This window comes from Flavobacterium panacagri (genome assembly GCF_030378165.1).
Classification (GTDB): domain Bacteria; phylum Bacteroidota; class Bacteroidia; order Flavobacteriales; family Flavobacteriaceae; genus Flavobacterium; species Flavobacterium panacagri.
Map to the genome: position 1 here is coordinate 576,715 of NZ_CP119766.1, position 57,671 is coordinate 634,385.

At 33.0% G+C, this 57,671-nt stretch carries 57 protein-coding genes (2 of these 57 only partly in view); 26 read left to right on the plus strand and 31 right to left on the minus strand.

Features of this window, described 5'->3' with window-relative positions; translation table 11 throughout:
- The 6 genes from P2W65_RS02725 to P2W65_RS02750 all read right to left on the minus strand — a co-directional run.
- Positions 1-594: the beginning of a DUF1800 domain-containing protein gene (locus P2W65_RS02725; protein WP_289663406.1), read on the minus strand. The gene continues 804 nt to the left of window position 1, outside the view; the window shows 594 of its 1,398 coding nt (coding positions 1-594); its start codon is at positions 592-594; its stop codon lies beyond the left edge, outside the window.
- Between the two features lie 186 nt (positions 595-780).
- Complete coding sequence (locus tag P2W65_RS02730; RefSeq protein ID WP_289663407.1) at positions 781-1,836, minus strand: helix-turn-helix domain-containing protein; 1,056 nt, start codon at positions 1,834-1,836, stop codon at positions 781-783.
- Between the two features lie 62 nt (positions 1,837-1,898).
- Positions 1,899-2,558 carry a hypothetical protein gene (locus tag P2W65_RS02735; protein WP_289663408.1) on the minus strand — a complete coding sequence of 220 codons (660 nt, stop codon included), beginning with the start codon at positions 2,556-2,558 and terminating at the stop codon, positions 1,899-1,901.
- Between the two features lie 232 nt (positions 2,559-2,790).
- Entirely contained in the window at positions 2,791-5,184 is a 2,394-nt protein-coding gene (locus tag P2W65_RS02740; RefSeq protein WP_179001753.1) for a ribonucleoside-diphosphate reductase subunit alpha, read from the minus strand.
- Between the two features lie 263 nt (positions 5,185-5,447).
- Complete coding sequence (locus P2W65_RS02745) at positions 5,448-6,425, minus strand: ribonucleotide-diphosphate reductase subunit beta (RefSeq protein WP_179001755.1); 978 nt, start codon at positions 6,423-6,425, stop codon at positions 5,448-5,450.
- Between the two features lie 335 nt (positions 6,426-6,760).
- Positions 6,761-7,330, minus strand: coding sequence for a DUF3109 family protein (locus P2W65_RS02750; protein WP_091494802.1), 570 nt, complete (start codon positions 7,328-7,330; stop codon positions 6,761-6,763).
- 320 nt (positions 7,331-7,650) lie between these two features.
- On the opposite strand from P2W65_RS02750, the gene P2W65_RS02755 reads away from it, so the two are divergent.
- The 3 genes from P2W65_RS02755 (at position 7,651) to P2W65_RS02765 (ending at position 9,149) form a co-directional block, all read left to right on the plus strand.
- On the plus strand, positions 7,651-8,229 hold the full coding sequence (locus P2W65_RS02755; protein WP_091494800.1) for a MarC family protein: 579 nt from the start codon (positions 7,651-7,653) through the stop codon (positions 8,227-8,229).
- Positions 8,230-8,338: 109 nt separating this feature from the next.
- Positions 8,339-8,542 carry a hypothetical protein gene (locus P2W65_RS02760; RefSeq protein WP_132987565.1) on the plus strand — a complete coding sequence of 68 codons (204 nt, stop codon included), beginning with the start codon at positions 8,339-8,341 and terminating at the stop codon, positions 8,540-8,542.
- Position 8,543: 1 nt separating this feature from the next.
- On the plus strand, positions 8,544-9,149 hold the full coding sequence (locus tag P2W65_RS02765) for an FAD-dependent oxidoreductase (RefSeq protein ID WP_289666152.1): 606 nt from the start codon (positions 8,544-8,546) through the stop codon (positions 9,147-9,149).
- A gap of 2 nt (positions 9,150-9,151) precedes the next feature.
- Here the strand turns inward: P2W65_RS02765 and P2W65_RS02770 are convergent, their stop codons facing one another.
- From P2W65_RS02770 to P2W65_RS02795, 6 genes are all read right to left on the minus strand, one after another.
- Positions 9,152-9,769, minus strand: coding sequence for a hypothetical protein (locus P2W65_RS02770; RefSeq protein WP_289663409.1), 618 nt, complete (start codon positions 9,767-9,769; stop codon positions 9,152-9,154).
- A gap of 37 nt (positions 9,770-9,806) precedes the next feature.
- Positions 9,807-10,124 carry a hypothetical protein gene (locus P2W65_RS02775; RefSeq protein WP_179001759.1) on the minus strand — a complete coding sequence of 106 codons (318 nt, stop codon included), beginning with the start codon at positions 10,122-10,124 and terminating at the stop codon, positions 9,807-9,809.
- An 89-nt stretch (positions 10,125-10,213) separates the two neighbouring features.
- Positions 10,214-10,579, minus strand: coding sequence for a nuclear transport factor 2 family protein (locus P2W65_RS02780; protein WP_289663410.1), 366 nt, complete (start codon positions 10,577-10,579; stop codon positions 10,214-10,216).
- 15 nt (positions 10,580-10,594) lie between these two features.
- Complete coding sequence (locus P2W65_RS02785) at positions 10,595-12,172, minus strand: S41 family peptidase (protein WP_289663411.1); 1,578 nt, start codon at positions 12,170-12,172, stop codon at positions 10,595-10,597.
- On the minus strand, positions 12,173-12,604 hold the full coding sequence (locus tag P2W65_RS02790) for a deoxycytidylate deaminase (protein WP_179001765.1): 432 nt from the start codon (positions 12,602-12,604) through the stop codon (positions 12,173-12,175). It abuts the gene before it with no gap.
- Positions 12,605-12,609: 5 nt separating this feature from the next.
- On the minus strand, positions 12,610-13,203 hold the full coding sequence (locus P2W65_RS02795; protein ID WP_289663412.1) for a HupE/UreJ family protein: 594 nt from the start codon (positions 13,201-13,203) through the stop codon (positions 12,610-12,612).
- 167 nt (positions 13,204-13,370) lie between these two features.
- On the opposite strand from P2W65_RS02795, the gene P2W65_RS02800 reads away from it, so the two are divergent.
- A complete protein-coding gene (locus P2W65_RS02800) occupies positions 13,371-13,802 on the plus strand; it encodes a TerB family tellurite resistance protein (RefSeq protein ID WP_179001769.1) in 432 nt (143 codons plus the stop codon).
- A gap of 202 nt (positions 13,803-14,004) precedes the next feature.
- Here P2W65_RS02800 and fbp read toward each other — a convergent pair whose 3' ends face one another.
- Complete coding sequence (gene fbp / locus P2W65_RS02805) at positions 14,005-15,009, minus strand: class 1 fructose-bisphosphatase (RefSeq protein WP_179001771.1); 1,005 nt, start codon at positions 15,007-15,009, stop codon at positions 14,005-14,007.
- A gap of 262 nt (positions 15,010-15,271) precedes the next feature.
- On the opposite strand from fbp, the gene P2W65_RS02810 reads away from it, so the two are divergent.
- Together P2W65_RS02810 and P2W65_RS02815 are read left to right on the plus strand one after the other, a co-directional pair.
- Positions 15,272-15,760, plus strand: coding sequence for a GNAT family N-acetyltransferase (locus P2W65_RS02810; RefSeq protein ID WP_289663413.1), 489 nt, complete (start codon positions 15,272-15,274; stop codon positions 15,758-15,760).
- 167 nt (positions 15,761-15,927) lie between these two features.
- The gene (locus P2W65_RS02815) at positions 15,928-17,187 is read left to right on the plus strand and encodes an aspartate kinase (protein ID WP_289663414.1); all 1,260 of its coding nucleotides are present in this window, start codon (positions 15,928-15,930) and stop codon (positions 17,185-17,187) included.
- Positions 17,188-17,260: 73 nt separating this feature from the next.
- Here P2W65_RS02815 and P2W65_RS02820 read toward each other — a convergent pair whose 3' ends face one another.
- Positions 17,261-17,620, minus strand: coding sequence for a helix-turn-helix transcriptional regulator (locus P2W65_RS02820; protein WP_289663415.1), 360 nt, complete (start codon positions 17,618-17,620; stop codon positions 17,261-17,263).
- 115 nt (positions 17,621-17,735) lie between these two features.
- On the opposite strand from P2W65_RS02820, the gene P2W65_RS02825 reads away from it, so the two are divergent.
- The 5 genes from P2W65_RS02825 (at position 17,736) to P2W65_RS02845 (ending at position 23,730) form a co-directional block, all read left to right on the plus strand.
- Entirely contained in the window at positions 17,736-17,966 is a 231-nt protein-coding gene (locus P2W65_RS02825; RefSeq protein WP_289663416.1) for a DUF5808 domain-containing protein, read from the plus strand.
- A gap of 23 nt (positions 17,967-17,989) precedes the next feature.
- Complete coding sequence (locus tag P2W65_RS02830) at positions 17,990-18,199, plus strand: hypothetical protein (RefSeq protein ID WP_289663417.1); 210 nt, start codon at positions 17,990-17,992, stop codon at positions 18,197-18,199.
- 87 nt (positions 18,200-18,286) lie between these two features.
- Positions 18,287-21,721, plus strand: a complete 3,435-nt coding sequence (locus tag P2W65_RS02835; RefSeq protein ID WP_289663418.1) for a DUF8818 domain-containing protein — start codon at positions 18,287-18,289, stop codon at positions 21,719-21,721.
- Positions 21,722-21,784: 63 nt separating this feature from the next.
- Positions 21,785-22,339, plus strand: coding sequence for a hypothetical protein (locus P2W65_RS02840; RefSeq protein ID WP_289663419.1), 555 nt, complete (start codon positions 21,785-21,787; stop codon positions 22,337-22,339).
- A 308-nt stretch (positions 22,340-22,647) separates the two neighbouring features.
- Positions 22,648-23,730 carry a glycosyltransferase gene (locus tag P2W65_RS02845; RefSeq protein ID WP_289663421.1) on the plus strand — a complete coding sequence of 361 codons (1,083 nt, stop codon included), beginning with the start codon at positions 22,648-22,650 and terminating at the stop codon, positions 23,728-23,730.
- Positions 23,731-23,811: 81 nt separating this feature from the next.
- On the opposite strand, the gene P2W65_RS02850 is transcribed toward P2W65_RS02845, so the two are convergent.
- The 3 genes from P2W65_RS02850 to P2W65_RS02860 all read right to left on the minus strand — a co-directional run bounded on the left by P2W65_RS02850 (position 23,812) and on the right by P2W65_RS02860 (position 27,259).
- Positions 23,812-25,122 carry a porin gene (locus P2W65_RS02850; RefSeq protein ID WP_289663422.1) on the minus strand — a complete coding sequence of 437 codons (1,311 nt, stop codon included), beginning with the start codon at positions 25,120-25,122 and terminating at the stop codon, positions 23,812-23,814.
- A 163-nt stretch (positions 25,123-25,285) separates the two neighbouring features.
- Positions 25,286-26,371 carry a sensor histidine kinase gene (locus P2W65_RS02855; protein ID WP_289663424.1) on the minus strand — a complete coding sequence of 362 codons (1,086 nt, stop codon included), beginning with the start codon at positions 26,369-26,371 and terminating at the stop codon, positions 25,286-25,288.
- Between the two features lie 204 nt (positions 26,372-26,575).
- Complete coding sequence (locus P2W65_RS02860; protein ID WP_008465097.1) at positions 26,576-27,259, minus strand: response regulator transcription factor; 684 nt, start codon at positions 27,257-27,259, stop codon at positions 26,576-26,578.
- 234 nt (positions 27,260-27,493) lie between these two features.
- Here P2W65_RS02860 and P2W65_RS02865 point away from each other — a divergent pair, with 234 nt between their 5' ends.
- The 4 genes from P2W65_RS02865 to P2W65_RS02880 all read left to right on the plus strand — a co-directional run bounded on the left by P2W65_RS02865 (position 27,494) and on the right by P2W65_RS02880 (position 33,225).
- A complete protein-coding gene (locus P2W65_RS02865; RefSeq protein ID WP_289663426.1) occupies positions 27,494-30,244 on the plus strand; it encodes a TonB-dependent receptor in 2,751 nt (916 codons plus the stop codon).
- 137 nt (positions 30,245-30,381) lie between these two features.
- Entirely contained in the window at positions 30,382-31,578 is a 1,197-nt protein-coding gene (locus P2W65_RS02870) for a beta-helix domain-containing protein (protein WP_289663428.1), read from the plus strand.
- A gap of 199 nt (positions 31,579-31,777) precedes the next feature.
- The gene (locus P2W65_RS02875; RefSeq protein WP_289663430.1) at positions 31,778-32,116 is read left to right on the plus strand and encodes a T9SS type A sorting domain-containing protein; all 339 of its coding nucleotides are present in this window, start codon (positions 31,778-31,780) and stop codon (positions 32,114-32,116) included.
- 128 nt (positions 32,117-32,244) lie between these two features.
- Positions 32,245-33,225, plus strand: a complete 981-nt coding sequence (locus tag P2W65_RS02880; protein WP_289666153.1) for a LuxE/PaaK family acyltransferase — start codon at positions 32,245-32,247, stop codon at positions 33,223-33,225.
- A gap of 5 nt (positions 33,226-33,230) precedes the next feature.
- On the opposite strand, the gene P2W65_RS02885 is transcribed toward P2W65_RS02880, so the two are convergent.
- The 4 genes from P2W65_RS02885 to tyrS form a co-directional block, all read right to left on the minus strand.
- On the minus strand, positions 33,231-33,575 hold the full coding sequence (locus tag P2W65_RS02885; RefSeq protein WP_289663431.1) for a hypothetical protein: 345 nt from the start codon (positions 33,573-33,575) through the stop codon (positions 33,231-33,233).
- A gap of 155 nt (positions 33,576-33,730) precedes the next feature.
- Positions 33,731-33,985: a type II toxin-antitoxin system RelE family toxin gene (locus tag P2W65_RS02890; RefSeq protein ID WP_289663433.1), complete on the minus strand. Its 255-nt coding sequence runs from the start codon at positions 33,983-33,985 to the stop codon at positions 33,731-33,733.
- Entirely contained in the window at positions 33,985-34,191 is a 207-nt protein-coding gene (locus tag P2W65_RS02895) for a RelB antitoxin-like protein (RefSeq protein WP_289663434.1), read from the minus strand. Before P2W65_RS02895 ends, P2W65_RS02890 begins: the two co-directional genes overlap by 1 nt.
- 31 nt (positions 34,192-34,222) lie before the next feature.
- Positions 34,223-35,518, minus strand: coding sequence for a tyrosine--tRNA ligase (gene tyrS / locus P2W65_RS02900; protein ID WP_289663436.1), 1,296 nt, complete (start codon positions 35,516-35,518; stop codon positions 34,223-34,225).
- 232 nt (positions 35,519-35,750) lie between these two features.
- Here tyrS and P2W65_RS02905 point away from each other — a divergent pair, with 232 nt between their 5' ends.
- Positions 35,751-36,746 (plus strand): NAD-dependent epimerase/dehydratase family protein, encoded by a 996-nt coding sequence (locus P2W65_RS02905; RefSeq protein ID WP_289663438.1) that lies wholly within the window; start codon positions 35,751-35,753, stop codon positions 36,744-36,746.
- On the opposite strand, the gene P2W65_RS02910 is transcribed toward P2W65_RS02905, so the two are convergent.
- Genes P2W65_RS02910 through P2W65_RS02920 form a run of 3 tightly spaced genes read right to left on the minus strand, consistent with a single transcriptional unit; the run spans position 36,743 to position 39,323 of the window.
- Positions 36,743-37,237: a DUF4296 domain-containing protein gene (locus P2W65_RS02910; protein ID WP_289663439.1), complete on the minus strand. Its 495-nt coding sequence runs from the start codon at positions 37,235-37,237 to the stop codon at positions 36,743-36,745. The two genes, P2W65_RS02905 and P2W65_RS02910, sit on opposite strands and share 4 nt — an antisense overlap.
- Positions 37,238-37,246: 9 nt before the next feature.
- A complete protein-coding gene (locus P2W65_RS02915; RefSeq protein WP_289663440.1) occupies positions 37,247-38,587 on the minus strand; it encodes a dihydroorotase in 1,341 nt (446 codons plus the stop codon).
- A 10-nt stretch (positions 38,588-38,597) separates the two neighbouring features.
- Positions 38,598-39,323 carry a polyprenol monophosphomannose synthase gene (locus tag P2W65_RS02920; RefSeq protein ID WP_289663442.1) on the minus strand — a complete coding sequence of 242 codons (726 nt, stop codon included), beginning with the start codon at positions 39,321-39,323 and terminating at the stop codon, positions 38,598-38,600.
- A 106-nt stretch (positions 39,324-39,429) separates the two neighbouring features.
- Here P2W65_RS02920 and P2W65_RS02925 point away from each other — a divergent pair, with 106 nt between their 5' ends.
- The 3 genes from P2W65_RS02925 to P2W65_RS02935 all read left to right on the plus strand — a co-directional run bounded on the left by P2W65_RS02925 (position 39,430) and on the right by P2W65_RS02935 (position 41,581).
- The gene (locus P2W65_RS02925; protein ID WP_289663443.1) at positions 39,430-40,098 is read left to right on the plus strand and encodes a DUF4271 domain-containing protein; all 669 of its coding nucleotides are present in this window, start codon (positions 39,430-39,432) and stop codon (positions 40,096-40,098) included.
- Between the two features lie 14 nt (positions 40,099-40,112).
- A complete protein-coding gene (locus tag P2W65_RS02930; protein ID WP_289663445.1) occupies positions 40,113-40,862 on the plus strand; it encodes a uroporphyrinogen-III synthase in 750 nt (249 codons plus the stop codon).
- A 248-nt stretch (positions 40,863-41,110) separates the two neighbouring features.
- Entirely contained in the window at positions 41,111-41,581 is a 471-nt protein-coding gene (locus P2W65_RS02935) for an Lrp/AsnC family transcriptional regulator (protein WP_091494722.1), read from the plus strand.
- 149 nt (positions 41,582-41,730) lie between these two features.
- Here P2W65_RS02935 and P2W65_RS02940 read toward each other — a convergent pair whose 3' ends face one another.
- The 3 genes from P2W65_RS02940 to P2W65_RS02950 form a co-directional block, all read right to left on the minus strand.
- Positions 41,731-42,417: a zinc metallopeptidase gene (locus P2W65_RS02940; RefSeq protein WP_289663446.1), complete on the minus strand. Its 687-nt coding sequence runs from the start codon at positions 42,415-42,417 to the stop codon at positions 41,731-41,733.
- A gap of 103 nt (positions 42,418-42,520) precedes the next feature.
- On the minus strand, positions 42,521-43,150 hold the full coding sequence (locus tag P2W65_RS02945) for a response regulator (protein ID WP_289663447.1): 630 nt from the start codon (positions 43,148-43,150) through the stop codon (positions 42,521-42,523).
- Positions 43,151-43,167: 17 nt separating this feature from the next.
- Positions 43,168-45,156, minus strand: coding sequence for an ATP-binding protein (locus tag P2W65_RS02950; protein ID WP_289663449.1), 1,989 nt, complete (start codon positions 45,154-45,156; stop codon positions 43,168-43,170).
- A gap of 168 nt (positions 45,157-45,324) precedes the next feature.
- On the opposite strand from P2W65_RS02950, the gene P2W65_RS02955 reads away from it, so the two are divergent.
- On the plus strand, positions 45,325-45,720 hold the full coding sequence (locus P2W65_RS02955) for an MmpS family transport accessory protein (RefSeq protein WP_289663450.1): 396 nt from the start codon (positions 45,325-45,327) through the stop codon (positions 45,718-45,720).
- A 539-nt stretch (positions 45,721-46,259) separates the two neighbouring features.
- Here P2W65_RS02955 and leuS read toward each other — a convergent pair.
- From leuS to P2W65_RS02970, 3 genes are all read right to left on the minus strand, one after another.
- Positions 46,260-49,154 carry a leucine--tRNA ligase gene (gene leuS, locus P2W65_RS02960; RefSeq protein WP_289663451.1) on the minus strand — a complete coding sequence of 965 codons (2,895 nt, stop codon included), beginning with the start codon at positions 49,152-49,154 and terminating at the stop codon, positions 46,260-46,262.
- A 142-nt stretch (positions 49,155-49,296) separates the two neighbouring features.
- The gene (locus P2W65_RS02965) at positions 49,297-50,793 is read right to left on the minus strand and encodes a toxin-antitoxin system YwqK family antitoxin (RefSeq protein ID WP_289663452.1); all 1,497 of its coding nucleotides are present in this window, start codon (positions 50,791-50,793) and stop codon (positions 49,297-49,299) included.
- Between the two features lie 4 nt (positions 50,794-50,797).
- Positions 50,798-52,432 carry a WG repeat-containing protein gene (locus tag P2W65_RS02970; protein WP_289663453.1) on the minus strand — a complete coding sequence of 545 codons (1,635 nt, stop codon included), beginning with the start codon at positions 52,430-52,432 and terminating at the stop codon, positions 50,798-50,800.
- 148 nt (positions 52,433-52,580) lie between these two features.
- On the opposite strand from P2W65_RS02970, the gene P2W65_RS02975 reads away from it, so the two are divergent.
- The 6 genes from P2W65_RS02975 to P2W65_RS03000 all read left to right on the plus strand — a co-directional run bounded on the left by P2W65_RS02975 (position 52,581) and on the right by P2W65_RS03000 (position 56,878).
- Positions 52,581-53,177, plus strand: a complete 597-nt coding sequence (locus P2W65_RS02975) for a molybdopterin-dependent oxidoreductase (RefSeq protein WP_289663455.1) — start codon at positions 52,581-52,583, stop codon at positions 53,175-53,177.
- 288 nt (positions 53,178-53,465) lie between these two features.
- Positions 53,466-54,341 carry a cell division protein FtsX gene (locus P2W65_RS02980; RefSeq protein ID WP_289663457.1) on the plus strand — a complete coding sequence of 292 codons (876 nt, stop codon included), beginning with the start codon at positions 53,466-53,468 and terminating at the stop codon, positions 54,339-54,341.
- A 123-nt stretch (positions 54,342-54,464) separates the two neighbouring features.
- On the plus strand, positions 54,465-54,719 hold the full coding sequence (locus P2W65_RS02985) for a DUF3098 domain-containing protein (protein WP_289663459.1): 255 nt from the start codon (positions 54,465-54,467) through the stop codon (positions 54,717-54,719).
- Positions 54,720-54,813: 94 nt separating this feature from the next.
- Entirely contained in the window at positions 54,814-55,611 is a 798-nt protein-coding gene (locus tag P2W65_RS02990) for an undecaprenyl-diphosphate phosphatase (RefSeq protein WP_289663461.1), read from the plus strand.
- Positions 55,611-56,306, plus strand: coding sequence for a tRNA pseudouridine(55) synthase TruB (gene truB, locus P2W65_RS02995; protein WP_289663462.1), 696 nt, complete (start codon positions 55,611-55,613; stop codon positions 56,304-56,306). Before P2W65_RS02990 ends, truB begins: the two co-directional genes overlap by 1 nt.
- An 8-nt stretch (positions 56,307-56,314) precedes the next feature.
- Positions 56,315-56,878: a hypothetical protein gene (locus P2W65_RS03000; RefSeq protein ID WP_289663464.1), complete on the plus strand. Its 564-nt coding sequence runs from the start codon at positions 56,315-56,317 to the stop codon at positions 56,876-56,878.
- Between the two features lie 344 nt (positions 56,879-57,222).
- Here P2W65_RS03000 and P2W65_RS03005 read toward each other — a convergent pair whose 3' ends face one another.
- Positions 57,223-57,671, minus strand: partial view of a thioredoxin family protein gene (locus tag P2W65_RS03005; RefSeq protein WP_289663465.1) — the 3' portion only. Its footprint extends 169 nt past the window's final position; only the last 449 of its 618 coding nucleotides appear in the window; its start codon lies beyond the right edge, outside the window; its stop codon occupies positions 57,223-57,225.

The window sequence follows — 57,671 nt, forward strand, 5'->3', positions numbered from 1 at the left end:
CAAAGCTTTTGCACCATTTTTAATATCATTTTCTGTATAATTTCCAATTCCGATTGTGAATAGTTCCAGTAATTCACGGCTTAAGTTTTCGTTGACTTTCCCTTTTTTGTTATCGCCATTGTCTAAATATCGAACCATTGCATTCGATTTCAGAATCTGTCTGGTTAATTCTTTAAAATTGCCAAAAGCATTTTCGCGCAAAATCATATTGTGCTGGTAAATCCAGTAATTGATTTTCACTTTTTGTGAAGTCGAAACAAAATGATTGTGCCAGAAACAAACCATATTTTCACGCAATGGAAATTCATCATTTCGCATTTTAGCAATCCACCATTTTTTGAATTCGGCAGTTGCTTGATTTTCTTTTTTCTGAATTTCCTTTTTGGTTTCGGCATCTGAAGTTTTGATGATTTCCCGAACTTGTTTCAACTCTAAAGTAGTTTTAGGCTGATCTTGCAGAAAGTCTGGAAGTGTTGTATCAAATTTTGAATTATAAGATTGCTTTAGAAATTTTTCTAAGCCGAGTTTTTCAATTTTTGAAGTTTGTTTTCCTGAAAAACCTAATCGTAAGGACCAAAGACTGCTTTTTTTCATTGTTCAGAAATTATTACAATAAGACTCGATTCTTTTTAAAAGGTTTAAAAAGAGAAGATTCTGAGTTACTTAGTTACTAAGATGCTAAGTTTTAAAAGTCTTTGGTAATAATTAGAACGGAGAATTTTTGAGGATATTATCAAATCAACCAATTAAAAAAGCAACCTGTTAAAGGTTGCTTTTTTATTAATAAATAATTCTTAATTTCGTCTTTTCCGTAAAAGTAGAATACAAATCATCAAATATTTGCTTATCTATTCCTAATTCATCGAAAAGAGATTCGTTATTACCCGCATGTAAAGTATCTCTAAAAAAAGTAAAACACTTTTTTAAATTTCTTGGAATGCTTAAATCAATATCGTGTGGTTCATTTTTTCTATATGCAGATAGTTGTGTAACCCATCTTCTATATTGATCTGGAGTTAATGCAATTTGTTTAGCTTTATACAACAACGCACCAACAGACATTTTCCAATAAGCTTTTAGCATAAATAATTTTTCTAAAGTTAATCTGCTAAATTCACCATTAAGTGCTCTTTTGGGCGCTATAAATTCCGAAGCAAATTTATTCGCTTCTGCTTCCTCATCACGATTACTTTCAACAATAAAATTTAAATGCATAATTAGATGTCCCAGTTCATGAGCCAATGTAAACACTTTTCTAGCATTCTGTATTTTATTATTAATTAAAATAACTGGACTTCCTTTAATATAAAAACTCACTCCATCTAAAGTTTTATTCTCTGGGGTAACAAAAGGATAATCAAAAAAATGGACAAAAACCCCTTTTGATTCAAGCAACTCTACAATGTCATTTATAGGAGAAATCCCTAGACCGAAAAGTTGTCTTATTTCTAAAGCTAATGCTTCAGGATTCAATCCAAACTCATTCAAATCAATACTTGGAATTTTATTGTCAGGAGCTTCAATCTCGTCTAAAAAATGAGAAATATGATTTGCAATTAGGGTTAATCTAGATTCAAATAAATCTGTTGTGCTTTTAGCAGTAGATGAACTTTGTCTGTAATAAATTTTAAGATTAAGATTTTCAATTTTTTGCAAAAAGAATTTTTTATTTACAAATGGAGATAAATCGTTGACAATATCTTCATCTAGAGGCCTCAGACCTTTTTCTATTTTTGAAATAACTGTCTGAGAAACACCTAAAAAATCAGCAAACTTTTTTTGACTTAAACCTTTATATTCCCTATAAAGTTTAAGCGTTTCATTGTTATAAGTCATATCATTAGATTTTTTGGTTAAAAATCGTATTGAAATATTTGATACATTACTAATTAATACTATTATTTTTCAGCTCTCCTGTTTCCTTTTAACTTAGGACTCCAATCATCTCCTTTATTATCTTCAGAAGATGATGTGTCTTGATTAAATAAATTAGGAGTAAAGATATCTTTAAGACTAATTAGAAAATTAATCGCTCCATCTTTATAATTAACACACTTTACATCCTCACAAACTAGACCTGTACTATCTAAGGTCGGACCAACAAAAACTATAGGTAAAGGCTTATGAATACCTAAATCCGCCAGTTGTTCTAACATTTCTTTTGAATAAGGAACTTTTTCCTCTCCATTTAATATAGTTTTAAATCTTTTAGAATAAAAACTACTTACCCTCCCTTTTTTATCTATCTTTTTCAGACAAACTAAAAATTTACCTTCAACAAGAAAATAATCAACTCCATGACTTTTAAATCGACTAATTTTCTTTCTTAACCCTTCATCTAGACTAAGCATTCTAACAAACTCTCGTTTGACTAAACTACTTATTCTAACTGGTTTTGCATTCCTGAAATCGTATTCATCAGGAAATTTAACAATTTGCATTAAAGCGCGCGAAGCTCCATTTCTAATGGCTTCGTATGATTTTTCTAAAAAATCTTCTAAAAATTCGGACTTAACACCTTGTGTATATTCCGGAAAAAAATTAATTTTGCGTAACATTTTAAATTAACTGTTTTTTGTAATGCATCAAATATTTCAAAGAACGACCTTATAAAAGCTCAACGTTGGCGCGTTGAGCTTTTTTATTTTCACCAAAAATACGACATATTTTTAATCTGCGCAAATTGATTAAATTTTATTTTATTATAAGTTTAATATAAATTTATTTTTACATAAAACTCATAAAAAAAGGAAGACAAACTCCCTTTTTTTATTCTGATTTTTAACAAAATTAACTTCCACACATTTCACAATCCTCAGGATCTGCCGCTTGTGCTTTTAAAAGCATCGCTTTGTAATCCTCAACACTGATAGCTTCAGTTTCTGCAACTAAAGAAGGAGCTGTTTCTTCTTTTTTATCATTGTTTAATGTGAATTTAATCGCATCTACAGCCGCTTTTGTTCTTAGGTAATACATTCCTGTTTTTAAACCAGACTGCCAAGCATAAAAGTGCATTGACGTTAGTTTAGAATAGTTGGCATCCTGCATGAACAAGTTCAACGATTGAGACTGGTCAATAAAATATCCTCTTTGACGAGACATATCGATAATATCTTTCATCGACATTTCCCAAACTGTTTTGTAAAGATCTTTTAAGTCTTGCGGAATCTTATCAATATTTTGAACAGATCCGTTATGACGCATAATTTCTTGTTTCAAATCTTCGTTCCATAAACCTAGTTTTACTAAGTCTTCTAGTAAATGTTTGTTTACTACGATGAATTCTCCAGACAATACACGACGTGTGTAAATGTTTGATGTATATGGTTCGAAAGCTTCGTTGTTTCCTAAGATTTGAGAAGTCGATGCAGTTGGCATTGGTGCTACTAACAATGAGTTACGAACTCCGTGTTCTACCACTTCTTTTCTTAATGAAGCCCAGTCCCAACGTCCTGATAATTCTTCATCTTTCATTCCCCACATATTGTATTGGAATTCTCCTTGTGACATTGGCGAACCTTCGAAAGTTGAATATGGCCCTTCTTCTTTTGCCATTTCCATAGAAGCGGTTACAGCAGCGAAGTATAATGTTTCGAAAATCTCTTGGTTTAATTTTTTAGCTTCATCACTTGTAAACGGCATACGCAACATGATGAAAGCATCAGCTAAACCTTGCACACCTAAACCAACTGGACGGTGGCGCATGTTTGAGTTTTCAGCTTCTTTTACTGGGTAATAGTTTCTGTCGATTACTTTATTCAAGTTACGCGTTACACGTTTTGTAACATTGTAAAGTGCCTGGTGATCGAATTCTCCGTTATCAATGAACATTGGTAAAGAGATTGAAGCTAAGTTACAAACTGCAATTTCATCTTTAGATGTAAACTCCATAATCTCTGTACACAAGTTAGAAGAACGAATTGTTCCTAAATTCTTGTGGTTTGATTTACGGTTTGCTGCATCTTTATACAACATATATGGCGTTCCAGTCTCGATTTGTGATTCTAGGATTTTCTCCCATAATTCACGAGCGCGGATTGTTTTTCTTCCTTTTCCTCTGAATTCGTAATCTGTATACAATGCTTCGAATTCATCTCCGTAAACATCATATAATCCTGGACACTCGTTAGGACACATCAAAGTCCACGTTGAATCTTCCTGAACACGTTTCATGAATAAATCTGAAGTCCACATTGCGAAGAATAAATCTCTCGCACGCATTTCTTCTTTTCCTGTATTTTTCTTCAAATCCAAGAAATCAAAGATATCAGCATGCCAAGTTTCGATGTAAATCGCAAAACTACCTTTACGTTTTCCACCACCTTGATCTACGTAACGAGCCGTATCGTTGAACACTCTTAACATTGGAACAATTCCGTTTGAAGTTCCGTTTGTACCACGAATGTAAGATCCAGTCGCACGAACGTTATGAATAGAAAGTCCGATTCCTCCTGCTGATTGCGAGATTTTTGCTGTTTGTTTTAATGTATCGTAAATACCATCAATACTATCATCTTGCATTGCCAAAAGGAAACAAGAAGACATCTGTGGTTTTGGAGTTCCTGCATTGAACAACGTTGGCGTTGCATGCGTAAAGAACTTTTTAGACATTAAATCGTAAGTCTCAATAACCGATTTTAAATCGTCTAAGTGAATACCAACAGAAACACGCATTAACATGTGCTGCGGACGTTCTACGATTTTTCCGTTTATTTTAAGAAGATAAGAACGCTCTAAAGTTTTGAAACCAAAGTAATCGTAATTAAAATCTCTTGTATAAATGATATGAGAATCTAAAAAAGCAGCATTTTCCTGAATCACTTTGTATACATCATCAGCAATTAACGGCGCATCTTGGCCATTTCTTGGATTAACGTAGTGATACATATCTTTCATCGTTTCTGAGAAAGATTTTTTTGTATTAGAATGTAAATTTGAGATTGCTATACGAGCTGCCAATTGTGCATAATCCGGATGAGCAATAGTCATAGATGCTGCAGTTTCTGCCGCAAGATTATCCAATTCAGAAGTCGAAACTCCGTCATACAATCCTTCGATAACTCTCATCGCTACCTTTACCGGATCTACAAGCTCATTCAAGCCGTAGCACAATTTTTTGATTCTTTCTGTAATCTTATCAAACATTACGGGCTCTCTATGGCCATCTCTTTTTACTACATACATAAGCTTACCTTTTATAGTTATTGAAAAAATGAAAGTACATAGAGAACGAACTCCAGCACTTAAACATTGCGTGTTTTTAAATTAATTTTAGAGAATTACCAAATTCTCAATAGTTACTTGTTTCAAATTCGAAAATCGAATTTAAATACGTCAAAAATTGCTATTGAACCTGCGACTTGGGGAAAGAGGCTCAACCTTAAAAAATAATCTGTAATCTTTTTTTAGTATCTCTAGAAGATAGACACTAAAAGTATTTTTGTTGTCTAAAAATCTGCATCAAATGAAATTTTCTGAGCATCACTGTCATTGTTCATGACACCTGACTTTTGATACTCCGCAACACGTTTTTCAAAGAAATTAGTTTTTCCTTGAAGCGAAATCATGTCCATGAAATCAAATGGATTGGCTGATCCGTAAACACGCTCACATCCTAATTCAACCAAAAGTCTATCAGCAACAAACTCTAAATACTGTGTCATTAAACCAGCATTCATACCAATTAAACTTACTGGAAGAGACTCAGTTACAAACTGTCTTTCGATATCCAATGCATCAACAATAATTTCTTTAATTCTTTCTTTTGGCACTTTGTTTACCAAATGATGATTGTGCAAGTGAACTGCAAAATCACAATGTACACCTTCGTCACGAGAAATCAACTCATTAGAGAAAGTCAAACCTGGCATTAAACCACGTTTTTTCAACCAATAAATAGAACAGAAAGCACCTGAGAAAAAGATTCCTTCAACAGCAGCAAAAGCAATAAGTCTTTCAGCAAACGAATCAGACTCGATCCATTTTAAAGCCCATTCTCCTTTTTTAGCAATTGCAGGGAATACTTCCAAAGCATTAAACAATTCTGTTTTTTCAGCTTCATCTTTAACGTAAGTATCAATCAATAAAGAATACGTCTCACTATGAATATTCTCCATCATGATTTGAAATCCGTAGAAAAACTTCGCTTCGGCATATTGAACTTCATTTACAAAGTTCTCAGCCAAGTTTTCATTTACGATTCCATCAGAAGCTGCGAAGAATGCCAAAATATGTTTGATGAAATATCTTTCATCATCATTTAATTTGTTATTCCAGTCTGTCAAATCTTGGTGCAAGTCAATTTCTTCGGCAGTCCAAAAACTTGCTTCCATCTTTTTGTACCATTCCCAAATATCATGATGTTTAATCGGAAAAATAACGAAGCGGTTTTTATTTTCTTGTAATATTGGTTCGATTTGTGACATGACAGATTCTGTTAATTTTTGTATTGAATTTTGCGCTTAAACAAGCAGTACAAAGATTGTCAATTAACGGGAAAAATGAAAGGCAAACTTATTCACAATCTGCTGTAGTTTTTAACAACGCTAAAAATTGCGATATTTTTCAGACAATAATTAATTATTTGTAAATGAGATATTTAAAACTCATAAATCTTCGGAAACAGCCGTAAAATATAGACTTTTAAATATAAAATGCAAGTAATTTTTAATAGTTTTCAAAAAAGATTTTTTGAGTTAAAAGTTTATTTTTTTGAGTTAAAAATATGTAGTCAAAAAGACTATATAACGGATAGGTATTTTTATGAATTTTTAAGCTCTTCGGCTACTTTTTCCAGTTCCATATACCAATCCTCGCCAAAACGACGAATCAACGCTTCTTTGACAAATTTGTAAACAGGAACTTCCAATTCCTTTCCTAAAGAACAAGCATCATCACAAATATCCCATTTGTCATAATTAACTGCTGCAAATTCTGTGAAGTCCTTTACACGAATTGGGTATAAATGACAAGAAACTGGTTTTTTCCAGCTTACGATTCCTTGGTTATAAGCCTGCTCAATACCACAAAGTGCCGTTTTTCCATCAAAAATTACATAGGCGCAATCTTTATTATCGATAAGCGGTGTTTCAAGATCTCCATCGGTTCCTTTAACCCACGTTCCCTGTGCTTCGATCGCTTCGATTCCTTCTTTTCGTAAAAAAGGTTTTACTTTTGGGTAGATTTCTTCTAAGATTTTCGTTTCAGCCTCATTCAAAGGCGCGCCCGCATCTCCATCAACACAACAAGCTCCTTTACAAGCAGACAAGTTGCACACAAATTCTTTCTCCAGAATATCTTCTGAAATAATCGTTTTTCCTAACTGAAACATGATATTAAAATACTCTAATTTATAAAGCGCAAAGATAGTCAAAGAAAGCAGATATTCTTTCTTAAAATTTAACCGCAAAGTTCGCAAGGGTTTACGCAATCCCGATAGCTATCGGGAGCAAAGTATTATTAGTTTTTTTATCCTTGCGAACCTTGCGTAATTCTTTGCGGATTTTTGCGGTTAAACCAGTTATTGTTATAAATATCACTTTTTTAATATATAAAACGTGTTTTTATAACAAAAATACATCTTAGAGAAAAAACACCTAACTTTATTATTTACTTTTGCAGCAGTTTTTAAACGCTTAAAATCAAAATGATATGTTAGAAATCGACTTCAAAGAAATCATTACTGTTAGTATGGTACTTTTTGCCGTAATTGATATTGTAGGTTCCATCCCAATTATTGTGAATTTAAGAGCTAAAGTAGGCCATATAGAATCTGAAAAAGCTTCTATTGTTGCCGGAGCTATTATGATTGTTTTTCTTTTTGTTGGGGAAGGTTTACTGAACCTCATCGGTATTGATGTCCATTCATTTGCCGTTGCAGGATCTTTTGTATTGTTTTTTCTTGCTTTGGAAATGATTTTAGGAATTCGAATTTATAGAGACGAAGAACCAGGTTCTGCTTCTATTGTGCCATTGGCTTTTCCATTAATTGCAGGAGCAGGAACTATGACTACTTTATTGTCGCTTCGTTCTCAGTTTCATACTATTAATATTATCATTGCCATTTTACTCAATATCATATTGGTTTACATTGTTTTGAAGTCTTCTAAGAAAATCGAAAATTTACTGGGAGAAAATGGACTTGGAGTGGTTCGCAAGACATTTGGCGTGATACTTTTAGCAATTGCTGTTAAATTATTCGCCGCTAATGTTAAAGGTTTGTTTGTCTAAAATTTATTTTTATACTTTTACCCCATAAAATTTCTAAAATACAACTTTAAGACATTTTTTAAACCTTAAAGTTTTACTTTATTATTTTAGACCAAACAGAAATAATCTTATGAAAATTTTTACTTCAATCTTAGTGCTTTTAGCATTGGCTTTAATCGTTTTTAATATTACGTTATTAGACTTTAAAAACCCTTTTCAAGGAGATAGTATGGTAGCTTTTATTGGAATAGCCGCTTCATTTTGCGCCGTTTTGATTCTTTTGATTTTTAGAATCTCAAAAAGAATCGAGGAGAAAATGAATGAAAACAGATAATATGTTTGATGTTTTAATTATTGGCGGTGGCGTATCGGGAATATCTTGTGCCCTTGTCTTAGGATCTGCAAAAAATAAAGCTTTTGTGACCGATAAAAAAATCGGAATTTTTACGCATCAAAAAACTTCTTCTCTGCAAGAAGCAATTTTTTATAATGCTTACGGCATTACACCGGGCAAATTAGGCTCTGAATTACTTACAGAAAGCACGCAGGATCTAGCCTCGACTTATCCTCATATTGAACAGATTCCAAATGAAAAAGCAATTAAAGTAGAAGGAACTTATCCTGAATTTACTGTCACTACTAATAAAAACTCCTACCAAACAAAAAATATCGTTGTGGGAATTGGTTCTGCCAATACTTTTGACATTGAAGGCTTAATGCAATATATTGAACCTCATAAAAAAGCACTTCCTGAAAAACAGCGTATTCAGTTAAAAAATGAAGATCATAAAGTTGCTGACGGTATTTACGTTATCGGCACTTTAGCAGGTTGGAGAAGTCAGCTGGCAATTGCTGCCGGAAGTGGCGCTGCAGTCGCAACAGATATTCTTACTTTATGGAATAACGGCGTACAGACTCACGCTCATGATAGCATTCGATAAATCTATTTTTTGAATTGCACTTTATTATATTTTGGTAATGGAGGTAAAGGCATTAATAATGTATCAGTATGCATTGAAAAAGCTATTATCGCTTTCTTTTTTTTAGCAAAAGAGAGAGTGTCTCTCATCTTTTCATATTTTCCCTCAACCTGATTTACTTTTAAAGTAACGTACAATTTCTTTATAGCCGAATCTATATTATTGCTTTTTTTAAAATAATACTGATAATATTTTTCTTCGTTGTTAAAATAAACAACTTTTAACCTAAACATTGGAGAGCTTTCCATACAGCCATCTTGCTTATAAGAGTGCACAAGAGCTTTATTTTCGTCTATTTCAGGCAAAAACTTCAATAAATCATTTAATAATTTCGAATCAATCTTCGAATGAAAATAAACTTCATTTTTATTAGGAGAGAATTCACACACATAACTTTGATTATCTCCGTCTAAATTTAGAATGGAATATAATTTTGGCTGAATGTAAAATTCCCCTTTAAAAGATTCTGTAGGATACTTTAAATCCCAATTGTAACATATCAACTCAACACTTCTAATATCTTGTTGATTTGAAGAACATCCAAAAGTTAAAAAAATCAAAACTATCAGAAGCTTATTCATTTAATATTGATTAGTTTCTTTTAATGAGTTTCAACTACTACTTAACAGAAACAATTTCTGTTACTTTAATATGGTTTTCGTCATCGGTTTTCCATTTTTCTCCTTTTACAGCAACTACATCTCCAATTTTTAATTGTTTATAGTTTTGAGGCCCGCCAACATTTACAATACTGATTGTGGCGAAATATACTTCTTTAGTATCTGTTGTAATTTTTGCGGTGTAACCGTCTTTTCCTCCTTCTATAGATTCTACTTTTCCTGAAATTGGAGCATTGGAATCATTTTTCATAGTGTTGCAAGAGATTACGAAAGCCATTATAACTGCTAGTAAAGTTATTCTTTTTAGATTTTTCATATATTTTAGTTTAACCGCGAAGTTCGCAAGGGTTTATGCTAGGTTCGCTAAGTTTTATTTTAAGTTTATATTATTTTCTTTTCCAAGATTCATGCCAGCTGAATACAGCTTCCCGCAATAACTTTTAGATTATTTTCAAATTGTTTCCAGACTCTAATATATTTGAAAACACCCTTTATTGGAGTTGTTTCGTAAGTTCCTTTTAATGAAATGGTAACAGCAACTACAGCCGAATCATCAATGATATTAATAATTTGATCCGAAGCTTCCAAAGAATCAATTTTCATTTTACCTGAGCGATACGAATTCAAATCAAATTCTTTAGTTATCGTTTGTCCGTCTGGAAGATTGAATAATAAATCATCGTGCAGCATTTTTTCCAAAACCAAAACATCCGAACTCTTAACTGCAGTCAGAAGTTCTATTTCTGCATTAATAACGGCTTCTATTTTCATGATATAAAATTGATTTTATTTCTTCGGATTGAGAATGGTTTTAATCATGGCATCATCTTTTAAGATCACATCATAATAGTACAATTCTCCAAACAATTGTCGTGCAAATTCAGCCGTAATATAGCGATTTACTAATGCTTTGGTCTTGTCTAGTTTTAAATCTAAACCAGTCAACAAAATGTAGTTTTTAAACTTTTTAAAGTACACATCTGAATGCTTCATTTTAGCTAAAAACGTATTGAAATTATCTCCTGCAAAAGCATTTCTATCTTTGTCCAATTCTTCAAAAACAAAATGCCCGACAATTCCTGTCTGCAATAAATAGCCTACATTTTCATTTCCGTGTTCTGCTTCCATCGGAACAAAAACATCAGGAACAATTCCGCCGCCACCATAAACGATTTTACCTTTTGGTGTTTTGAATTTTAAGGAATCGGCTACTTTTATACTATCTTTAGCATACAATTCTCCCGTTGTAATTCTGGATTCAGATTCTTTAAAATAATCTTCATTCCCTTTTTTATAAGGCTTTTGAATTGATCTTCCTGTTGGTGTGTAATAACGTGCTACAGTCAAACGAACAGCAGAGCCGTCGTTAAAATCCATTTCTCTTTGAACTAAACCTTTTCCAAAAGAACGTCTTCCTACTATTGTACCGCGATCATTATCCTGAATTGCTCCGGCCAAAATTTCACTCGCAGAAGCACTGTTTTCATTAATTAAAACATACACTTTTCCAGTTTCAAAACTTCCCGCTTTTGTAGCAAATGTTTTATCGATAGAACCATTTTTACTTTTTGTAAAAACAATCAATTGTTTGTCTTTTAAAAATTCATCTGCAATTGCAATTGCTTCTTCCATATAACCGCCTCCATTATCGCGAAGATCAATTACAAGCGACTGAATTCCTTTTTGTTTTAATCTCGTTAAGCCTGTTTTGAATTCATTAAAAGTAGTTTCGGCAAAACGATTTATTTTGATGTAACCGATATTATTCCCAATTAACAAAGAAGCATCGACGCTTTTGATTGGAATAACATCTCTTTTTACTTTGAACTTCAGTTTCTTTTGTTCCGATTTTCTAAAAACTGTTAATTCAATTTCAGATCCCTGCAAACCTTTCAATTTCGAAAACAAACTATCTGAAGGCAGTTTTCGGCCATACAATTTAGTTTTTCCGGCATATAAAATTCGGTCACCCGATTTTAGTCCCGCTTTCGCTGAAGGGCCGTTTTCAATTGGTTTTATAATGGCAACCGAATCTTTATACATATAAAAATTGATTCCGATTCCAACGAAATCCCCTTTCATGCTTTCTGCAACCTCAGCCTGTTCGCTTGGCGGAATATAAACCGAATGCGGATCTAATTTGGAAAGAATATTATCTACAGTAAGATTAACAATAGAGTCTGTATTGATACTGTCAACGTATTCGTTATTGATAAAATCAATCAGTTTGTTGAGTTTGGTTTTAGAGTAATTTTTAGCCAAAAACTGCTCATCGGCTGGAGCATTCATAAGGCTTCCAACAACCGTTCCCAGAGCAAAGGTCGCTCCGATTATTATAGGTAAATATTTCGAATTAAATTTCATTTACTCTTCTAAGTCAGGAATATGCTGTACTTCTACCCCTGCTTTTATTAAAAATTGAATTCCAGAATCATCGCGATATCCATCTTTATAAACCACTCTTTTTATCCCCGACTGATGTATTAATTTACTGCATTCTTTGCAAGGCGAAAGCGTAATATATAATGTTGCCCCTTCACAAGATTGTGTTGATCTTGCTACTTTCAGGATGGCATTTGCTTCGGCATGTAAAACATCCCAGCGTGTTAAGCCTTCTTCATCTTCACAGCAATTTTCAAATCCGGATGGCGTTCCGTTGTAACCGTCAGAAATAATCATTCGGTCTTTTACGATAATAGCACCAACTTGTTTTCTTTTACAATAAGAAAGCTGACTCCACTCTCTTGCAATTCGAAGATACGCTTTATCGTATTTATTCAATTTTTTTACTTCCATTTATTTTATCTGTTCCAAATCGGACTTTCGATAATCATTGGAATTACAACTCCAATAACAAAAGCCGACATTACCAGTGCCCAGTCGCGTTTTGAAAAACGAAAAACGGTTTGCACTATATATGATATTATTAAAACCACAAAAACCACTACGAGCTGTGCAGCTTCGATCCCTAAGGCAAACTCTCCCAAAGGTAATAATTTTGATGTTGCAGATCCTCCTAAAATTGTTTTGAAATAATTAGAAAAACCTAAACCATGAATAATACCAAAGAATAAAGTTATAAAAAATACCAGATTTACACTATCATTTTTTGAAGTCTTTCCAGCTGTAAATAAATGATACAGAGCCGTTATTAAAATCGTAATAGGAATTAAGAACTCGACCAGATTAACTTTTATAGTTATTATGCCGTAAACCGAAAGAATTAAAGCCAATGTATGTCCAATTGTAAACAACGAAACCAATAGAAAAATTCTTTTCCAGTCCTTAAATAAATATGGAACGGTTAGGGCGATTAAAAAAAGAACGTGGTCGTAGGCATGAATATCCAAAACGTGTTTTAATCCTATTTGAAAATAAATCCAAAATTGTGACATAGGTATAATATAATTAAATAATTAGGGGCTGTAAACTTACGATTAATTTTCAAAATTAAAGATTTAGGCTATCAAATCCTTCAATAAAAATAAGTTAAATTTTATGAGAAATTTAAAATCAATAATTTAAAAATAGGATTATATTTGTTCTTTAAAACTAATTAATTATGCCATTTTCAGAATTATTTGATAACGAATTCAAACAAAGAAACAGAGGTCATTTCTCTGCAATTGTGCGTGTTGCTTTTGCTGACGGAAAAATAAGCCCAGAGGAACAGGAATTTTTGAATAAAATTGCTTCTACATTACAAATTTCAGACGAAGAATATAAAGAAATCCTTGCTGATCCTTGGAAACATCCTATAAATCCTCCTTATTTATATACACAACGTTTAGAGCGTTTGTATGATCTAGCCAAAATGGTTCACGTAGATCACCATTTAGGAGACAAACAAGAAGTAATGTTAGTTCGTATGGGACTTGCTTTAGGTTTTACTCCAGGAAACGTAAACTACATTGTTTCAAAAGCATTATCTCTAGTAGATCAGAAAGTAGATTTAGATACTTTCTTGTTTGAAATGGAGAATATGAATAAATAGTATTCAGTAGTCAGTTTTTAGTGTTCAGTTTATAACTGATGAAAAATTGAAACGAAATTTAATTATAAACCCGACATGTTTAAACCTGTCGGGTTTGTTGTTTTTAATCCTAATGATCTTGAAACCAAAAAACCTAACAGGTTTTAAAAACCTGTTAGGTTTGCGTAGTGACTGAACACTAAAAACTGACTACTGAATACTTTTATTCAGCCGCCATAAATTCCTCCGCCTTTTCTACCATATTATAGCTTCCGCAGAAAAATGGAACTCTTTGGTGCAGTTCTGTTGGCTGGATTTCCATAATTCTATTAAATCCGTCTGTTGCTTTTCCTCCGGCTTGTTCTGCAAGAAACGCCATTGGATTACCTTCATACAATAAACGCAACTTTCCTTTTGGCGCTTTAGAACTTGTTGGATAAATATAGATACCGCCCTTAATCATGTTTCGATGAAAATCTGAAACCAAACTTCCAATATATCTTGAAGTATAAGGTCTGTCACCTTCTTCTCGCTGACAATATTTAATGTAATTTTTTACCCCTTGTGGAAAATGAACATAATTTCCTTCGTTTACCGAATAGATATGTCCATCTTTTGGAAATTGCATATTCGGATGTGAAAGATAAAAAGTCCCTATTGCGGGGTTTAAAGTAAATCCGTTTACTCCATGTCCTGTCGTGTAAACCAGCATGGTTGAAGTTCCATAAATTACATAGCCTGCTGCCACCTGATTGATTCCCGGTTGTAAAAAATCCTCGCTGGTTACCGGAGTTCCAATTGGCGTTACTCTTCTAAAAACAGAAAAGATCGTTCCTACTGAAACATTCACATCAATGTTTGAAGATCCGTCAAGCGGATCCATTAAGATCACGTACTTATTATTATGACAGTTGTCGCTCCCCTGAACTGTAATATAATCGTCGTTTTCTTCTGAAGCAATACCACAGACAATCTCACGGTTTATTAACGTCTGGATAAATACTTCGTTGGCATAGACATCTAATTTTTGCTGGTCTTCTCCCTGGATATTCTGCTCGCCCGCGGCGCCAATAATATCCACCAAACCCGCTTGGTTTACTTTATGATTGACCACCTTGGCCGCCAATCTAATAGAGTTGATAATTCGCGAGAGCTCTCCCGACGAATACTGAAATGCTTTTTGGTTCTCAATAATAAACTCTCCCAGTGTTTTATTGCGTTCTTCCATTGCTAAATCGTTATAGTTTTATTTTTAAGTCACAAATATCGCTTATTTTGTGAGAATGATTTAAAAATTATTTTGTTAGTTTGCCCTTATTGTATATTTGCTAATATTTTGCGAAAAGCAACTTTTAAAATGATTTTTATTTGATAATAATTAAATAAAAATACGAATACATAAAATTGCTTCTTTCAAATGTTTGTGAAAACAAATGCTGTATTAGGAAAAAGCAATACTATAAAGGACAAAAAAATAAAGTTTACCAATTATGAATATTAGAAAAGGAAATCCTGAGGATATGAAATCGGTGTTGGAGCTAATTCAGGAGCTTGCAATATTCGAAAAAGAACCTGATGCTGTTGTTATTACAGAAGAAGATTTAGTTCGTGACGGATTTGGAGAAAAACCGCTTTTTCAGGTTTTTGTGGCGGAGATTGAAAACGAAGAAAAACAAAAAGAAATCGTTGGAATTGCTTTATATTACTACCGCTACTCTACCTGGAAAGGAAAGACAATTCACCTCGAAGATTTAATCGTAAAAGAAAAAATGCGCGGTACAGGGTTAGGATCTGCACTTTATGCTGAAATCATGAAACAAGGTAAAAAAGACGGCGTTCGAAGAGTAGAATGGAATGTTCTGGCTTGGAATACGCCAGCCGTTAATTTTTACAAAAATTCCGGCGCCAAAATCCTTGACGATTGGCAGGTCGTTCAAATGGATGAAGCTGGAGTGAATGCGTTCTTAGAAAAATTATAAAAAGTCTTTAGCCACTAATTCACGAATTATTATTTTTTAAAATCTTAGTGAATAAAAAATTCGTGAATTGCTTCGCCTCTTCGCTATCGCTCGGGTCGTGGCTAATAAAAAAAATAATAGATTTCCTCAAATCTAAAATCTAAAATCTAAAAAATCTAAAATTAAAAATGAGAGTATTTAAATTTGGTGGTGCGTCGGTGAAAGATGCAGATGGAATTAAAAACGTATATGACGTTTTACAAAAAGTGGGGTATGAAGATGTAATATTGGTTGTTTCCGCTATGGGAAAAACAACAAATGCTCTTGAAGTGGTTATCAAGAATTATTTTGATAAATCGACAGAGTTGAATTCTTCTGTACAAGAAATCAAAAAATACCACAATCAAATCTTATTGGATTTATTTGAAGATGAAAACAATGACGTTTTTGCAGCTGTAAATGCGCAGTTCGCTGAATTGGAATATTTTTTAGCACACAATAAATCTCCAAACTACAACTTCGTTTACGATCAGGTGGTGAGTTTTGGTGAATTGATTTCTACCAATATTTTAAGTCATTATATGAATTTCAGAGGAATTCAGACACAATGGCTTGATGTTCGTAATTTCATTAAAACGAATGCCAACTACCGAGATGCGGAAGTGGACTGGGAAACAACGCAACAAAATATCAGCAAAAATGTTCCAAGAAAACAATTAAATATTACACAAGGTTTCTTAGGTGCTGACGAAAACAATTTCACGACAACTCTAGGTCGTGAAGGTTCTGATTATACTGCTGGAATTTTTGCTTACTGCTTAAATGCCGAGAGCGTAACCATTTGGAAAGACGTTCCTGGAGTTATGAATGCCGACCCTCGTTATTTTGAAAATGCAAGTTTACTAAACCAAATTTCATATCGTGAAGCTATCGAATTAGCATTTTACGGCGCAACGGTAATTCACCCAAAAACGTTACAGCCGTTACAGAAAAAAGAAATTCCTTTGTATGTAAAATCGTTTGTGAATCCTTTATTAAAAGGAACCTGCGTTTCTAAAGGTGTTGACTTAGAACCACAATATCCTTGCTTTATCGTAAAAAGAGAACAGCTTTTGATCTCGCTTTCTTCTATTGATTTCTCTTTCATTATGGAAGAAAACATCAGTGAGATTTTTGGTTTATTCCACGAATTCAAAATCAAAGTAAACTTAATTCAGAACTCTGCTATTAGTTTTTCTGTTTGTGTAGAGGATAAATTTGGAAATTTCCCAGAATTAAATGCTATTCTTTCTAAAAAATTCAAAGTAGAATACAGCGAGAATGTAACATTGTACACGATTCGTCACTTTACTGAAGAAGCCGCAGCAACTGTTGAAGCTAACAAAGAAGTTTTATTGAAACAAGTTAGCCGCGAAACGATGCAGATTGTGACTAAAGAACTTAATTAATACTTTATAAAAAGGTAATTATTTCAATTCAACTATATTTTAGAAAAGGCTTCACTTTATTGTGAAGCCTTTTTTAGTTTTGTTTTTTATCTTTATTCAGATACTTAATAATCTTCTTCAAATCTTTTATCTGCGATTCATATTCTTTTATTATTTTCCTGTAAACATTCATCAATGCACGTTCCGTCTGACGTTCTACATCAAACAAATTTTCTTGTGAATTAATATCTAAACTTTTTTTAACTAATTCTTCTGGAGATCGATCAAAAAACTCACAAATGTTTTTAAAGTGATTAGCCCACGAAGCACTGTCTCCACGTTCCATTCTTGCATAAGCAGATTGTGAAATATTCAAATGATCTGCAACTTGCTCTTGGGACATATTTTTAGATTTACGTAAAATTTTTAAATTATTTCCTACAATTTTATTCATAAATAGTATTTTTACAAATATAAATAGGAGAAACACTTTGTAATTATTCGATTTTAGGTTTTTATTACCTGATTTTCGAATAAGTTTTTCCACTAACTATTACTAATTATAAAACATGAAACAGAACCAAGAACCCTCCGAAGAAGAACAAAACAATTGGAGCCACGATCCAGATAATTGGATATGGGGACTTTTCTATTATAATCCGAAGGACAAAAGAATGTTTCCTCCTAAAAGAATCAAAGAAATGGGATGGACAGTTAATTTTGCTAATCCTAATTCGGTTTTTCTTTGTGTAATTATGATTCTCATTTTAATGATTTTGTGTGAAAGCGTAAAAAGATAAATTATTCTATTAATTACAATTATATGGCAGCTCGAAAAAAATTCTTAATTATTTTTTTAATTCTGGTTCTATTATTCATTGGCTATGATTTAGCTTCTTTGCTTCAAAAGGAAAGTTTAAAAGAAATTTCATTTTCAGATTTTAGACATTCTATTGGGCCTTTTTTATCCGGTATTGCTGTTTTTATGAGTTACAGAGCAGAAATTAAAAAAGATAGAAACCCCGCTGAATAAACTATTCCTTCATTTCAAAACACAAAATACCGTTTCTAGTTTTCCCAATTATAAATACTACTTTTGGCTTTTCAGAGTTAAGGTAGTATGTTAAAAAAATTATTGTTTTTGACGGTTTTCATTTGGTTTTCTGCCCTTCAGGCTCAGGAAACTGAATCGCTATACAAAACCAAAAAAATAATAACGACAAAAGACACGATTCGAATTGAAAATGTCAGCATCAATTCGGGTTTCTTTCAGCTTTTAAATACTAAAAAAGAACCAATCGATTCGTCTTTCTATAAAATAGATTTCCAGAAAGGCTTTTTACTTTTAAAAGAAAACTTTCCCTCAGCTTCTGATACTTTAATTGTCAATTACCTCAAATATCCTGATTTTTTGACCAAGGAATACAGTTTATACAAATCGGATCAAATTGTAAGCAGTGATGTCGGAACCGAAAAATTATACCGAATAGATAATAATGCCAACGCTAAAAAAGTAACTCCTTTTGATGGATTAAATACTTCAGGGAGTATTACACGAGGTCTTACAATAGGAAATAATCAGAGTACAGTTTTAAATTCTAATTTGGATTTACAGATAACTGGTAAAATCTCAGATAAAGTGAGTCTTCGTGCTTCTCTTCAAGACAATAACATTCCGCTGCAGGATGGCGGTTATTCGCAAAAACTGGATCAGTTTGATAATATTTTCATGGAACTTTTCAGTGACGATTGGAGCATTCGCGCAGGTGATGTTTTTTTGGAAAACAGAAAAACCCAATTTATGAATTTCAACAAAAAAGTTCAGGGGCTTTCTGCCAGTTTTGATTTTGATACCGAAAAAAGCAAAACCAACGTCTTTGCTTCTGTTGCTTTTGTAAAAGGCCAATATGCCAAAAGTACCTTTACAGGTCAAGAAGGAAATCAAGGTCCGTACAAATTAAAAGGACAAAATGGAGAATTGTATGTTCTCGTAATCTCAGGTTCTGAACGTGTTTATGTAAACGGCGTTTTACTAAAACGAGGCGAAAACAACGATTATGTGATTGATTATAATGCGGGGGAAATTGTTTTTACTTCGCTTTTTACTATCACTTCAGAAATGAGAATTAATGTAGAATACCAATATTCTGAACGAAATTACAATCGTCTTGTGACCTACGCTGGCGCAACGCACGAAAACAGAAACTGGAGTTTTGGCGGTTATTTATATTCTGAAAACGATATGAAAAATCAGCCGCTACAGCAAAATCTTTCTAGTGAACAAGTCCAAATTTTAAGTGAAGCCGGGGATGATACCAATTTAATGAAAGCGCCTTCGGCCTACGAAGATAAATATGCCGACAATAAAATTCTTTACAGAAAGATTCTTATAAATTCGGTTGAAGTTTACGAATATTCCAATAATCCGCAAGATGTTTTATACAATGTGAGATTTAGTCAGGTTGGAGCCAATGCAGGAAATTATATCATTCAAAACAATAATTCGGTAGAACGTATTTATCAATATGTAGAACCTATAAATGGTATTTTACAGGGAAATTATGAACCTATTGTACAGCTTGTTGCGCCAATGAAACTTCAGGTTGCCTCTTTTTTAGGAAAGTATAATCCAAACGAGAAAACTTTGGTCGATTTTGAATTGGCTGTCAGCAACAACGATCAAAATTTATTTTCTCCAATTGACGATTCTAATAATGAAGGTGTTGCTTTTAAAACCAATCTTAAAAAAAGACTTTTTTCCCGAAGCTGGAGTTTAGATGCCTTTGCTAATTATCAATATGTACAGCAGGATTTTAAATCTATTGAACGTTTGTATAATATTGAATTCAACCGCGACTGGAACTTAACGGGAACACTTTTGGGTAATCAGAGCCTTTTGGTTACGGGTTTTAATTTTGATTTGTTTTCAAATAAAAAAAACTCAAATATTGGTTTGGTAACGTATCAATTTGAGAAATTAGATTTCAGTGAAAGTTATACAGGTTCTAGACATACGACTTCGGCTTTATTTAAGATAAAAAATTGGACAATTGAGAATAATGGAAGTTTTCTGAATTCTGATGCCACAGCTTCAACTTCAAAATTCATTAGAAATCAAACCAGAACAAAATATCATTTTGGAAAAAATTGGGTTGGAGGAACAATGCAGCTTGAAGACAATCAGGAAAAGGATAAAGTAACCAATCAGTTTTCGGCTTTAAGCCAAAGATTTACAGAATATGGTGTTTTTACAGGACGAGGCGACAGTACAAAAGTGTTTGTCGAAGTTGGTTTTCTGCAAAGACGAAATGATAGTTTGCAAAATGGATTATTACAACATGTCAATAATTCTCAAACGTATTATTTAAAGTCTAAACTAATTCAGAACAAAACAACCGATCTAGCAGTTTATGCGAGTTATCGAAATTTAGATTTTACAGATCAATCCAGACAAAATGAACCTTCTTTAAATTCGAGAGTTTTATACAATGACCGCTTCTTTAACCAATTAATGCAGATTGGAACTACTTACGAAACCAGTTCCGGAACTATTGCACAACAAGAATTTACGTATGTAGAAGTTCCAACAGGACAAGGTGTTTATACCTGGAATGATTATAACGGCAACGGAATTCAGGAATTACAGGAATTTGAAATCGCAGTTTTTCAGGATCAGGCAAAATATGTAAGGATCTTTTTGCCGAATCAGATTTACATCAAAACCAATCAGAATAAGTTTTCACAGTCTTTAACTTTAAATCCGTTGCAATGGCAGAACGAAAAAGGTTTCAAGAAACTTCTGTCTTACTTCTACAATCAGACTTCCTTTATAATGGATCGAAAAGTAAAAAGTGAAGGAGAAAAACTGGAACTGAATCCGTTTAATTCTTCTGAAGAAAATATTTTAGGTTTAAATTCGAGTTTCAGAAACAGTTTATTTTACAACCGTGGCCGTCAGAAACATTCGGTTACCTATTCTTATCTTGTTAATAAAGGAAAAAGTCTTCTTTCTATTGGTTCACAAAATGTCCGCAATTATTCACATCAAATTCAATATACGCATTTGTATCAGAAAAGCTGGTTATTTAATTTCTTTACCAAAACCATTAAAACCGATTTAGTTTCAGAGGATTTTGAAGAGAAAAATTATGATATAAACGGCTGGCAACTGGCACCAAAAGTGAGTTATTTGTTTTCTAAAAATACCAAACTTGATTTCTTTTATGAACTTCAGAACAAGAAAAATCAAATTGGTAATTTTGAGACTTTAAAACAAAATAGAATTGGAACTTCTTTTTCTTATGCCGGTGAAAAGAAAGTAACTGTAAGTGGGGAATTTTCTTTTTATGAAAACAAATTTAATGGTAATGAATTTTCATCAGTTGGTTTTCAAATGCTCGAAGGGCTTCAAGCAGGATCCAATCTAGTTTGGAAACTACTTTTACAAAAGAACATTACCTCATTTTTAGATATTAATTTAAACTATCTGGGACGTAAAAGCGAAACAGGAAATACGATTCATACTGGCAACATTCAGCTTCGCGCATATTTTTAATGCACTGCGAAAAAGGTGACAAAAAATTGTTTAACTTTAATTGAAATTATAAACTATAACCTTATGAAAAAATTAGTATTAATCTGTTTATTAGTTGTTTTCTCTTCCACTTTCTACGCCCAAGAAACAACTACAAAAGCGGCAAAAACAAAAACAGAAGCTTCAGCAAAAAAAGCAAAAGCAAGTGCAGACAAAGCTTCGGCTGATGCCAAAAAAGAAGCAACAAAATCTAAAAAAGCAGCAGATGACGCCAAAGCAGCTTCCTCTAAAGCAAAGAAAGAATCTGCTGATGCAGCCAAAAAAACTGCCGACAAAGAAGCTACAAAAGCAAAAGCTGACGCTAAAAAAGCAACAGCGGCATCTGACAAAGCTAAAAGCACAGCAGACAAAGCTAAAGCCGATGCTAAAAAAACAACCGCTAAAGCTGATGACGCAAAGAAAGATGCTACAGCTGCTAAAAAATCTGCCACAAAAACTTTAAAGGAAACTAACGAAAAAGCACCGTCAGTTCCAGACAAAGTTACTGGAGAATACAATGGCAAAAAAGTTTACACTGGCCCAAGAGGCGGGAAATACTACATTAACAAAAATGGTAATAAAACTTACATTCAGGATTAAAAAGATGCTGAGATACTAAGATGCTAAGTTTCTAAGATATTTACTTAGAATGCTCCAATTAAGAACCGAACATACGTTCGGTTTTTTTATATTATAACTAAACTTACAAATTTCCTTATTAAGGTCATTTCAAAAATTCGAAAATTACTTAACATACAGATAATCTTATTTAAGAAAATGAAAATATTTTTGAAACACCCCTGCAAATCCCTAGTGTTTATGAGAATATAGAGTTAATAATTTAGTAATACCCTCAAAATATCATACAAAACATATTTCTTTATCTTCGTTTTTAAAAAGCATTAAAAATGAGCATTGATTATTCTGCGAATAAAACTATTTTAGTCGCTCCATTAAATTGGGGTCTTGGCCATGCAACTCGTTGTATTCCTATTATAAAAGCGCTTCAGGAGAATAATTATATCCCGATTATTGCCTCAGACGGGGTTGCGCTGGCTTTATTGCGAAAAGAATTTCCTTATATACAGACTTTAGAACTTCCTTCTTATCATATTGAATATGCCAAGAATGGTAAAAACTTTAAATGGAAGCTGATCAAAAACCTTCCTAAAATGATAACTGCCATTTTGGATGAGAAAAAAATGGTCAATACCTGGATTAAAAAACATGGAATTGATGGTATTATCTCTGATAATAGATTAGGGGTTTTCAGTAAAAAAGTTCCTTCTGTATTTATGACGCATCAATTGAATGTGATGACAGGAAATACAACTTGGTTTACGAGTGTATGCCATCAAAAAATCATCAAAAAATATACAGAATGCTGGGTTCCCGATACTAATGATGAAGTAAATCTTACTGGAGATTTAGGTCATGTAAAATCTGAGGAACTGAATTTAAAATATATTGGTCCGCTAAGCCGAATGCGAAAAAAAGACACTCCAAAAATATATGATCTGATGATTATATTATCTGGCCCTGAACCACAGCGTACTTTCTTGGATGAAAAACTACAGAAAGAAGCAGCAAAATATCCTGGAAAAGTCGTTTTTGTTCAAGGGATTGTAGATAAATCTCAGGAAAAATGGCAGGCTGGAAATGTGACTTATTATAATTTCATGAATTCAAAACAGCTGGAACAGACTTTTAATGAAAGTGAATTTGTTCTCTGCCGTTCGGGTTATACGACTGTTATGGATTTGGCTAAATTGGGCAAAAAAGCTTTTTTTATTCCAACTCCAGGACAATATGAACAAGAATATCTGGCAGTAAAACTTCAAGAAGAAAATCTTGTGCCTTATGCAATGCAAGACGACTTTACTATTGAAGATTTATCAAAAGTAAAATCGTTTAAAGGACTATCCCAATTTGAAAACAATATTGACTGGGATTCGTTATTTGCTGTTTTCGAAAATAATTCTCCAGCATAAAAAAATCCGTTTAATCTGTATCCAAATCAGAACACAGATTAAACGGATTCACTATCGTGAAAATCCGGATTTTATTTTTTTCTAGAAATTAAACTGTGCTTGTAATCGTAACACATTTCCTTGTTGTCTGTTTATTGGAAGTGCACTGTCTTCAAAAGTTCTGTCAGCAATTACATATTCTGCCGTTAACTCAAAAGCTTTAATTGGCTGCCATTCGACACCAATTTGGTAATCTCTTACAATGTAGCTTCTGGCATCTTTTTCATATTTTTTTCCTCCGTCATAATATTGAAACTTAGCGAAAGGATAAATATGCTGTTTTTTAATATCCCATTTATAGTTTAATAAAACATAACCTCCATTTAGGTCCGTTTCATCAACTGTATTTGTTACTGTATTATATCTTGGACCTTTCCCAATATTATATTCTGTCTGGATTCCAAAAGGTCTAGGATATAAAACGAATGTTGCTCCTACTCTTTGGTCTTTTACATATTGCGGATCATTTACAGTAACTCCAGATGAGATTTCTCCAGTAAAAGCCCATTTTCCTGTGTAAGCCTGAATTCCTGGTTCGATGATCTGACTCCCAATTACGAATGGATACGTTACTCTGGCAACTACATTTAAATCTCTATTTCCATCTAATTTATTAGCAATTTGACCATTGTAAACACCAAAAGCAAATACACCAAAATCCCCTGAACCTTTATAACCGTCTCTTACCAACATGTTGAAACGCTCTCTAATTTCGGCTGGAGCCCAATAAAAGAACATTCCCAAATCACGTTCGTTCAATATAGCACTGTTGATTCCATCGGCACGATCTAGAGTTAAACGCTGCGAACTAGACTGCATATTTTCGAATCCGTATGGAATTTTACTCTGCCCTACACGAACACGATATTCTCTTTTCTTATCAAACGAAAGATCAAAATACAAATCACGAATCTGAACAAAGTTCTGAATTCCTGTACTTGGCGAACTAGCAAAATCTGGCTGGAAATAGAAAAATACATTTGGATGAACCTGTCCTGAAAATACCAAACGGGCACGGCGAATAAAAAGTCCGTTATTTGCTTTGGCATCTGGAGCTGTAGAAGTTGTTCCCCAAGATTTATCGCACTGATCACAAGAAACTTTATCATTTGTAGAAAGCAGACCATTATATCGAATCTGAGCGTAACCTCTTAATGAGATTCTGTCGTACCAATGTTCTTCAATTCCTCCTCCAGATTTAGTGTCTGGAAGTTTCGCTTTGTTGATAGAATCTAAAATACGCATTACTTCGTTTTTTACATCCTGCTTATTCAATTCTTGCTTATTTGTTTCCTGCGCATTAACAGCACAAGTTAACAGTAATAAAACTGCTAGTAATTTTCTTTTTATCATTAGTTCTCTAAATCCCTTAAATTCAGGATGCAAAGATGGAGCACCTATGTTAAGAAATCATTAACCAGATGTTACTATAATAAAAATTTAATGTTACCGACTAAATCGGTATGTTTATTTATTGTTAAAACCCTTTGTTTTAAGGCTTTCAGCAAAAATCAGCTTACGATTTTTTAACGTCTGCTTTTGGGTTTTTAAATGCTTTTTCGAGCGTAAAAGAGAATTCTGAACCAATTCCGAACTCACTTTCTACATAAACTTTCTCTTTATGCGCTTCAATAATATGCTTTACAATCGCCAAACCTAAACCAGAACCTCCTTCAGAACGCGTTCCGCTTTTGTCAACGCGATAGAAACGTTCAAAAAGTCTTGGAATGTTTTGTTTTTCAACTCCTTCTCCATTATCACTAATACGAATTAAGACTTTTTTCTTGGTTAAGTTGACAACGCCAACTTCTGTTAAACCACCTTCTTTTCCATATTTAATAGAATTGACAATTAAGTTTTCAAGAACTTGCTGAATTCGGTCTTGATCTCCGCGAATAATTACAGATTGTACATTTTTGCTTTCAAAAGCTAATTTGATTTTCTTTTTATCGGCTTTCATTTCCAATAAGTCAAAAACATTCTGAATCAGCTCAACGATATCAAAATCAGTCATATTTAAATCTAAATCACCAGATTCTAATTTGGTAATCATATCCAAATCTTCTACTATATAGATCAAACGCTCTACTCCTTTTTCGGCTCGTTTTAAATATTTTTTTCTGATGTTTTTATCGTCCATTGCTCCATCCAACAAAGTGGAGACATAACCCTGAACGGTAAATAAAGGTGTTTTCAATTCGTGCGAAACGTTTCCTAAAAACTCTCTTCTGTATTGTTCACGAATTTCTAACATTTCGATTTCCAGCTTTTTATCGGTTGCAAACTTTTTCACTTCTCGAGAAAGCGTTTCCATATCCGTATTTATTGGCTGATTGATCAAAGTGGTAGATTCTAATAACGAAACTTCATCATAGATTTTCTTCACTCTTCTATAAATGAATCGTTCTACACGATATTGCAAAACCAAAAAAGAGAAAATATAGATGACAATAATGAAAATTATTCCAAACGCAATCTGATGTTTTAATTGGTTTTTATAAAATAAAGACATTAACATCAGTACAAAAGCAGTAGTAAAGAGACTGATATACAATGCCGATTTTATAGCAAACTTGTATGTTTTTTTAAAATTAATTTTCATTGAAATTATTAATCATTAAGAGATTAAAAGAAATTAAGCATAACTCAAAAACCATATAAAAAACTGAAGTCGATTTAACTTCGGTTTCTTATATGGTTTAAATGTATTGAATATTTTTAAAAGAATTTGAATGGATTTAAATCTTAACCAAAATTCCAAAAGTCTTAGCAACTTAGTAACTCAGAATCTTAGCAACTTTAAAATTTAAACCTCAAATTTATAACCAACACCTTTTATGGTTTTAAAAAGGTCTTCGCCTATTTTTTCGCGCAGTTTTCTAATGTGAACATCGATTGTTCTTCCTCCAACTACTACTTCATTACCCCAAACTTTATCCAGAATTTCATCTCTTTTAAAAACTTTTCCTGGTTTTGAAGCCAATAGATAAAATAATTCGAATTCTTTTCTTGGCAAAGCAATTTCTACATTGCCTTTTATGATTTTGTATTCTTCACGGTTAATCTCGATTCCGCCTACATTTAATGTATCTGTAACGACTTCTTGTTCTTTTAACCTTCTTAACAACGCCTTTACTTTAGAAACCAACAATTTTGGCTTAATAGGCTTTGTAATATAGTCATCAGCACCAGCATCAAAACCAGCCACTTGAGAGTAATCTTCACTTCTTGCCGTAAGGAATGTTATGATAACATTATTTAGTTCAGGAATTTTTCTGATGTGCTCGCATGCCTCCATTCCGTCCATTTCTGCCATCATCACGTCCATAATAATTAATTCCGGCAATTCTTTCTGAGCTTTAGCTATAGCATCTTTTCCATTAGAAGCAGTAACAATTTGATAGCCTTCCTGAGCAAGGTTATAGCCAACGATTTCTAAGATATCTGGTTCGTCGTCAACTAATAAAATCTTAGTTTGTGTTTTTTTCATAAATAGCAAAAATTGAGATTTTTACATCAAATCTTTTTAATTATTTATCCGATGTTTTTTATTTCACGGGGTAAATATACTAACAAAAGAACCTTTAAAAATTGGTGTTAACGGTAATTTAATCTGGTAACAATTTGATAATCTTAAGCACACAAAAACATAACAAGTTGGTAACATCGACTTCACGGTGTGGTTCTTTCTTTGCACCAAAATAAATTAACACAACACTGAACAATGAAATTCAATTTAAGATTTCTATTTATCGCATTATTTATCTGCACGATTTCAATCGCGCAAAACAAAGGTACGATTTCTGGAGTTCTAACCGACAAGGATATGAACAATGATCCGTTACCATTTGCTAATGTTTTAATTAAAGGTATAAATATTAGCGTAAATACCGACGTTGACGGAAAATATTCTTTGAGCGTAAATCCAGGAAATTATACTCTTGTATTTAGCTTTTTAGGATATGAATCTGTAGAAACTCCAGTTGCTATTAAAGGAAGCGAAACTGTAGTGGTTAACCAGGCTCTTTCTTCTGGAAGTTATACACTTAAAGATGTCGTGGTACAAGCGGCAGCTGTAAGTAAACAAAAAGAAACAGCTCTTTTACTAGAACAAAAAAATGCAGTTGACATCAAACAATCTATTGGTGCGCAGGAACTTTCTAGAAAAGGTGTGGGAGACGTAGCTGCTGCTGTTGTAAAAACATCAGGAGTTTCTAAACAAGAAGGAAGTAACAATATTTATGTGAGAGGTTTAGGAGACCGTTACAATACTACTTCGATGAATGGATTACCAATTCCATCAAATGATCCACAGAAAAAAAACATTGCTCTTGATCTTTTTTCAACTGATATTGTAGAATACATTTCAATTGACAAATCGTATGGTGCAAAAATGTATGGTGATTTTGGTGGCGGAAACGTAGATATTGTTTCTAAAGATTATCGCGGAAAAGGAATGTTTGAAATTTCTTTAGGATCTAAAATTAACACAAACGCAGTACAAAATTCAAGTGACTTTTTACTACAGCAAGGACCTACGAAAACTGGTTTTGTTTCATACGGAGTTCCCAACAACCCTTTAACTAGTTATAGTTTCCAAAACAGCTTAAATCCTAAAAAAGAATCTCCATTTGGAGGAAACTTTAACCTTAAAGCAGGTAAAACTTTCAACATTGGCGAAGAAGGAAAACTAAGCCTTTTTGCTACTGCGGGATTTGGAAATGGTTACGAATTTAGAGAAGGACTAACTCAAAGTGTAAATGCTCAGGGTGCTTCATTAAAATCTTTCCAACAAGAAAAGTTTACTTACAACACCAATACTACTGGAATGTTCAACGCTAACTATCGCTTGAACAAAAACCATAAAATCGGATATAACTTTTTGTTCGTAAATACATCAGAACAAACTAGAGATACTTATTATGGATCTGATCGTGATTTCGATAATTCAGATGCTGATCTTTATGTTCAAAGAGGTACGTTTACACAAAATACACTTTATATCAACCAGCTTTTAGGAAGTGATAAAATAACAGATAAAATTGATTTGGACTGGGGTCTTTCATACAATACTGTAAAAGGTAATATGCCTGACAGAACTCAGAACAAAATGTTCCATAATCCAACAACTGATGTTTACACGTTAGCTCAAAGAACGACTACTGACAACCAAAGATATTTCCAAGATCTTACAGAAGATGAAGCTGCTGCTAATCTTGCTTTTACTTACAAACTAGGAGATAAAGAAAGTGGTGAATCTAGAGGGAAAATCACAGCTGGTTACAACGGTAGATTTAAAAAACGTGATTTTGAAGCGATTCAATTTAACTTTAACATTAGCCAAACTGGACAAAGCACAAGTTTAGATCCAAATAACTTAGATGCATTCTTTAATCAGTCAAATTACGATAGTGGTTTATTCTCAATTGCATCTTATGCAGGAATGACTCCTCAAACTTACAATGGAAAACAAGATATACACGCAGGATTTGGTACTATAGAATACAAATTATCAGACAAACTTAGTGGTGTTTTAGGTATTAGATATGAAAAAATCACCCAAACCGTTAACTGGAGAACACAGCTTGATGCCGCTGGAGGAACCAATACATTTGACAGAAATGAATTTTTACCAAGTGCTATCTTAAAGTATGAACTAAACGAAAAACAGAATCTTCGTTTTGCCGCTAGTAAAACATACACTTTACCACAATTTAAAGAACGTGCCTTGTTTATCTATGAAGATGTAATGGAGTCTGTACTTGGTAATCCAAGTTTATATCCTTCACAAAACTACAATGTTGACCTTAAATGGGAAATGTTCCCAAAAAGCGACGAGTTATTCTCTGTTACTGCCTTTGGAAAATACATTTTAGACCCAATTAACCAAATTATTATCGCTTCTTCTGCAAATGATATTTCTTTTGTGAATATCGGAGATACTGGTTATGCATATGGAGTAGAGTTGGAAGCAAGAAAAAACATCTTTGAAATAGAAGGAGAATTCACAAACAAATTATCTTTTGGATTTAATGCTTCTTTAATGAAAACGCATCAAGATATTGATAATGCTAAAATAAACGACGAAACAGAAGGAAGAATAAACATTAACACAACGGATAAAACCTCAGGTTTTACAGGAGCTTCTGATTTGATTTTGAACGCAGATTTATCATATACTAAAAATTTCAGAAACGATTCTGGCATTATGGCAACGCTAGCTTACAATCATTATTCTGATAAACTTTATGCTCTTGGAAATGAAGGAAAAGGAAATTTAGTAGATAAGGCTATGGGATCTTTAGATCTTGTTTTCAAAACTAAATTAAACAAAAACTTTGGAATTGACTTTGGAGCAAGAAACTTGCTAAACCCAGAATTCAAAAGAGTTCAAGAAAATGCAGATGGAGACATTTTAGTATTCAATTACAAAAAAGGATTAACATTAGGATTAGGAATGAACTACCAATTCTAATAACACAAAACAAATGCTGAGTTAGCAATTAGTTAACATTACAGTAAAAAATACATAACAAACAGTTGACAACGGCTTAACGTTGATTAAAGCTTAAGTTCTAATCTTTGCATAAACACAAACTAATTAAAAAAGTAATGAAAAAAACAATTTCAACAATTTTCGGTTTAGCGGCATTATCGCTTGCAACACTTACAACATCTTGCTCAAGCGATGACAACAAAAACGAAGGACCAAAATCTGATTTCGTAGTAGTAAGAGACAACTTACAGGGAGAAATCAACAGTGGTGAGGTAGTATTAGAATCTGGAACTTATAAACTAACAGGAAAATTAGTAGTTAAAAATACTGCAAAACTTACAATTAAACCTGGAGTTATCATTGAAGCAACTGCATTACCAGCAGACCAATTAGCTGCTGTAAGATATATTGCTGTTGCTCAAGGAGGATTAATCGACGTTCAAGGAACTGCATCTAATCCTGTTATTATGACTGCAGAAGTAAAAAAACCAGCTGCTTGGGGCGGTTTAGTACTTTGTGGAAAAGCTCCAATCAACAAAAACATTGGTTCAACAGCTACTGCAGAAGTTTCTGAGTTAGCATACGGAGGAACTGATGCTGCTGACAACTCTGGATCAATCAAATATTTAAGAATTGAGTACCCAGGTTTCTCTTACAGTGCTGATAAAGAATTTAATGGTCTTTCTTTCTTTGGAGTTGGAAACAAAACTGTTGTAGATTACGTACAAATTTTCGAAAGTTCAGATGACGGATTCGAATGGTTCGGTGGAACTGTAAATGCTAATCACTTAGTAGTTTCAAACAAAGACACTACTTCAGTTGGTGATGATTTATTTGACTGGACTGAAGGATGGATTGGAAATGGTGAAAACTGGTATGGAATCAGAACTAACGCTGGTAACAGAGGTATCGAAGCTGACAACAACTCTAACAATCACAAAGCTACTCCAATCTCTTTCCCAAATCTTAAAAACATTACTTTAATCGGTACAACAGCTTCAAATGGAGAATCTCAAGGTCTAAAACTAAGAGTTGGTACTAAAGGTAAATTGGACAATGTTGTATTAAAAGGATGGGCAACTGGTTTTGATATTCAACACGACGAAAGTATTTCATACGTTGGAACTGATTTATTAGCTACTAACGTTAAATTCGAAGATGTAGGTGTTAAAGCTAAAGGTACTGCTACAGTTCCTGTAACAGGAGTAACTCCAGATGTTTCTAAAGTTTTCACAGAATCTACAACTGCAACTGGAGCAGGAAACGGATCAGGAGTTCCAACTTGGACTGCTGGATGGACAAAAGGTCTATAATCTCGTAAGAAAAAATAATATTCAAAAAACACTCTAATTTTATTAGGGTGTTTTTTTTTGCTCTATACGTTTTGCCTTATAAGAACGCCCTAATAACTTATTATACAAAATGTTAAAAACAACTTAAATTTCAGGATATTTTTTTTTGGCGTGCTTTTTGTAATTTTTTTTGTATATTTACGATATCCAAATACACGCGATGGCAAAAAACTACTTTTATATTACTTTCTTATTGGCATTTTTCTTTACTGTAAGCGTTTCAGCGCAAGACAGCAAGCAATTACCAAAACCTCAGGAATCTACTTCTATTGAGGGTCTCAGCTTGTATCCTAATCCTGTAACAAATGGAAAAGTCTATATATCTTCTAAGAACGACCTAGAGAAGGAAGTTATTGTGTTTGATATTCTAGGAAAAAAAGTACTTCAGGCTCATCTGGTATCCAAAGAACTAAATGTTTCAGAATTACCTCCAGGTGTTTACATCATAAAAATTAGCGAACAAAACGCATCGACAACTCGAAAACTCATTATACGATAAAAACTCCTTCTTTGGAGCTTTTTTAGTTTACAGTCTCAGTGACGGTTTTCAGTTTACATACTTTGCTGAAAACTGCCACTGAAAACTGCGACCGAACACTAAATATAATATCTTTGCAAAAAAAAGTTTTGATTACAGCCAACGATATCTTTACCATTTCGAGTCAGAAACAATTTGAAAAAATAGCACTAAAGGTGTTTCGTTTTCAGCACGAAAACAACAAAGTGTATCGTGATTTTTGTGATTTTCTAAAAGTGAATCCGCAGCAGGTAAAATCATTACAGCAAATTCCTTTTTTACCCATCCAATTTTTCAAAAGCCATGATGTAGTTTCGAATAACGATCCTGCACAAGTTACTTTTACCAGCAGCGGTACAACCGGAATGATTACAAGTCGACATTTAGTGACCGATGTTTCCCTATATGAGGAAAGTTACCGCAAAGGATTTTCGGAGTTTTATGGCAATATAGAAGATTATGTTGTTTTAGCGCTTTTACCCTCATATTTAGAGCGTGAAGGCTCTTCGTTAATCTATATGGTAGAAGATCTAATAAACCTCTCGAATCAGCCTGAAAGCGGGTTTTATCTGCACAATCACGATGACTTAATTAAAAAGTTAACAGAATTGGATGAAGCAGGCCAAAACGTAATCTTAATTGGCGTTACTTATGCTTTATTAGATTTAATCGAAAAACACCAATTCAGTCTTCAGAATACCATCATCATGGAAACCGGAGGCATGAAAGGAAAACGTAAAGAAATGATTCGTGAAGAATTACACGAAATTTTATGTAAAGGTTTTGGAGTTTCATCCATTCATTCAGAATATGGAATGACTGAGCTTTTAGCACAGGCGTATTCTTTAGGTGATGGCATTTTCGAATGTCCCTCGTGGATGAATATTCTAGTACGGGATCCAGAAGATGCACTGACTTACGTGAAAGACGGAAAAACCGGCGGAATCAATGTAATAGATTTGGCCAATATCAATTCTTGTTCTTTTATAGCAACCCAAGATTTAGGCAAAAAAAATCCCAACAACTCTTTTGAGGTATTGGGACGTTTTGATAATTCTGATATTCGCGGTTGTAATTTGATGGTTTTATAAAGAGGTTAATTTTCGTCAATTACACCAATACTGTCTATTCCTTCTTTTTTGGATAGTGCTTTTTCTTTTTCTCCTTTATTTTCCAAAAGCTTGTAAACACCATAACAGGCCAAACCTCCACAAAGCACAAAAAATATATTCCATCCCGGGTTAATAAAACTATCGTCGGTTACATTATCGACGCCGCCGATTAAAACAGACAAAAGTCCGACGCCAAAACCCGAAACGAGTGTACCGCCATAATACGACGCTATTCCAATACCAAAATAGCCCCATTTATTCTTATCATATTCAAGAGCTAGATTGGTAAAACTTTTCCAAATCCAATAAATAAATAAAATTCCAATCATAGTTATTAGGTTAGTTTATAGGGAATAAACTTAATAAAAAAAGATTTATATTTTCATTACCAATAAATTAAAATAAAGAATCCCAATAACTAGAAAAAGTTATTGGAATTCTTTATAATTATGCTATTTGTGATTGCAATTAGATGATTTTGTAGTTATTCGTAAATATCTTTTCTATGACCTAAATCAATTACGTCAATTAAAAGAACATCATCAAATATTTCATAGATTACTCTATAATTTCCAACTCGAATTCTGTATCCTGGCCTACCTTTTAATTTTTTATACCCAACTGGTCGTGGATTATCCGCCAAATCATAAATCTGACTTTTAATAGCTGAATAGTAAGGTTCGTTAATCTTCATTAAAGCTTTCAAAACCTTATTATTAAATTCTATTCTGTAAGCCATTATTTAGCTGTCTTACGCTTTTCTTCAATAATTTTAAAAGCTTCATCTATTGATATTCTGAAACCATCATCATTTCTTTTTGCTTCATCATACAATTTCACATCTTCTAAATCTTCCAATTTTTCCAAAAGCTTATTGTATTGTTTGATTGGTAGTAAAACAGCTGTTCTATTTCCCTCTTCATCTGTAATAAATTGTGTTTTCATATTACTAAAGTATTTTAGTAAAGTTAGAGAATTATTTCACTCTAATCACAAAGTAATTTTTCTTTCCGCTTTGTAATAGCACAAACTGATTATTAATTAAATCGTTTGTTGTCAAAGTAAAATCCTCTTTAATTTTTTCTCTGTTAACCGAAATAGAATTTGCTGTTAAAGCTCTTCTCGCTTCCCCGTTAGATTTAAAGAAACCTGTTTTTTCGTTTAAAACAGTTATAATATCCAATCCGTTTTCTAAATCAGCTTTTGTGATTTCCGCTTGCGGCACTCCGTCAAAAACTTCCAAAAAAGTTGCTTCGTCTAATTTCTTCAAATCTTCAGCAGTTGAATTTCCGAATAAGATGTTCGAAGCCTGAATTGCTTTTTCCAATTCTTCACGATTGTGAACAAAAACAGTGATTTCTTCAGCCAGTTTCTTTTGTAAAACTCTTAAATGTGGTGCTGTTTGATGTTCAGCAATTAATGCATCAATAGTATCTTTATCTAAGAAAGTAAAGATTTTGATATATTTTTCAGCATCAGCATCTGTTGTATTTACCCAAAATTGGTAAAATTTGTAAACCGAAGTCTTGTCTGCATCCAACCAAACATTTCCTCCTTCAGATTTTCCGAATTTAGAACCATCTGCTTTTGTAATCAAAGGTGTTGTCAAAGCGTATGCTTTAGCATTTTCGCCTCCCATTCTTCGCACTAATTCTGTTCCCGTAGTAATATTACCCCATTGATCAGAACCTCCCATTTGCAGCACGCAATTGTTGTTTTTATATAAATGATAAAAATCGTAACCTTGAATTAACTGATACGTAAACTCCGTAAAAGACATTCCCTCTCCTTCTCCACTAAATCTCTTTTTTACAGAATCCTTAGCCATCATATAATTTACAGTGATACGTTTTCCAACTTCACGTGCAAAATCGATAAAAGAGAATTCTTTCATCCAATCGTAGTTATTTACCATTACTGGCGCATTTGCTTCGGTTGAATTAAAATCTAAGAAACGAGACAAGACACTTTTGATTCCAGCAACGTTTTTAGCCAAAGCTTCTTCATCAAGCAGGTTTCTTTCATCAGATTTACCAGAAGGATCTCCAATCATTCCAGTTGCTCCACCCACCAAAGCAATTGGTCTATGACCAAAATTCTTTAAGTGAACCAATAAAATAATCTGAACCATACTTCCGATATGCAGTGAATCCGCCGTTGGATCAAAACCGATATACGCAGAGGTAGCTTCTTTTAGTAATTGTTCTTCCGTTCCAGGCATACTATCATGATATAACCCGCGCCATTTTAATTCTTCAACTAGATTCTTCATTTTTTTAAAATAATTTGCGCAAATGTAATCAATGTCAATCGCAATGACAAAAAAGTCTGCCACGAAGACACTAAGGCACAAAGTTTTTGTTTTTTACTTTGAAAGTATTGCATAAAATTCATTGAAATAAAAAACTTGCGCCTTAGCGCCTTTGTGGAAAAATCAAAAAAACCTTTGCAACTTTGTCACTCTGCAACTTTGCACCTTTCCAACAAAAACTTATCTTTACAACATGGTATTAGTAACTGGAGGAACTGGTTTAGTCGGCGCACATTTATTACTTCATTTAATTGAAAATGGGGAAAATGTTCGGGCAATTTATAGAACTCAAAGCAACATTTCGAAAACCAAATCGGTTTTTGATTTTTATAAAAAAGAAGCTTTATTTGAAAAAATTAATTGGCTTGAAGCCGATATTCTAGACGTTCCTTCGCTTGAAATTGCTTTTATAGATATTAAAGAAGTTTATCATTGCGCCGCTTTGATTTCGTTTGATCCAAAAGACGAAGAAAAACTTCGAAAAACCAATATCGAAGGAACCGCAAACATCGTCAATTTTTCGATTGCTAAAGAAGTAGAAAAATGCTGTTTTATAAGTTCTATTGCTGCCTTAGGAGATATTGCACCACACGAAACCTACATCACAGAAGAAACCGACTGGAATCCTGAAAAACCACACAGCGATTATGCCATTTCGAAATATGGTGCCGAAATGGAAGTCTGGCGCGGCCAACAAGAAGGGCTAAATGTTATTATTGTAAATCCAGGAGTTATTTTAGGACCACCACAAATGATGAGTGTTTTTGAGCAGGGAAGCAGTGAGATTTATCAAAAAGTTTCAAAAGGTCTTTCGTTTTACACACTAGGAAGTACTGGTTTTATTACTGTTAATGATGTTGCCAGAACAACTTTCGAATTAATGAAAAGCGATATCAGAAATGAGCGTTTCACTCTAATCGCTGCTAATATTGTTTTCAGAGACATTCTCAACTCTGTTGCCGATACTTTAAAAGTAAAAAGACCACATATTCATGCTAAGCCTTTTTTTATGAATATGCTCTGGATACTTGACAGTATATTTTCAACTTTGTTCTTTAAAAAAAGAAGTATTACCAAAGCAACGGCAAAAGCTTCTTATTCGAAAAATTTATATTCTAATGAAAAAATAAAAACCGCTCTAGGAACGGTTTTTACTGATGTTCATGATTATATTAAAACACAATCTTAATTTACTGGTTTTCTGCTCTGCTGCATCCTGATTTTTTTGATAGAATCAATATTAATTCTTGGAGCCGTTTTTTTCGCAGGATCTAGTGAATCTGGTTTTATTTCTTTGATCTTATTTTTATTAGCTTTTGCTGCTTTTTTCTCATCAATTTTAGCAAGAGAATCTGCTGCTCTTTGATTTACGGCTATTCTTTTATTTACTTCATCAAACATGTCTTTGTAAGTTTCATAATCTGAAGCATAATACATATTATTCTGAGCAAACTGAAGGCTGTCAACTTTATATTTTTTCAAAATAAACTTGGTTGCGTCAGTATCTATCGAATCTAAAGACAATGGTTTTTGATACCGCATGGCTTCCAGAAGCGATAAATCATACATAATATCAATCATTTTTCCCTTCTCAATAAGCTTTGCTGGTTCTTTTACGAGCTCTTTTTTACAGCTTATAGAAAGAAACAAAATCAATATTATTACTATAAAATTCTTCATAGTTGCTTTTTATCTGTCAAACAATAATCTTTTCCCAGCTCTTGTATCTTTTACTTTAAAATTATTATACACCAATTCGCCGTTTACAAAAGTATGTGTAATTCTAGATTTAAAAGTAAAACCTTCAAAAGGAGACCATCCGCATTTGTACAAAATATTATCTGGCTTCACGCTCCAAGGCAGACTTGGATTTACGATAACTAAATCAGCATAATATCCTTCTTTGATAAAACCTCTTTTTTCGATTTTGAAAAGTTTAGCAGGATTGTGACACATTTTTTCCACGATTTTCTCGACACTAATTTTTCCTTGATGATGCGCTTCAAACATAGCGACAACCGCATGCTGCACTAATGGCCCTCCCGAAGGTGCATTTAAGTACGACTGCTGTTTTTCTTCTTTCGTATGAGGAGCATGATCTGTTGCAATAACATCGATTCTGCCATCATTTAAAGCTTTCCAAAGTTCTGCGCGATCATCGGCAGTTTTTACAGCTGGATTCCATTTGATAAAATTTCCTTTTGTTTTATAATCTTCATCTGTAAACCAAAGATGGTGTACACAAACCTCAGCCGTGATTTTTTTCTCTTCTAACGGAATTTTATTAGTAAACAATTCCATTTCTTTCGCAGTTGAAAGGTGGAAAATATGCAATCTTGCTCCAGTTCTTTTCGCCAAAGCCACTGCTTTTGAAGAAGAAATATAACAAGCCTCAGCACTTCTGATTAAATTGTGAGCCGTTACAGGAACATCGTCACCGTATTGTTCTTTAAAAGCAGCTAAATTATTTTTGATTGTAGTTTCGTCTTCACAGTGAACTGCAATTAACATTGGCGTACTTGAGAAAATCTTTTCTAAAACGGCTTCATTATCTACCAGCATATTTCCTGTTGAAGAACCCAGGAAAATCTTGATTCCGGCAACATTTTTTGGATTGGTTTTTAAAACTTCCTCCAAGTTATCGTTTGTTGCTCCCATCATAAACGAATAATTCGCAAATGATTTTTGAGAAGCGATTTGATATTTATCTGCTAATATTTCCTGAGTAACCGCATTCGGGACAGTATTAGGCTGTTCAATGAAAGAAGTAATTCCTCCTGCAACTGCAGCTCTTGATTCCGATTCGATATCTCCTTTATGTGTTAACCCTGGTTCTCTAAAATGCACCTGATCGTCTATAGCTCCCGGCATTAAATAATTACCTTCAGCATCTACCACTATACAATCTGATGTTTTTAATGAAATGCTGTCAGCAATTTCAACAATCAGATCGTTTTCAATTAAAACATCACCTTCAAAAATTGTCCCTTCGTTTACAATTTTGGCATTTTTTATTAAAATCCTGTTCATTCTGGTTGGTTTATAATGAATTGACTAATTTTCTTAATCTTAGCGAAATTACTCCAAGTATAGCTTCTTTAATGATAGCATTACTCATTTTAGAAACTCCTTTTGTTCTATCTGTAAAGATAATAGGAACTTCTGTAATCTGGAATTTAGCGCAGTATGTTCTGTATTTCATTTCAATTTGAAACGCATACCCCACAAATTTTATTTTATTTAAATTGATTTTCTCTAGAACTTCTCTTTTATAGCATACAAAACCCGCAGTAGCATCATGAATCTTCATTCCGGTAATAAATTTTACGTAAACCGACGCAAAATAAGACATTAGAACACGGCTTAATGGCCAGTTTACCACATTTACCCCTTTTACATAACGTGAACCAATTGCTAAATCTGCTCCACCAAAATGACAAGCATCATACAACTTTTCCAAATCATTTGGATTATGAGAAAAATCGGCATCCATTTCAAAAATGAATTGATAATCTCTTTCCAAAGCCCATTTAAATCCATGAACATACGCAGTTCCTAAACCTGATTTTTTAGTTCTTTGCTCTAAGAAAAGTTTATCTGGAAATTCTTCTTGTAAAGCAATTACTTTCTTTGCTGTATGATCAGGAGAATTATCATCGATAATCAGCAAATGAAAAGATTTATGCTGTGAAAGTACGGCTCTTATGATACTCTCTATGTTCTCGATTTCGTTGTATGTGGGAATTATGACAATACTATCATTCATTTTTTCTGGGTAATTTCACGGCAAAAGTAAACTTTTTATAGCATTTGATTCATAATAAATATATAATAAAAGTATTGCATTAAAAAATTACTAATTTTGTAACGCTATGATTGAACAACTTCATCCTCGAATTCTGGAAAACAAAGACTGGGCAACACTTTTATTTGTGCTGACCTTTGCCGTTGTTGCCATGACAAAATCGGCTTACGAAACTAGATTCAGTGAATTTAGTAAACTTATTTTCTCTGATAAATATGCTAAGATTTATCGCGACAACAGTCACATGAAAAGCAGTTTTACGGTTGGTTTGTTTTTTGTGCAAATTATCTCGTATGCTTTTTTCATTTTGCTTACGATGAATAGCTTTGGACATGCCTCCAAAACCGACTGGATTTTGTTTATTCAGATTGCTACTTTTCTGCTTTATTTCATTTTAGGAAAGTATTTAATTGAGAAAATTGTAGCGACTTCCTTCAATATTGACGATTTTGTAGAACTATTTAACCTACAAAAGGTAACTTACAGGACTTATATAGGCGTTTTGATCCTTCCAATCAACGCTATTTTATTCTATTACAACAATATTCCGCAAATAATACCGCTAGGAATCATTGGTATTTCGCTGTGTATTAGTGTATACTCTTACTTTATTTCAATTAAAACGTATCAAAACGTAATAATCGGCAAGTTATTTTATTTTATTTTATATCTTTGCGCTCTCGAAATAGCCCCTTATTATTTTCTTTATTACTGGATAACAAAAGGGAGTGCTTAGAAAATGTTTATAATATGAAAGTGAAAACAATTTTGGTGTCACAGCCTGAACCTAAAGTGGAGAATTCTCCTTACTTTGAGCTCCAACACAAACACAAAATAAAAATTGATTTCAGACCATTTATTCATGTGGAAGGGGTTAGCGCAAAAGAGATTCGATTACAAAAAATCGATCTTAATCATTACACTGCGATCATTTTAACAAGTCGAAATGCTGTAGATCATTTTTTTAGAGTTGCTGATGAAATGCGTTACAAAGTTCCAGAAGGATTGAAATATTTCTGTCAATCTGAAGCCGTTGCATTTTACCTTCAAAAGTATGTTGTGTACAGAAAACGTAAAATTTACGTTGGAGCAAAAGATTTTGCAGATTTATCTCCGCTAATTAAGAAGTATAAAGACGAGAAGTTCTTGCTTCCTGCATCTGACCAATTAAACGCTGATGCTCCTGTAACATTAAACAATCTAAAAGTAGATTGGGCGCAGGCTATTTTTTACAGAACTGTAATGAGTGATTTATCTGATTTAGCAGACGTTTATTATGACGTTTTAGCTTTCTTTAGTCCAACCGGAATCAAATCATTGTTTAAAAATTTCCCAGATTTTAAACAAAATGATACTCGAATTGCTGTATTTGGAAGCACAACTCAGAAAGAAGCTTTAGACCATGGTTTAAGAATTGATATTCTTGCTCCAACTCCTGAAACTCCTTCTATGACAATGGCTTTAGAAAAATACGTTGCCGAAGCAAACAAAGGAAAATAACCTGACCAAGAGAAAAATATTTAAATTCCAAATTCCAACTTAATCAATTGGGATTTGGAATTTTTCTTTTTACCACCTTTCGTTTACCGTGGTTAAAACCACAGGCTATGTTTTTGGAATTTAGACCCGAGCGATAGCGAACTGGCGAAGCAATTTCTACTATTGGAATTTTATTCTTCCTTCATTTTAACTACATTTGATTTCTATTCCAAACCCAAATCACAAAAAATAGTTTCAAATTGTAAGTTATGAAAATCAACTCCCTCCTAATTGAAATTGACGGTATCGATAAAGAGATCCTCCGATACTTAATGGATGATGCCCGAAAACCAATCTTACAGATTGCCAACAAAATTGGAATCTCCGGCGCAGCAATTCATCAGCGATTAAAAAAACTGGAGCAATCTGGTGTTATTTCAGGATCAAAATTCACGGTAAATCCAAAAGTTTTAGGCTATAATACTATGGCTTTTGTTGGAGTTTATCTAGATAAAGCATCCAGAAACTCTGAAGCTGTAAAAGAACTCAGAAAAATCCCTGAAGTTTTAGAATGTCACTATACTACTGGAAACTGGTCGGTTTTAATTAAAATCATTTGCCGCGACAATGAGCATTTAATGTCTCTTTTAAACAATAAAATCCAAGCTATTGAAGGAGTTTCGAGAACCGAAACGTTTATTTCTTTGGATCAGCAGATTGACAGGCAGATTCAGCTTTAGAAAAAAAAGAAATTCCAATTTTATAAAACCCAAATTCCAAAAACATAGCCTGTGGTTTTAACCACGGTAAACGAAAGATGATAAAAAGAAAAATTCCAAACCCAACAAAATTGGAATTTGGAATTTTATGATATTGAAAATAAATTTATTTAGTTTCTTCTATTCCCTGCGTAAATCGAGATATAGTACAACAACGTTGCTATAGATCCAATTGCCGCAACTAAATAGGTTCTTGCAGCCCATTTTAATGCATCTTTTGCTCCAGCTTGTTCTTCTTGCGTCAGCATATGTTTGTTTTCCAGCCAAGCTAAAGCTCTGTTACTTGCATCGTATTCTACTGGAAGCGTAATAATGGTAAATAACGTTGTTGCAGCAAAAATGACAATTCCAACCAATAATAAGCCTGGAAAAACTTTGATCATTAAAATTCCAGCAAGTAAAATCCATTGTACAAAATTGGAAGCCACACTTACAATTGGCACTAATTTAGAACGCATCGTTAACCATTCGTAACCAATTGCATGCTGGACAGCGTGTCCACATTCATGCGCCGCAACCGCCGCCGCCGCCGCGTTACGATGATTATAAACAGCTTCACTTAAATTTACTGTTTTATCTGAAGGGTTATAATGATCTGTTAACTGACCTGGAGTCGAAATCACACGAACATCTGTAATTCCGTTATCTGCAAGCATTTTTTCAGCGATTTCTCTTCCGCTCATTCCATTTCTTAATTGCAATTTCGAGTATAATTCAAATTTACTCTTTAGCTGAGAGCTTACCAGCCAGCTGAATAACATGATAGCTCCAGCAATAATTAGGTATCCTGATCCCATTTTTCTTGTGTTTTTAGATTGATTTTTAAATTTACAAAACAAACAGCAAATTATGAACCATTTTAACAAAATGCCATTTTGACATTTTTAAACCAATTTTGGCTCAATTCAGCATATTATTCTTTAGCAGAAAAGCAATTAATTCTGCTACGTTTTTCATTTTATATTTTTGAAGAATATTTCGTCGGTGTGTCTGAACGGTTAGAAAACTCAAAAACAAATCATCTGCAATTTCCTGAGTCGATTTCCCTTGTGAAAGCAATAATGCAATATCACGCTCTCTTCTGCTCAAAGCAGGAATGCGTTCTAATTCTTCAGATAATGGCTGACTGATAATCGTTTTAACTTCTTCGCTAAAAACAATTTCACCATCAATCGCTTTGTATATACAATTTTTAAACTCTCCAAAAGAGGCGTTTTTCAAAACATAACCGTTTCCTCCATTCTGAATAAACTGCATAACTAAACTTCTTTCAGACTGACTGCTCATCCCTATAATTACAACCTTAGGATGTTTCTGTTTGATTGTTTTACATAAATCAACGCCATTGATTACTGGCAGAAAAATATCCATTAAAATCAAATCTACAGTATGGTCTTCAATATAATCTAACAAGGCTATTCCCGATCCAAATTTCTCTACAATTTTAATATTCTCCAACTCTGACAACAAACCTGCGATACCCGAAATCACAATCGGATGATCGTCTACAATTACTGTTTTATATAGCATAATTTATTATGTTGCAATTAAATTTTCAACTCTATGTAAGTTGAAGTCCCTTTACCTATAACCGAATCAATTTCAAGTTTTCCGTTCAAAAATGCGACACGGTTTTTAATATTTCGCAGCCCCATTCCTTCACGTTTTTCTGCATGTTTAACGTTAAATCCGATTCCATTATCTTCTACAGTAATAAAATAGACATCTTTATTTTGAGAACAAGAAACCAAAATCTGTGAAGCTTTGGCATATTTTAAAGCATTATTCAAAAGTTCCTGAATAATTCTAAAAATCATGACTTTAAAATGTTGTGGAACACTAGATTTTTTAATCAAATATTGCAATTCAATTACTGTTTCTGAAGTAGAATGTGAAGCACATAAATCTTTTAAAGCATGTTCTAATCCCAGTTTCATTAAACTTTCGGGCATTAAATTCTGAGAAATATTACGAAGTTCTTTAATAGAATCGTTTAGCATTTCGTTAATATTGGGATTACTTTCTTTATTATCACGATCTGCAATATTTAAATGCATTTTCAATCCTGAAAGCATACTGCCGAGTCCATCATGTAAATCTCTGGCGATTCTTTTTCTCTCGATTTCCTCTCCTTGAATCAAAGCATTTGAAATTGATAATTTTTTTTCATTTTCAAGCACATCCAATTCCTGCTTGTGATTGACTTCTTTCTGATAGCTTAGTTTTTTCTGATAATTATTCCAGCTCCATAAAAACAAAACTGTCAGAAACAATAAAAACGAAAGCACTGCAAAAAGCATCATATTCAAACGATTATTATTAACCTGCAAAACTGCTTTTTCATTTTCAGACTGTAACAGAGAAATCTTTTTCTCGCTTTCCGCCTTTTTGTATTTCGCTTCAAGCTCTACAATTTCATTTTTTAATTTATCGCCGTTAAGACTATCATTAACAACATTGTATTTATTAGAATAATAGTAGGCTTTAGAGTACTCTTTAGTCGCATTGTAAACTTTAGACAATTCCTTGTAGTAATTCTTTTTATCTATTATAAAAGGTGTATTGTTTATCAGATATTCTATATTGCTTTTCGCTTTATCATAGTTCTTAAGCTTAAAAAGCACCTCATATTCAGCAAATTTCAATCGGTTTAAAGCTACCAGATTATTATGTTTTGCAGAAGATTTAATTCCTTTGTCATAACTCACCAAAGCTTCGTTATGTTTATTTTGTTTAGCATAATAAATTCCTTCCGAATAAAAATAAGAATCATTTAAGTTGGATTCTGGATATTCTTTTAAAATCTCAAATGCTTTATCCAGAATACTTTTAGCGTCATAAAAATGCTTAAGTTCTACTAAATTCTCCGCATTAATAATATAAGTTTCCATTTTGGACTCTGCCAGTGTTGCCGATTTTTTAGTCGCGCTTTCAATGTATTTCTGTGCTTGATCCAGATATTCTGCAGCCTTTTCTCTTTCGTTATTATTCATAAAAATAATAGCAACCGCTTTACTCAAACCACTGATTAATTCATAATCACCGCTCTTTTTCGCAATAGGGATTGCCTCATTTACCAAAAGCTTCATGTAAGCATTTTCGTTATTCTTATGTTGCTGTAGAATTCCGTAATTCTGTAACACAATGGCTCGAAGTCTATACGCTTCTTTATAGCGGTATTTTTTTAGTTTTTCATTGGCTTCTAGCAGCGCTTTTTCGTAACCATTCAAATCCCCTTTTTCCACAAAATTATAGGCATTGTAATAAAGAGCTGCATCTTTTATAAAAGGAAATTTCGTTTTCAGACGGTTTCCCTGCTCTAGATATTCTTTATATTTCTCCCCATTCTGAACCATCAAGAATAATTTTGCCAATCTAAAACTATTCAAACTCTTAATACTGTCCGACTTTACATTTTTAGTATAATTAGCAATACTGTCAATGTAAGCCGTATCATCATCTAATGAAAGTATTACCTGGGAATAGGAAATAGCAGAGAAACTTAAAAAAAGTAGTAAGGCGTGGATTTTCTTCATAAATGGGGCATTTACTCAAAGTTATTAAAGCTTAATGACTTTCGAAAAGAAAATGTTCTCTTTTACCTGATATCAGGTAATAAAAAATACATTTTATCAGGTATTGATAACTCTTTTATAAGAGTCTAATTTTGTACAACTATGAATTTTAATTAAAGAAGAATATTTATGAAAGCGATTTTAAAAACTTTTGCAATTGTATTAACTCTTGCTTTTACTGCAGTTTCTTGCAGCAGCGACAATGATGATAAAAAATCTGGATCTAGAGATATTAGATATGAAGTTTCTGGAAATTATACAGGAAAAATTAGTGCAACATATACTGAATCTGGAAATGGCGGGCAAGCTGTAGACATTAATTCATTACCTTGGAGTAAAGAATTTACAGCTTCTTCAGATACTTATGGAGCTGGTATAACATTAATCGGAACAGGAGGAGTTGTAGATCAAACTCTTACCGTTAAGATTATTGTTGGTGGAAAAGTAGAGAAAGAAACTACTGCTAAAGCTACTAGTGACGGAAGTATTATAGCTGCTCCAGGGAGTTATGTTTTCCCTTTATAAAAATTAGTTTAGAATTTAGATTTAAGTTTTTGGTAAAAAGAAAGCTTCGTAGGGGAAATTACGAAGCTTCTTTTTTTTTTTATGGTTCTAATTGATTGTTGACTTCTTCAAACTTTTCAATAAGGCTATTTATCTTTTCCTGCTGTTTCCTGATTTTTATGGGACGAATATAAAACCAGTTAACTGCTATCCAGAACAAAGTTATTGCATAAGCCAAGCACATTACTCAAAAAGGACAATTTGCTGGTGTATTCGTACAGATACAAACAAATTCCAGTTGTTAACGCAACAAAATAAAAACGTATCATTTTTGTCTGCAAAAACTGCTGTTTCTTTTTAATACTCCAATATTGGTGCGGGTTTTTAACCGCAAAATACGCAAAGATTTACACACGGAACACTAGGTTTTCCGCCACGAATTCACGAATTTTTATTATCAAAAATAATTCGTGAATTCGTGGCGGAAAAAATAAAAAAAATCCCAAACCCCAATCGTAAAATTGGAATTTGGAATTTTTAATATTTAAAATCAAATCGGTTTATCCAACCAAATTAATGATTTTTCCAGGAACGATAATCACTTTATTTGGTGTTCTACCGTCTAATTGTTTTTGTGTTCTTTCGTCTTTCATAACGATTTCTTCGATTTGTTCTTTGGTTAAATCCAAAGGCAATTCGATTGTGAAACGCATTTTTCCGTTGAAAGAAACTGGATATTCTTTATTGGTTTCAATTAAATGTTTTTCATCAAAGGCTGGGAACGCCACTTCAGAAATTGAAGTTGTATGTCCTAACTGAGCCCATAATTCTTCAGCAATATGGGGCGCATAAGGTGAAACCAAAATGGCTAATGGCTCCAAAATTGCTCTTGAATGACAGTTTTGAGAAGACAATTCGTTTACACAAATCATAAACTGAGAAACTGAAGTATTGAAAGAGAAATTCTCGATATCTTCTGCTACTTTTTTGATGGTTTTATGCAATGATTTTAAGTTATCTTTTGTTGGTTCGTCGTTGTTTACGATTAAGCCATTATCATCAAAATACAATCTCCATAATTTTTTCAAGAAACCGAAAACTCCCGAAATTCCGGCAGTATTCCAAGGTTTTGCCTGCTCTAATGGCCCTAAGAACATTTCATATAAACGTAATGTATCTGCACCGTATTCTGCACAAATATCATCCGGTGTTACCACATTGTAGTATGATTTCGACATTTTTTCGACTTCACGACCTACAATATATTTTCCGTTTTCATCCAAAATGAATTCTGCTGTATTGAAATCTTCTCTCCAAGCTTTAAACTTTTCGATATTTAATTCATCTGAAGAATTAACAAAATTTACATCAACACGAATTGGCTGTACATTTTGACCTTCAATTTTATTTTTAGATACAAATGTATTTGTTCCTTCCAATCTGTAAACATAAGCCGTTGTCCCCAAAATCATTCCCTGATTGATCAGTTTTTTGAATGGTTCTTCAGTTGGAGCAAAACCTTTATCTTTTAAGAATTTGTTCCAGAAACGAGAATACAATAAGTGACCCGTTGCGTGTTCGCTTCCTCCAATGTACAAATCTACATTTTCCCAGTAAGCCAAAGCTTCCTTGCTTGCAAACTCATTTTCATTATGAGCGTCCATGTAACGCATCCAATACCATGAACTTCCCGCCCAACCCGGCATTGTATTTAATTCTAAAGGAAAAATCGAAACATTGTCAACTAAATCTGTATCGACAACTTTATTTTGTTTTGTATCCCAAGCCCAAACAGCTGCGTTTCCTAATGGAGGTAAACCGTCTTCTGTTGGTAAATATTTCTCCACTTCTGGCAAAATAATCGGCAAGTGCTGCGTTTCGATCATTTTTGGAAGACCATTCACATAATAAACTGGAAATGGCTCACCCCAATAACGCTGACGCGAAAAAACAGCATCACGCAAACGGTAATTGGTTTTACCTTTTCCTTGTCCGATTTCTTCTAATTTATAAATCGCTTTTGCTGTTGCTTCTTTGTAATTTAATCCGTTTAAGAAATCAGAACCAGCAATTTCAACATTGTCTTTTGATCCGTAAGCTGCTTCAGAAATATCAACATTAGCGAAGATATTTTTGATTTCCTGCATTCCGTTTTGACCTTTAAAGAAATTAGCAAATGCGTAATCTCTTTCGTCACCACAAGGAACAGCCATTACAGCACCCGTTCCGTAACCTGCCAAAACATAATCTCCAATCCAAACTGGAATCGCTTCTTTTGTAAAAGGATGTTCTGCATAAGCTCCAGTAAATACTCCTGAAATCGTTTTTACATCGGCCATACGCTCACGCTCTGAACGTTTTGCTGTTTTTTCGATATATGCTTCAACTGCTTCTTTTTGTTCTGGAGTTGTAATTTTAGCTACCAAATCGTGTTCTGGTGCCAAAGTCATAAAAGTAACTCCAAAGATAGTGTCAGGACGAGTGGTGAAAACCTCAATTACTTCATCGTGATTTTTCACATTGAAAGTTACTAAAGCCCCAACTGATTTCCCGATCCAGTTTCTTTGAGATTCTTTGATAGACTCACTCCAGTCTATATCATTTAAACCTTGAAGCAAACGTTCGGCATAAGCAGAAATTCGCATACTCCATTGTGTCATTTTTTTTCTTATAACAGGAAAGCCTCCACGCTCTGAAACTCCGTTAACAATTTCGTCATTTGCCAAAACCGTTCCTAAACCTGGACACCAGTTTACTTCGGTTTCTGCCAAATACGTCATTCTATATTGCAACAAGATCTTTTCTTTTTGATCTTCAGAATAGGATTTCCATTCGTCAGCAGTAAAAATGGCTACATTATCATCGCAAACTGCTTCAACCAATGCATTTCCGCTTTCTTCAAAAACAATTACAAGCTCCGAAATATCAAATGCTTTTCCTTGTTTTCTACAATACCAAGAATTGAACAATTGGATAAAAATCCATTGTGTATGTTTGTAATAATCTGGATTTGACGTACGCACTTCACGAGCCCAGTCAAATGAGAATCCAATTTTATCTAACTGTTTTCTGTAACCCGCAATTTGTTTTCCTTCTTTGTCTACTCCACCGTCAATATTTACGCGTGTTGTATCTTCCGGACGCTGTCCAGTCTGAATTGCATATTGTTCTGCAGGCAATCCGAAACTATCGTAACCCATTGGATGCAAAACATTGAATCCCTGATGTCTTTTGAAACGAGAATACACATCTGAAGCAATATAACCCAGCGGATGCCCTACGTGTAATCCTGCTCCAGATGGATAAGGAAACATATCGAGAACATAATGTTTCGGTTTAGCTTCGCTCAGTTCGGTTCCACCTCGGGTTTCAGAGTTATTTTTTGCTGCAAAAGTTTGATTTTCTGCCCAATATTTTTGCCATTTGGCTTCAATTTCGTTTGGATTGTACTTCATTTCTAAGTGACTAAGATTCTAAGTTACTAAGGTTCTAAGCTTTTCACTAAATTATTTTAGCGGCAAATTTACATTTATTGTATGAAAGTTAAAACATTGGACGTTATTAACTTTCATAAAGATTAAAACTAAGTTATACTGTTTACTGTTTGTCTAGTTTTTCAAACTCTTCTTTGGTTACTTTTTTACTTTGGAAATAATAAATCTCTTCAGTACTATTCGTTTTACCATTGTAAATAGTCGTTGCTCCATGCCATTTTCCATTTTTAAGATGTTTTTTAGTATAACCTCCATAAGAATTAAAATTAGTATTAACTATTTGCTCTCCTTTTTCATTATACTGTATCTCAGTGTCAAGATATAGTTTATTCTCCCTATCAATACTGTATGTCTTATGAATTCCTACTGGCATGCCATTTTCACCCCATTTATTTTCAGAGAGCAATTTCCCTTCCCTATTAAAATATCGAACAGATAATTTTTTCCCTTCATTACTAAAATTAGTTTCGTTCAGCACCATTCCTTCAGGGTAATATTGTTTTTCATTTTGCCGAACCTCATTTTTATATAAACTCTCCGTTTTTAAAACTCCCGTTTTTTCTTCAAAATACCTAACTGCCCCATTTCGTTTATTGTTATGAAATTCTTCAGACTTAACAAGAATTCCATTTTTAAACTCTTTACTCACTCCTTCTAACTGATCATTCACATAAACCTTCTCTGATCTCATAACTCCCGATCTTTCATAATCTCTCCAAACTCCAATTTTCAATCCATCTTTATCATAGTATTCTTCAGAAATAAGTGTTTTATCATACAAGTATAGCTTGTGTTCTCCTACTTTATTATTGAATTTGTACTCATTTTTATACTGTAAATCACCATTTATATCGTAGTATTCCTTAAAGCCATTTACATCTCCTAGATAATAAGGTGTCTTAGTCGACAGTTTTCCTGTCTTTGGATTATAATCTTTAGCCTCTCCATTTAGTCTATTTTGATTCAGGATTTCATATTCGGAAATCAGCCTGTCTTCAGTAAAATATTTAACTTTTCCTTTTCTTAAATCATTTGGATAAGTATAGACATCATTTCTATAAATAACTTTTAAATCTCCCATTACATTATCATTTTCATAATTACCTTCAATGACCAACCTATTATTTCTAGGGTCAGTCAATTTTCGCAAGCCATTTTTAAGATTGTCTTTGTAATTTGTCTCTAAAACCAGTTTTCCTTTTTCATTATAAACCTTGGTAATTCCATTCGCTTTTCCATTTTTGTATTCAATTTCCTGAAAAACTGCACCATTGTCATGATAAATCACTTTAGTTCCGTCAAGTAATCCTTTTTTATAACCAGATTCTGAAAATTTCAAACCATTGATCATTATTTTAACAATTGTTACTTCTTGTTTTTTATCTATCAGATATTGAATGTTTTCTCTTTTATTTAATTTCTTCTGATTCATTACATCCGAAAGCTTATTGGCAAAATCGGCAGGATTTAATTCCCATTGATTATAAAAATATTGCTCGGTATTTTCAAAATCAGGCAGATTGCGATAGTTAACGTATTGCGATTGTGAAAAAACAGCAGTATTTAACAGCACAAAATATAGTAGTATACGTTTTTTCATTTTATTAATTTTTAAAATATAATGTACCGTTTTCATTCGCATAACCCATTATATTTTTGTTTTCGTCAAACAGTTCTAGTAGGTTTACAGTCTCTGCAGCATTTTTAGAATTATCATAATATTCTTTGGGATAGTTTAGAATTATATCCTTAACAGCATAATCGAATACTGCTGGCTTTTGATTTAAATTCTCACTATATCTTTGGGTAATAACTCGATACTTATTATCTTTTTTGGTTTGAATAATTTTGACATTTGATGATGAACTATTAAATTCCTTAATCTCGTCATATTCACATTTTAGAATTTCTATTCCATCATTTTGTACAAGTCCATATTTAGATCCTACTCTAGCAATATAGTTTTTGATTCCATTACTATTGCTTAAAATGGAAGGTTTTAAATCATCAAAATGAACCGGATACAAAAGCTTTTGATCACTGCTGTAAAAACTATATTTATAAGTATTTGTTTTTGCAGCTTTATCACCTACTATATAAATCCCTTTAGTATTATCAAAATCATCTCGCACATAGGTTCCTACTTTGAAAATTGTGTCAAACTCTATTAGGCCTTTAGTTTGTGATGAAAACAAAATGCCTTTCTTATTATTTTTTTTATACAAAACAGCATTTTTAAATTCATAGATAGTATCATTTTTTTTAAAAGCATTAAAATAACTTTTGAGTTCCATATCGGCTACAGGAACATTTAATGTTATAGGAACTATTTTTTTTGGACTGTTTGGTTTGTATTCGTTTTGTTTGATTAAAACCAGTTTCTTATTTTCTATCTCAAATCGATTAGACATGCGAACTGGCTCTTTTTTTATCTTTTGACTACTCTCATCCGACACTACTGGCTCATCAATTGTTAGTGGAGAATCAGTATCGCCTTTAGCAACAACATCATAAGAACTTATCATTGTTCCTTCTCCACCTCCACTTCCTCTGTCATTTGATTCTTTCATAAAAAGTGCCATAAGATCAGCTTCTGTTTTATAGGCTAATTTTGATTTAGAAATCTCTTCTGGTAACTTAGAAAAATTCCATGTTTCTAATGAAACGGCATCATTTTCTTTTCTTTTAACTTTAAAAATTACTTGGTTCAAATCTCTTATTCGTAATAAGGCAAGTGAATAATATCCATCGTATAACCATTTTGAAATAGTATTTGATTGGCTATTGTAGATAAAAACACTTTCTGACATATCTGTGTTTAACACATGAAAAAGCTGAAATTTATTATCGAAATTTTCATTTAAGATTACTTCTATTATAGGTTTAGAAAGAATTGATTTACCATCTGCTGTTATTACCTCTGTTATTTTTCGGTTGTTCTCGTATTTGTCCGCTATATACAAATCCCCTTTTCTAAAAATAGAATTATAAATTGGCTGTAAGATTTCTATCCCTCCAATAATTAAACCTCTAGATTTTTTAAGACTGGAAACTAAAACTTTATAATCTTCTGAAAAGTTGGTATAAAAATCAATTTTGTCAAATTTTGGCTCAATTAGCATTTTAGCCTCTGGATTACAAACTCCCCACTTTTGTCCATCGCGATATGGAATTGCAATTTCTTGTGAAAAGCACCAATTGGCAGCCATTAAAAGAATAAAGTAAAATGTTTTTTTCATTTTAAAATCAAAATAGTTCAAAAACAAAACTACATTTATTACGAATTTTACCAAAGTTATTTCTTTAGTAAACAAATAAAACTTCAAAATACTTATCTCAATTAAGTAAAAATACGTAATATTGAATCTCCATTAACTATTCCATTTTATGAAAACAAAAAACTACATTCTAATTCTGTTCATTGCATTTTGTTGTTCCATGTGCAATTCTTCCAAAAAAGACAAAGAAGAAACTGTTTCTACTGAAAAAAAATCAGAAAATCCAAAACATGAACACCCAACCCTTACTTCCGAAGACAGCTTGAAACTGGTTAATCATGCTATTGAAGTAAAAGGAGAAGTTGAAAAACAACTGCAATTAACTGTCGATTCTTTAAAAAAGATGAAAGTCGTTACGATTGAAAATCTCAAAATAACTGGTAAAGGCGGTGTAATTAAAAGAGAGGTTAAAGCTTGCAAAGCTGTTCTTTTGAGAGATATTTTAGATAAAGCCAAAATCAAACAAACCGATCATAAAGACAGAAACTTTTATATTGTAGAAAGAGCTTCAGACAATTATAAAGCAACTTTTTCTTGGGCTGAAATTTTCAATAATCCAACGGGAGATAATGTTTATATTATCTTCGAAGAAAATGGCAAGCCAGTGAAAAATGGCGAAATGATTGGGCTTTGCAAAAATGATATTGCCACTGGGCCTCGTCACGTTTATTGGTTAAAAAGCATTGAAGTTTATAAAATAAAATAAGACGCTGAGATACTAAGATTTTTTTAGCCACAGATTAAAAGGATTCACACAGATTTCAAAAAATCATTTCAATCCTTTTAATCTGTGGCTTCATTTTTTTACTTTGCGAACCTTGCGAATCCCGATAGCTATCGGGATCGCGTACTTTACAGTTAAATTTCACACAAGACTTTACGGTTAAACTCCAATTTATTCAGTATTTAAATTGTACTTTTAAGGATAAAAGTTTGTTATTAACTTTAAATAAAGAAATTCTTTATTATTTTTACCACATAATTTAAGCAGACTATGAGTTCTAACTTTGATAAATTTCAAAAGCGCAGGTTAATTTCCTCTTATTTTTCGGTAGTTTTAAGTGTATTCTTGGTATTATTCCTTTTGGGAGTACTGGGATTATTCATCATTAATTCTAAAAAACTGGCAGACGATTTTAAAGAAAAAATCGCCATGACGGTTTTCTTCAAAAATGAAGCAAATGACAGTATTATCAAAGCATTTAACACTGAACTAAAAAGAGCTCCTTTTGCCCTTTCTTCTGTTTATGTTTCTAAAGAAAAAGCCGCAAAAGAACATACTGACATTATTGGAGAAGATTTCCTTACATTCTTAGGAGAAAACCCATTATTAAACTCATACGACATTCACTTAAAAGCGGACTATGTGGAAAGGGACAGTATCGTAAAAATCGAGAATCGTTTTCGCAAGAATGCTATGATTTCAGACATTGTTTACGATAAACAATTAGTAAATCTGGTAAATGACAATATTAGAAAAGTAAGTATGTGGATTTTAATAATCAGCGGTTTCCTGACTATAATTGCCGTTTTATTAATTAATAGCTCATTAAGACTTTCAATACATTCTAACCGTTTTATCATTAAAACCATGCAGATGGTTGGTGCTACAAAAGCTTTTATTAGAAAACCATTTGTAATGCGAAGCGTAAAATTAGGAATGCTAGGTGCTGGTTTAGCTATCATCGCTCTAATTGCACTTTTACTTTATGTAGAAACTAATTTCCCTGGCTTAGGAATTTTAGAAGATAAGATCTTAATCGTTTTGGTTTTAGCAGCCGTTTTCGGATTAGGCGTTTTAATTACTTGGGTCAGCACACATTTTGCAACACAACGTTTCTTGAACTTAAGAACAGACGATCTTTACTAATTTTAGGTTTTAGATCGCAGATTTAGATTTAAAAAAAGTGCCTTCTCCTGAAGCCTCGGGATCGCCCAGGCTGGCAAATAAATAAAAATACCCTGCAACTATTAGGGAAACAAAATATAAAAAATGAAAAACAATAATAAAGAAGAACAACAAGTTCAAAAACAGGAATTTCTTTTTGACAGCATCAATTACAAAATCCTTTTAATTGGTATTGCTGTTATTGCTATCGGATTTGTTTTAATGTCTGGTGGAGGAAGTAAAGATCCAAACGTTTTTAACGAAGATATTTTTAGTTTTAGACGTATCCGCTTAGCACCGACAACTGTTTTGATTGGTTTCGGAATCACGATTTATTCTATTTTCAAAAAATCAAAATAAATTAAGGTTTGTGATTTTTTTGTGCCCCTGAGCACTCCCGACTTCTCGGGAGAAGGGCAATCTAAAATCTAAAACCCAAAATCTAAAATTCTAAATGAATACACTACAAGCTATTGTTCTTGCTATTATTGAAGGAATCACAGAATTTCTACCAGTATCCTCAACAGGTCACATGATTATTGCGTCTTCTTTTTTCGGAATCGCTCATGACGATTTTACCAAACTTTTTACCATTGTGATTCAGCTTGGAGCCATTCTTTCTGTGGTCATTTTATATTTCAAACGTTTTTTTCAAACTTTTGATTTTTACTTTAAACTTTTAGTTGCATTTATTCCTGCCGTTGTTTTAGGATTGCTTTTAAGTGATTTCATTGACGGCTTATTAGAAAATCCTGTTACTGTAGCTGTTTCACTTTTACTTGGAGGAATTATTTTATTGAAAGTAGACGAATGGTTTAACAAACCAAATGATCCAGAAGTTTCTACTGAAATTACATACGCTAAAGCATTAAAAATTGGTTTATTTCAATGTCTGGCTATGATTCCTGGAGTTTCACGAAGCGGTGCAAGTATTGTGGGAGGTATGTCTCAAAAATTAACTAGAACTTCAGCTGCCGAATTTTCATTTTTCTTAGCAGTTCCAACTATGTTAGGAGCAACAGCAAAAAAATGTTACGATTATTACAAAGCTGGTTTTGAATTATCTCAAGATCAAACTAATATGCTGATTATTGGAAACATTGTAGCTTTTGTTGTGGCATTGTTAGCTATCAAAACTTTTATTGGATTCTTAACTAAAAATGGTTTTAAAGTTTTTGGTTATTACAGAATTCTTGCTGGAATCATTTTATTATTGATTCACTTTTTCATTCACCCGCTTACAATTATATAATGACACCTGAAGAATATTTAAACGGACAAGTTTTATTGATTGACAAACCATTAAAATGGAGTTCGTTTCAAGCTGTCAATAAATTAAAATACCTTTTAATTAATAAAGTTGGACTTCCAAAAAAGTTCAAAATTGGTCACGCCGGAACTTTAGACCCTTTGGCAACTGGACTTTTATTAATCTGTACAGGAAAATTTACCAAAAGAATTTCTGAACTTCAAGGTCAAGCCAAAGAATATACGGGAACTTTTTACATTGGAGCCACTACTCCATCGTACGATTTAGAAACCGAAATCGATCAGAGTTTCCCAACAGATCATATTGATGAAGCTTTGATTCATGAAACCGTAAAACAGTTTTTGGGCGAAATCGATCAAAAACCACCCATTTTTTCTGCCATTAAAAAAGACGGCGTTCGTTTGTATGAACATGCGCGCGCAGGAGAATCAATAGAAATTGAAAGTAGAAAAACTACTATTCACGAATTTGAAATTACAAGAATTGCATTGCCTGAAGTAGATTTTAGAGTGGTTTGTTCAAAAGGAACTTACATTCGTTCCCTTGCTTACGATTTCGGAAAAGCCATGAATTCTGGTTCGCATTTAACCGTTTTACGCCGAACCAAAATTGGTGACTACGATGTGAAAAATGCTATTGATATTACTTTGTTTGAAGAAGAACTTCTAAAAAAATAAAATCTTGTATGAAGAGAATTTTACTGGTTATTGCATCTACAACTTTCGTTAATTCTTTTATACATAGTCAAGTCAGTAAATTTACCTATACACAATTTGATATTGCCGTTTCAATAACTGGGAATCCCGACAGAGACAACTCCATAGATCCTAATGAATCCAGTTACTCAAATGCTTTTTTTGTACCTAATGGTTTAGGCTCGCAAATTGGTTATGGAGTACATTATAAAAAATGGCTGACATTGGGAATTCATAGTGGCATGGACTGGAAATGGGACAATAAACTTGTTGCTGTACCTGTTTTTCTAAATCTTGGTTTAAATCCGAAAGTGGGTGTTGATACCCGAATTATGCTTCAGGCTGGTTTCGGAAAAGGATTCGCTTTAGGCCGTGGTAATTTGAATGGAGAATACAAAAAATTAAAACTCGGAATTGGTTCAGATGAATTTACCATTTTTGCAGAAATAAGTGATTATGCTTTTCCTATTCACAATGAAAAAAGCATTGGTGCAATTTCTTTTGGTGTAACACTACAAGATTTCTTTTATTATAAATCAGAAACTTCAGAATAACTACTTTCTAAAAAATAAAAAGCACATTACATAAAAACATAATGTGCCAGGCTCCTAAAATAAGTAATACTATTTCATACTTATCTTGAATTAATAGTGAGGCACATTTTTTCCTCCAAATAAAAATTGAGAGAAGAAATCATAAAACCTTTCAAATAACTTTTTCATAATAGTGCATTTTTAATTGTTAGACATTAAATTAAACACCAATAAAAAGAGTAAATCAGAAAGTTATAATAGAAGTGGGATTATATTTACTAAGTTACAAAATCTTAAAGTAAAATAAAAACACTTTTAGATATTTTTTCATCCAAAATATTTGTTTATCAACAGATTAAGCAAAATCACAATCGATTATACTTGATATTCTCCATAATTTCAAGCAATTCTTCTTGTACCGAGATACCTTTATCTGCCAAATACCATAGCTGCAGATCGGTTTTAATTTTTTCATCGATCGGGCCGACTTCTTTTTTATGTTTAGCCATTAACTCGGCGGCTCCTTTAGGTCTTGGCCCCCAATCGGCACGAACAATTCCTGCTTCTTTACAGATTATGATGACTTTTGGAATTGCTCTTCCGCCATTCGTTAAATACTGATTCATTAAATCATTGTTTTCATCACGCAATGCAATTCTAAGATCGATTTTTTTATTCGAAACATGAGCCATCTTCTCTAAAACAGGAAGAATCTGCGCCGCATCACCACACCAACCTTCAGACAAAACCAGCCAGATATAATGATTATCTAAGTTTTGAAGTTTTTCAGCAACAGTCTCAGAAATTTTGATGG

Bases quoted from the DNA above. Each gene is read 5' to 3' on its own strand.
- P2W65_RS02875 (WP_289663430.1), top strand. From the start codon at position 31,778: ATGGCAAAAAACTACTTTTATATTACTTTCTTATTGGCATTTTTCTTT.
- P2W65_RS02740 (WP_179001753.1), bottom strand. From the start codon at position 5,184: ATGTATGTAGTAAAAAGAGATGGCCATAGAGAGCCCGTAATGTTTGAT.
- P2W65_RS02825 (WP_289663416.1), top strand. From the start codon at position 17,736: ATGAAACAGAACCAAGAACCCTCCGAAGAAGAACAAAACAATTGGAGC.
- P2W65_RS02990 (WP_289663461.1), top strand. From the start codon at position 54,814: ATGAATACACTACAAGCTATTGTTCTTGCTATTATTGAAGGAATCACA.
- P2W65_RS02795 (WP_289663412.1), bottom strand. From the start codon at position 13,203: ATGTCACAATTTTGGATTTATTTTCAAATAGGATTAAAACACGTTTTG.
- P2W65_RS02775 (WP_179001759.1), bottom strand. From the start codon at position 10,124: ATGAAAAATCTAAAAAGAATAACTTTACTAGCAGTTATAATGGCTTTC.
- P2W65_RS02745 (WP_179001755.1), bottom strand. From the start codon at position 6,425: ATGTCACAAATCGAACCAATATTACAAGAAAATAAAAACCGCTTCGTT.
- P2W65_RS02840 (WP_289663419.1), top strand. From the start codon at position 21,785: ATGAAAAAATTAGTATTAATCTGTTTATTAGTTGTTTTCTCTTCCACT.
- P2W65_RS02815 (WP_289663414.1), top strand. From the start codon at position 15,928: ATGAGAGTATTTAAATTTGGTGGTGCGTCGGTGAAAGATGCAGATGGA.
- P2W65_RS02855 (WP_289663424.1), bottom strand. From the start codon at position 26,371: ATGAAAATTAATTTTAAAAAAACATACAAGTTTGCTATAAAATCGGCA.
- P2W65_RS02790 (WP_179001765.1), bottom strand. From the start codon at position 12,604: ATGGAAGTAAAAAAATTGAATAAATACGATAAAGCGTATCTTCGAATT.
- P2W65_RS02895 (WP_289663434.1), bottom strand. From the start codon at position 34,191: ATGAAAACACAATTTATTACAGATGAAGAGGGAAATAGAACAGCTGTT.
- P2W65_RS02945 (WP_289663447.1), bottom strand. From the start codon at position 43,150: ATGCTATATAAAACAGTAATTGTAGACGATCATCCGATTGTGATTTCG.
- fbp (WP_179001771.1), bottom strand. From the start codon at position 15,009: ATGGAAGAACGCAATAAAACACTGGGAGAGTTTATTATTGAGAACCAA.
- P2W65_RS02920 (WP_289663442.1), bottom strand. From the start codon at position 39,323: ATGAATGATAGTATTGTCATAATTCCCACATACAACGAAATCGAGAAC.
- P2W65_RS02820 (WP_289663415.1), bottom strand. From the start codon at position 17,620: ATGAATAAAATTGTAGGAAATAATTTAAAAATTTTACGTAAATCTAAA.
- P2W65_RS02735 (WP_289663408.1), bottom strand. From the start codon at position 2,558: ATGTTACGCAAAATTAATTTTTTTCCGGAATATACACAAGGTGTTAAG.
- P2W65_RS02890 (WP_289663433.1), bottom strand. From the start codon at position 33,985: ATGGCTTACAGAATAGAATTTAATAATAAGGTTTTGAAAGCTTTAATG.
- P2W65_RS03000 (WP_289663464.1), top strand. From the start codon at position 56,315: ATGAAGAGAATTTTACTGGTTATTGCATCTACAACTTTCGTTAATTCT.
- P2W65_RS02935 (WP_091494722.1), top strand. From the start codon at position 41,111: ATGAAAATCAACTCCCTCCTAATTGAAATTGACGGTATCGATAAAGAG.
- leuS (WP_289663451.1), bottom strand. From the start codon at position 49,154: ATGAAGTACAATCCAAACGAAATTGAAGCCAAATGGCAAAAATATTGG.
- P2W65_RS02765 (WP_289666152.1), top strand. From the start codon at position 8,544: ATGTTTGATGTTTTAATTATTGGCGGTGGCGTATCGGGAATATCTTGT.
- P2W65_RS02915 (WP_289663440.1), bottom strand. From the start codon at position 38,587: ATGAACAGGATTTTAATAAAAAATGCCAAAATTGTAAACGAAGGGACA.
- P2W65_RS02780 (WP_289663410.1), bottom strand. From the start codon at position 10,579: ATGAAAATAGAAGCCGTTATTAATGCAGAAATAGAACTTCTGACTGCA.
- P2W65_RS02760 (WP_132987565.1), top strand. From the start codon at position 8,339: ATGAAAATTTTTACTTCAATCTTAGTGCTTTTAGCATTGGCTTTAATC.
- P2W65_RS02925 (WP_289663443.1), top strand. From the start codon at position 39,430: ATGATTGAACAACTTCATCCTCGAATTCTGGAAAACAAAGACTGGGCA.
- P2W65_RS02870 (WP_289663428.1), top strand. From the start codon at position 30,382: ATGAAAAAAACAATTTCAACAATTTTCGGTTTAGCGGCATTATCGCTT.
- P2W65_RS02865 (WP_289663426.1), top strand. From the start codon at position 27,494: ATGAAATTCAATTTAAGATTTCTATTTATCGCATTATTTATCTGCACG.
- P2W65_RS02770 (WP_289663409.1), bottom strand. From the start codon at position 9,769: ATGAATAAGCTTCTGATAGTTTTGATTTTTTTAACTTTTGGATGTTCT.
- P2W65_RS02845 (WP_289663421.1), top strand. From the start codon at position 22,648: ATGAGCATTGATTATTCTGCGAATAAAACTATTTTAGTCGCTCCATTA.
- P2W65_RS02830 (WP_289663417.1), top strand. From the start codon at position 17,990: ATGGCAGCTCGAAAAAAATTCTTAATTATTTTTTTAATTCTGGTTCTA.
- P2W65_RS02965 (WP_289663452.1), bottom strand. From the start codon at position 50,793: ATGAAAAAACGTATACTACTATATTTTGTGCTGTTAAATACTGCTGTT.
- P2W65_RS02850 (WP_289663422.1), bottom strand. From the start codon at position 25,122: ATGATAAAAAGAAAATTACTAGCAGTTTTATTACTGTTAACTTGTGCT.
- tyrS (WP_289663436.1), bottom strand. From the start codon at position 35,518: ATGAAGAATCTAGTTGAAGAATTAAAATGGCGCGGGTTATATCATGAT.
- P2W65_RS02785 (WP_289663411.1), bottom strand. From the start codon at position 12,172: ATGAAATTTAATTCGAAATATTTACCTATAATAATCGGAGCGACCTTT.
- P2W65_RS02985 (WP_289663459.1), top strand. From the start codon at position 54,465: ATGAAAAACAATAATAAAGAAGAACAACAAGTTCAAAAACAGGAATTT.
- P2W65_RS02835 (WP_289663418.1), top strand. From the start codon at position 18,287: ATGTTAAAAAAATTATTGTTTTTGACGGTTTTCATTTGGTTTTCTGCC.
- P2W65_RS02730 (WP_289663407.1), bottom strand. From the start codon at position 1,836: ATGACTTATAACAATGAAACGCTTAAACTTTATAGGGAATATAAAGGT.
- P2W65_RS02975 (WP_289663455.1), top strand. From the start codon at position 52,581: ATGAAAACAAAAAACTACATTCTAATTCTGTTCATTGCATTTTGTTGT.
- P2W65_RS02940 (WP_289663446.1), bottom strand. From the start codon at position 42,417: ATGGGATCAGGATACCTAATTATTGCTGGAGCTATCATGTTATTCAGC.
- P2W65_RS02860 (WP_008465097.1), bottom strand. From the start codon at position 27,259: ATGAAAAAAACACAAACTAAGATTTTATTAGTTGACGACGAACCAGAT.
- P2W65_RS02755 (WP_091494800.1), top strand. From the start codon at position 7,651: ATGTTAGAAATCGACTTCAAAGAAATCATTACTGTTAGTATGGTACTT.
- truB (WP_289663462.1), top strand. From the start codon at position 55,611: ATGACACCTGAAGAATATTTAAACGGACAAGTTTTATTGATTGACAAA.
- P2W65_RS02885 (WP_289663431.1), bottom strand. From the start codon at position 33,575: ATGATTGGAATTTTATTTATTTATTGGATTTGGAAAAGTTTTACCAAT.
- P2W65_RS02810 (WP_289663413.1), top strand. From the start codon at position 15,272: ATGAATATTAGAAAAGGAAATCCTGAGGATATGAAATCGGTGTTGGAG.
- P2W65_RS02980 (WP_289663457.1), top strand. From the start codon at position 53,466: ATGAGTTCTAACTTTGATAAATTTCAAAAGCGCAGGTTAATTTCCTCT.
- P2W65_RS02970 (WP_289663453.1), bottom strand. From the start codon at position 52,432: ATGAAAAAAACATTTTACTTTATTCTTTTAATGGCTGCCAATTGGTGC.
- P2W65_RS02950 (WP_289663449.1), bottom strand. From the start codon at position 45,156: ATGAAGAAAATCCACGCCTTACTACTTTTTTTAAGTTTCTCTGCTATT.
- P2W65_RS02905 (WP_289663438.1), top strand. From the start codon at position 35,751: ATGGTATTAGTAACTGGAGGAACTGGTTTAGTCGGCGCACATTTATTA.
- P2W65_RS02800 (WP_179001769.1), top strand. From the start codon at position 13,371: ATGCCATTTTCAGAATTATTTGATAACGAATTCAAACAAAGAAACAGA.
- P2W65_RS02930 (WP_289663445.1), top strand. From the start codon at position 40,113: ATGAAAGTGAAAACAATTTTGGTGTCACAGCCTGAACCTAAAGTGGAG.
- P2W65_RS02750 (WP_091494802.1), bottom strand. From the start codon at position 7,330: ATGTTTCAGTTAGGAAAAACGATTATTTCAGAAGATATTCTGGAGAAA.
- P2W65_RS02910 (WP_289663439.1), bottom strand. From the start codon at position 37,237: ATGAAGAATTTTATAGTAATAATATTGATTTTGTTTCTTTCTATAAGC.
- P2W65_RS02955 (WP_289663450.1), top strand. From the start codon at position 45,325: ATGAAAGCGATTTTAAAAACTTTTGCAATTGTATTAACTCTTGCTTTT.